The organism is Nonomuraea sp. NPDC050547 (assembly GCF_044457345.1).
Lineage (GTDB): Bacteria > Actinomycetota > Actinomycetes > Streptosporangiales > Streptosporangiaceae > Nonomuraea.
Genome location: NZ_JBITGW010000020.1, coordinates 167280 through 222200, shown reverse-complemented (window position 1 = coordinate 222200; position 54921 = coordinate 167280). Strand labels below are relative to the sequence as shown.

Here is a 54921-nt window from a genome sequence, read left to right as displayed (position 1 = left end):
CAAGCTGTTCCGCAGGGAGATGCTGGAGCGCCACACGATCCGCTTCGCCGAGAACCAGCTCATCGGCGAGGACATCCAGTTCTCCGTGCACGCCTACTGCCACGCCGAGACGATCTCCGTGGTCGCCGACTACGACTGCTACCACCTCACCGCCCGTCCGGACGGCACCAGCATCATGCAGCAGCCGGGCAGCCGCGACCCCATTTCCTGGCTCACGATGATCCGGGCCCCGATCGAGCTCATGACCCGGCACATCGGGCCGGGTCCGCTGCGCGACCACCTGCTCAGGCGGCACTTCAGGCTCGACGCCTTCGCCCAGCTCGGCGCGCCGTTCCTGGAGGCCGACGACGTCCAGCGCAAGGACATCGCGGCCGAGGTGGCCGCGCTCTGCGACGAGTACCTCACCCCCGGCGTGGCCGAGCGGCTCAACAGCACCGACCGCCAGCGCCTGGCCGCCCTCGGCGACATCGAGCGCCTGCTGCGCCTGGCCGACATCGAGAGCGCGACCGTGCTGCGGCGGCTGACCGGGCTGCGCTGGGAGGCCGAGCGGCTGCTGGTCACCGGTACGGCCCGGCTCGAAGGCATGCGCGACAACGACGGCGTCTCGGTCGTCCTGCGTGCCAGGCACGACCCGGCCGGCGAGCAGGTGGTCCCGGCCGAGTGCGAGGGCGGCGAGTTCACGGTGCGCATCGACCCGGCCCAGCTCGCCTCGGGCGTGTGGGACGCCTACGTCGCGGTCGAGCTGGAGGGCGTGACCCGGCTGGGCAGGCTGGGCGCCAACCGGGAGGGCGGTCTGGCCAGGCCGTCGCCCCGGCTGATCGGCAACGTGGTGGCGCTGCCGTACTTCACGAGGGACAACGGGAACCTCAGCCTCGACGTCGGCGGGCATGTGCTGGCGGTGCCCGGCAGCGTCCGCATCACCAGGACGCGCTGGGGGCTGGGGCACCGGCTGCTGCTCGACGGCGAGATCACGGTCGGCGGGTCGGCGGTGGAGGCGGGAGCCGTACGCGGGCTGGTGTGGAAGGAGCGGCGCACGGGCAGCGAGCGGACCGAGCGCGTGACCGCGCTGCCCGGCGGGGCCTTCGCGGCGCGGCCCGCGGTGGGCCGGTTCGCGCCCGGCACCTGGGACGCCTACCTGGAACTGGAGCTCGGCGGGCCGCCCGCGCGCTTCCGCATCGAGACCGGCGCGGTGGGGGTGCCCGCGGCGCGGCGCTGGTGGCGGGGCGCGGTGCTGCGCAGCGTGCGGCCGTACGCGACCTCGGGGCGTGGACGGCTGAGCACGGTCGTGCGGAAGCTGACGCCGCGGGCGATTCTCCGGAGAATTCTTGGCTAAATGCCATCTATGTGCAGGTGCAAGGCGATGCCTTATCGTAAGGACGTTATCCCCCCTTACTGAGAGGCAGGAGTCGTGCACGTTCCCGATGGCTTCTTCAACGCGGCGGTGTCCGTCTCCGCCGGGGTCGTCGCGGCAGCGGGGGTCGCGGTCTGCCTGCGCGGCGCCCGGCGCGAGCTCGACGACCGGACGGCGCCCATGGCGGGCCTGGTGGCGGCGTTCATCTTCGCCGTCCAGATGCTGAACTTCCCGGTCGCCGCCGGCACCAGCGGCCACCTGCTCGGCGGCGCGCTCGCCGCGATACTCGTCGGGCCGTATACGGGCGTCTTGTGCGTGGCCGTGGTGCTGCTGGTCCAGGGCCTGTTCTTCGCCGACGGCGGCCTGACCGCGCTGGGCGTCAACATCACCATCATGGGCATCGTGACCGTCCTGGTCGGCTGGGGCGTCTTCCGGCTGATCACCCGGTTCGCCGCGGGCAAGGGCGCGATCACGGTCGCCGCGTTCCTGGCCGCGCTCGTCTCCGTGCCCGCCTCGGCGCTGGCGTTCACGGCCCTGTTCGCGATCGGCGGCACCGCGCCGATCGAGGTCGGCGCGGTGGCCGCCGCGATGGGCGGCGTGCACGTCCTGATCGGCATCGGCGAGGGGCTGATCACCGCGGTGACCGTCGGCGCCGTCCTGGCGGTCCGCCCCGATCTCGTGTACGGCGCGGCCGGCCTGGCCAAGCCGCTCGTGCTGCGCGGCGCCGACGGTTCCATCACCGAGGCCGCCGGAAAGCCGGAGACCACCGAAAGGGCCGGGGTGCGGCCGTTCGTGCTGGGCGGGCTCGGCGTGACGCTGATCCTGGCGGGCGTGGTCTCCTTCTTCGCCTCCTCCTCGCCCGACGGCCTGGAGCGGGTGGCCGAGGACAAGGGGTTCATCGACCAGACCACCGACCACCTGTTCGGCACGTGGGCGCTGGCCGACTACGGCGACGTCGGCGGCATTCCGGTGGGTGTCGCGGGCATCATCGGCGTCGGCCTGACGCTGCTGGTGGCGGCCGGCATCGCGTACGCGGTGCGCAGCCGTAAGGTCAAGGCACAGGCGTAGGTCATGGGCGCGGGCCACCACCACCAGCTCTACCGGCCGGGCGGCTCCCTCGTGCACCGGCTGCCGGCGCAGTGCAAGCTGCTCGCGGTCCTGGCCTTCGCCATCGTGGTGGTGGCCACGCCCCGCGAGGCGTTCTGGGCGTTCGGGTGCTACGCGGCGCTGCTCGGGGTGGTGGCGGCGGTGGCGAGGGTGCCGCTGACGTTCGTCGCGCGGCGCATGGTGATCGAGCTGCCGTTCGTCCTGTTCGCCTTCCTCATCCCGGTCATCGGGATGGGGGAGCGGACCACCGTGCTCGGGCTCTCGCTGAGCGTGCCCGGCCTCTGGGCGGCCTGGAACATCCTGGCCAAGGCCTCGCTCGGGGTGGTCGCCTCGATCCTGCTGGCCGCCACGACCGAGCCGCGGGCGGTCCTCATGGGCGCGCAGCGGCTGCGGGTGCCGTCGCTGCTGGTGCAGATCGCCATGTTCATGCTGCGCTACATGGACGTGATCGTGGACGAGATGCGCAGGATGAAGGTCGCCAGGGAGTCGCGCGGGTTCGAGGCGCGCAACATGCGGCACATCCCGGTGATCGCGCGTTCGGCCGGGGCCCTGTTCATCCGCTCCTACGAACGGGGTGAGAGAGTGCATCTGGCGATGCTGAGCCGGGGGTACGACGGCCGGATGCCGGTCGTGCAGGAGATCTCGGCGAGCGTGCGGCAATGGGCGATCGCGCTGGCGCTGCCCGGCGGGGCGCTGGCCGTACTGGGGATGATGGCGTGGTGAACTACTCGCTGGAGGTCAAGGACCTCGCCTACGCCTACCCCGACGGGACGCAGGCGTTGTTCGGGGTGGACCTGGCCGTCGCGCGCGGCGAGCGGGTCGCGCTGCTGGGGCCCAACGGCGCCGGCAAGACGACGCTCGTCATGCATCTCAACGGCATCCTCACCGCCGGGCACGGTACTGTCACCGTCGCGGGCACCCCGGTGCGCAGGGACACGGTCAAGGAGATCCGCCGGCGCGTCGGCCTGGTGTTCCAGGATCCCGACGACCAGTTGTTCATGCCGACGGTCCGCGACGACGTCGCCTTCGGCCCCGCCAACGCGGGACTGCGCGGCGAGGAGCTCGAACGCCGGGTCAAGGACGCGCTCGACCGGGTCGGCATGCTGGAGTTCGCCGACCGGCCGCCGCACCACCTGTCCTTCGGCCAGCGGCGGCGGGTGGCGGTCGCGACCGTGCTGGTCATGGAGCCGGAGATCCTCGTGCTGGACGAGCCGTCGTCCAACCTGGACCCGGCCGCGCGCAGGGAACTGGCCGAGATCCTGCGCTCGCTGGAGGTGACCGTCCTCATGGTGACGCACGACCTGCCGTACGCGCTGGAGCTGTGCGAGCGCTCGCTCATCCTGTCGGGCGGCGTGATCGCCGCCGACGGGCCCACGCGCGCGCTGCTCGCCGACCCTGACCTGCTCGCCGCGCACCGCCTTGAGCTGCCGTACGGCTTCGCTATACCCGCGGAACGTGGATGATGATCAGCCGGTCCCCGGCCTGCAGGGTCTGGGCCTGCGGGTCGGCGTAGGTCAGCAGGTCGCCGCCACGGGCCACGGCGACGACCATGCCGTCGCACTCGGCCGGTTCCTTGCCCACCTCGTCGGCGGTGACGGCGCGCTCGTACAGGTCCAGGCCCTTGCCGAAGACCAGGAAGTCCTCGATGAGCGCGCTGATCGCCGGGCTCTGCGTCGCCACGCCCAGCATCCGGCCGGCGGCCTCGGAGGAGGTGATGACCACGTCGGCGCCGCTCTGCCTGACCAGCGGGTCGTTCTCGGCCTCGCGCACCGCCGCGACGATGGTCGCAGACGGGTTGAGGCTGCGTGCGGTGAGCGTGACCAGGGCCGCGGTGTCGTCGCGCTGGACGGCGATGATGACCTGGGCGGCCGTCCTGATGCCGGCGCGGTTGAGCACCTCGCTGCGGGTGGCGTCGCCCTGCACTCCCACGAACCCGTCCGCCGTCGCCTCCTCGACCAGCGCGCGGACCGGGTCGATCACCACGATCGACTCCTTCGTGCGCTCGTTCTCCAGCAGGGTGCGGATCGCCGAGCGGCCCTTGGTGCCGTAGCCGATGATCAGCGTGTGATCGTGCAACCTGGACCTCCAGCGTCTGATCCGGAAAACGTCGCGGGTGCGCTTGGTGAGCACCTCAAGGGTGGTGCCGACCAGGATGATCAGGAAGGCGACGCGCAGCGGGGTCACCGCCACGATGTTGACGATCCGGGCGGTGTCGCTGACCGGGGTGATGTCGCCGTACCCGGTGGTGGAGAGCGAGACGGTCACGTAGTAAAGGGCGTCGAGCGGCGAGACGGCGCCGTCGGCGTTGTCGTGGTAGCCGTCCAGATCGACCGCCACCAGCAGGAACATGGCGGCGAGCACGCCCAGGGCCAGCGCCATGCGCCGCAGGACCGCGCGCAGAGGGCTCATCGGCGCGGAGGGCAGCTGTACGCCCGGCTCCGCCTCATCCTCTCGCATAGGGGCTGATCGTAGTTTGTGCATGCCCGCTTATCGGGGATGTCCAAGTACAGTGGCTCATCGAGGAGGGGCCGAACATGAAGCTGCGGCTTGCGCGACACTCGATGGGCGATGCCGTGGTGGTGGCCGTCGAGGGTGAACTCGATCTGTTCACCGCGCCCTTCCTGCGCGACGAGGTGCGCGACGCCATCAAGCAGGACAGCGCGCGGCTGGTGCTCGACCTGCAGCAGCTGTCGTTCATGGACTCCAGCGGGCTGTCGGTGCTGATCGAGGCGTGGCGGTTGGCAACCGGCGAGGGCGGCGGCGTGTCCCTGGCCGCCCCGCAGGCGCCCGTGGCCCGCATCCTGCGTACCACCGGCCTTGACCGGCGGATCAAGGTCTACTCCGACGTCGACAGCGCCGTCGGCGGCATGTGACCGCGAATTAACCCACCCCGAGTAGAACTTCATTCGGTTGTCGGGTTAGGGTCCGGGATATGGACGTCAACGGATCTGCAGCAATCATCTCCGGCGGTGCCAGCGGCCTCGGTGAGGCCACCGCCCGCGAGCTGGCCGCCCACGGCGCGACCGTGGTCATCGCCGACCTCAACGAGGAGCGCGGCAAGGCCATCGCCGACGAGCTCGGCGGAGTCTTCGTCAAGACCGACGTGTCGGACGAGGAGCAGGTGCAGGCGGCGGTGGACGCCGCCGTGGCGACCGGCAAGCCGGTCCGTGTGATCGTGAACAGCGCCGGAATCGGCTGGGCCGAGCGGACTGTCAACCGCGACGGCGCGCCGCACAGCCTCGGCAGCTACCGCAAGGTCATCGAGGTGAACCTGATCGGCACGTTCAACCTCATGCGCATCGGCGCGGCCGCCATCGCCAAGACCGAGCCCGCCTCCGAGGACGGTCACCGCGGTGTCGTCATCAACACCGCCTCCGTGGCGGCGCTGGAGGGCCAGACGGGTCAGCTCGCCTACTCCGCCTCCAAGGGCGGCATCGTGGGCATGACGGTTCCGGCCGCGCGCGACCTGGCGGCGATCGGCGTACGCGTGAACACGGTCTGCCCCGGCATCATCGACACCCCGATCTACGGCTTCTCGCCGAACTCCGAGGAGTTCAAGGCCAAGCTGGTGGCTCCGGTGGTCTTCCCGAAGCGCATGGGCCGTCCCGACGAGTTCGCCCACCTGGTCCGCTCGCTGATCGAGAACGACTACATGAACGCCGAAGTCGTCCGCTTCGACGGCGGCATCCGCTTCCAGCCCAAGTGAGGTCGCGTGTCTGACTCTGAGGTTCTCGTCGAGGAATCCGGCAACGTCGCCGTCATCACGATCAACCGGCCGCGGTCCCGCAACGCCGTCAACGGCGCGGTGGCCCGCGGCATCGCCGCGGCGCTGGACGAGCTCGACGCCCGCTCCGACATCTCGGCCTACGTCCTGACCGGGGCGGGCGGCACCTTCTGCGCAGGAATGGACCTCAAGGGCTTCCTGTCCGGCGACTTCCCGGTGGTCGAGGGCCGCGGCTTCGGCGGCCTGGCCGAGGCGCCGCCGAAGAAGCCGCTGGTCGCCGCCGTCGAGGGGTACGCGCTGGCCGGCGGGTTCGAGCTGGCGCTGTCCTGCGACGTGATCGTCGCCTCCGAGGAGGCCAAGTTCGGCCTGCCCGAGCCCAAGCGCGGCTTGGTGGCCGGCGCCGGCGGCGTCATGCGGCTGCCCCGCCGCATCCCCTACCACGTGGCCATGGAGATCGCCCTGACCGGCGACCACTACCCGGCCGCCCGCCTGTACGAGCTGGGTCTGGTCAACCGGATCACCCCGGCGGGCGGCGCCCTTGAGACGGCGCTGGAACTGGCCGGGAAGATCGCCGCGAACGCCCCGCTGGCACTGGCGGCCACCAAGAAGGTGATCATCGAGTCGCAGGACTGGTCCCTGGAGGAGATGTTCACCAGGCAGGGCGCGATCGTCGGGCCGGTGTTCGGCTCGAAGGACGCGATGGAGGGCGCCGCGGCCTTCGCCGAGAAGCGCGCCCCGAGCTGGAAGGGCGAATAGAACAGAGGGCCCTCTCCGTTGAGAAGAGGGCCCTCTACGCATGTGTGGCGATTCCTGCGTACGGTAAAAGAGAAGTCAGTCGACCCCGCAGGAGCGCGCATGAACGGCCAGCCCGAAGGACGGTCCCGCTTCCGTGGCATGCTCGCCGAAGCCGCGGGCGCCGTGATCTTGCTTGTCGTGGCGGTCGCCGCCATGTGGGCCATCGAAGTCGCGGACTACGTCCTGCCGGCCAACCTCGACGACTACGGCATCGCCGGCTGGCAGCCCTCGGGCCTGGTCGGGATCCTGTTCGCGCCGTTCCTGCACGTCGGCTTCGGCCATCTGATGGCCAACTCGCTGCCGTTGCTCATCCTGGGCTTCCTGGCGGCGGTGCGCGGTCTCGGCCGGTTCGTGGCGGCCAGCCTGCTGATCATCATCATCGGCGGTCTCGGCACCTGGCTGACCACCCCGATCGGGACCGTCGCGGTGGGCGCCAGCGGCCTCATCTTCGGCTACTTCGGCTATGTGGTGGCCCGCGGGATCTTCGACCGCAGTGTTCTCGACATCGTCATCGCGGTGGGCGTGGCGATCGCCTATTACTCGATGCTGCTCGGCGTGCTGCCGAACCAGCCCGGCATTTCCTGGCAGGGCCACCTGTTCGGGCTCATCGCCGGCGTGGTGTCGGCGTGGGTGCTGCGCCGGCGCCGCAACACCCTCACCGCCTACTAGTGCACCAGGTCCCTGGTCCGCTCGGCGGGCGAGTGGGACAGCAGCCGGTCGATCCACGCCAGCCCGATCGCGGAGGCCACGAAGGCCAGGTGGATGAACGTCTGCCACATGATCTTGTTGTCGGGGATCCAGCGCGCCTGGATGAACGTCTGCAGCAGGTGCACCGACGAGATGCCGATGATCGCGGTGCCCAGCTTGACCTTGAGCACGTTGGCGTTGACGTGGGAGAGCCACTCGGGCTCGTCGGGGTGCCCGTTGAGGTTGATCCGTGAGACGAACGTCTCGTAGCCGCCGACGATGACCATGATGAGCAGGTTGGAGATCATCACGACGTCGATCAGCGCGAGCACGGAGAGCATGACGATGACCTCCATGCTCGGCGGCTCGCCCTCGGTCAGCTTGGCGAAGCTCGCCGCGACCGGCGAATGGCCGGAGTCACCGGTGGCGACCGTCTGGATCAGGTGCCACAACTCGACCAGGAACTGCCAGACGTAGACGCCCTGCGCCACGATCAGCCCCAGGTAGAGCGGCAGCTGAAGCCAGCGGCTGGCGAACATCAGGTACCCCAGGCCCAACGGCCGTCTGGGATGGGACGTCACTCCGGTCAACCCCCGTCACGTGCGTGCGTTCTCGCACAACTTTACGGAATCTCGACATCACTGGTCGCCGCGGGGGTTTTCCGGCAAGAATGTTTCCTGTGGCAACCCTGGGATCCCTGGAACGCGCGATCATGGACGTGTTGTGGGACGCCCGTAAACCGCTGCTCGTCAGGGAAGTCCTGGCCAGGTTGAACAAGGACAGGGCGCTGGCCTACACCACGGTTCAGACCGTGGCCGAGCGGTTGCTGAAGAAAGGGCTGCTGGTGCGCACGCCGTACCGTAACGCCTTCAGGTACGCGGCGGTGCACAGCAGGGACGAGCACGTCACCAGGCTGATGCTCGAAGCCCTGTCGGCCAGCACCGACAGGCTGCCGGTGCTGGCGCGCTTCGCGCAGAGCGTCGAGGACGCCGACGCGCTCGCCCTGCTGGAGGAACTGGCCAGGCGGACGGGTCAGAGGCGCTCGACCACGTAGTCGACGCAGGTCGTGAGCGCCTCGATGTCGGCCGGGTCGATGGCGGGGAACATCGCCACGCGCAGCTGGTTGCGACCGAGCTTGCGGTAGGGCTCGGTGTCGACGATGCCGTTGGCGCGCAGCGTCTTGGCGACCGCGGCGGCGTCGACGTCGTCGCTGAAGTCGATGGTGCCGACGACCTGCGAGCGGAACTCCGGCGCGGCGAACGGCGTCGCGAACGAGGACTTCTCGGCCCACGTGTAGAGGCGCTGGGACGAGTCGGCGGTGCGGGCGGTGGTCCAGGCCAGGCCGCCGTTGGCGTTCATCCACTCGATCTGGTCGGCCAGCAGGAACAGCGTGGCCACCGACGGGGTGTTGTAGGTCTGGTCCTTCGCCGAGTTGTCGACGGCGACCGGCAGGCTGAAGAACTCGGGCACGTAGCGGCCGGAGGCGGCGATCTCCTCGACGCGGGCCAGCGCGCGCGGCGACATGATCGCGATCCACAGGCCGCCGTCGGAGGCGAAGCTCTTCTGCGGGGCGAAGTAGTAGACGTCGGTCTCGGCGATGTCGACGGGCAGCCCGCCGGCGCCGGAAGTGGCGTCGACCAGCACCAGCGAGTCGTCGGAGCCGACCCGCCCGATCGGCATCGCGACGCCGGTCGAGGTCTCGTTGTGCGTCAGGGCGTAGACGTCGACGCCCTCTTCGAGCACGGCCTCCGGGTGGGTGCCGACCTCGGACTTGATGATCGTCGGGTCGCCGAGCCAGGGCGCCTTGCTGACGACGGCGCCGAACTTGGAGGAGAACTCGCCGAACGACAGGTGCTGCGACCTCCCGCGCACCAGCCCGAAGGCGGCGATGTCCCAGAACGCGGTGGTGCCGCCGTTGCCCAGCACGACCTGGTAGCCCTCGGGCAGCGAGAACAGGTCCGCGAGGCCGGAGCGCACGCGGCCGACCAGGCTCTTGACCGGCTTCTGGCGGTGGGAGGTCCCCATGACGCTCGCCCCGGCGGAGGCGAGCGCGGCCAGCTGCTCGGGACGAACCTTCGAGGGCCCGCAGCCGAAACGGCCGTCGGCGGGCTTGATGTCAGCGGGAATCACGATGTCAGCCACCTGCATAAGCGTACTGAGCCGTGACGGATGGCTTGGCCCGGGTCCGGGATTTGAGACATGATGTGGGCCTTGCGATCGATGGGGCAGCGACGTGGCCGATCCGCGGAACGTGATTGCGGGGATCATTCGACGGCCGGCGTTCTGGCGGGCCAACCCACCCGTCCCGGTGGTGCTGGTGTCCGGCGAGGACGCCTTCGAGGCGGCGACGTGGCTCGCGCGGCCGTACGAGCGTGGCGCAAGGCCGTCCGGCTGAGCGTGCCCCGGCTGCGGGTCAACGCGCTGACTCCGGCCCCGGCGCCACGCCGTACACGGCGAAGAGATGGCCGAGCCAGGCCCGTGCGGTGGGCTACTGGCTCGCGGTCGGGCTGCTGCTGGTGCTTCCCGCGGTCTGGGTCGTCTGGACGCAGCAGGAGCGCGACGCGCGCTGCGGCGGGCCGGCCTGGGTGGAACGGCGGGGCGCGGAATGCGTGGGGATCGTCAACGCCGAGGCGGCCACGCCGGAGACCATGTTCGGCGGCGAGATGGCGAGCCTGATCAAGAAGATCGACGCCAACAACGGGTACGCCGTCAGCTCGGGCAGGTATGTCAGCATCGTGTTGTTCGGCGAGTTCTCGATCAGGATGTCGGCGGACGGCGGTTAGGCGGCCACGAAGGACGCTCTGTGCAGGGGGCTGCCGGACGACGCTCCGGCGGGCGTGAAAGCGCCGTGACCTGACGTACGGCTGCCACACGCCATGGCAGCCGTACGAAGCAGGCTTCAGATGAGGCCGGCGACCTCGGAGGCTCCGGGCACGTCGCTCAGGGGGCGGGTGGCCGGGCCGGTGTAGTTCGCGCTGGGGCGGACGAGCCTGCCCGTGCGCTTCTGCTCCAGGATGTGCGCGGCCCAACCGGCCGTGCGGGCGCAGGTGAACATGGAGGTGAACATGTGCGAGGGCACCTCGGCGAAGTCGAGGACGACGGCGGCCCAGTACTCCACGTTGGTGGCCAGCACCCGGTCGGGCTTGCGGGCGTGCAGTTCTTCGAGCGCCGCCGTCTCCAGCGCCTGCGCGACCTCGTAGCGGGGCGCGTCGAGCTCCTTGGCGGTACGGCGCAGCACACGCGCACGCGGGTCCTCGGCGCGGTAGACGCGGTGACCGAAGCCCATGAGGCGGTTGCCCTTGTCCAGCTCGCTCTGGACGTACTTCTTGGCGTCGCCGAGCTGCTCGACGCCTTCGATCATGTGCAGCACGCGGGCGGGGGCGCCACCGTGCAGGGGACCGGACATGGCGCCCACGGCGCCGGAGAGAGCGGCCGCCACGTCGGCGCCCGTGGAGGCGATGACGCGGGCGGTGAACGTGGAGGCGTTCATGCCGTGCTCGGCGGCGGAGGTCCAGTAGGCGTCGATGGCCTTGACGTGCTTGGGATCAGGTTCGCCGCGCCAGCGGACCATGAACCGTTCGACGATGGTCTTGGCCTCGTCGACGCGGCTCTGCGGCACCATCGGCAGGCCGAGGCCACGCGCCGACTGCGCCACGAAGGAGAGGGCCATGACGGAGGCGCGGGCGAGGTCGTCGCGTGCCTGGTCGTCATCGATGTCGAGCAGCGCCTTGAAGCCATAGGCGGGAGCCAGCATGGCCAGGGCGCTCTGTACGTCTACGCGGATGTCACCGGAGTGAACGGGGATCGGGTACGGCTCCGCCGGGGGCAGACCCGGCTGGAACTTGTTGTCGACCAGCAGGCCCCAAACGTGCCCGAACGGGACACGGCCGACCAGCTCCTCGATGTCGACGCCCCGGTATCGAAGGGCGCCCCCCTCTTTGTCCGGTTCCGCGATCTCGGTCTCGAAAGCTACTACGCCTTCGAGGCCGGGTTTGAAGTCGGACATTCTCGGCCGCCTCCCTTTCTTGATGTCGAGATACCGGCGCGTCAATTTAACCCCCTGCCGTCCAGTGCTTCGTCTTCGGGCACGCCGAAACGCAATCACCGCTGGTGGGGGCGGTTGTGTGGGATCGCCACCAAGCGCGCAAGAATACCGTCTCGTGGATGCCACCTCGCTGTCAGGGCTGCGCCGCTCGTACGAAGGCGAGCCCCTGCTGGAAGCCAACGTCGCCGCCGACCCCATCGCCCAGTTCACCGTCTGGTTCCAGGAGGCGCTCGACGCCGGCCTGCCCGAGCCCAACGCCATGGTCGTCGCCACCGCCTCCGCCGGCGGGCGGCCCAGTGCCCGAACGGTCCTGCTCAAGGGCTACGACGAGGACGGTTTCGTCTTCTTCACCAACTACGAGTCCCGCAAGGGCCGCGACCTGGCCGAGAACCCGCGCGCGTCGCTGCTGTTCCCCTGGCACCCGATCCGCCGCCAGGTGCGCGTCGAGGGCTCCGTCGTACGGCTGTCGCACGAGCGCTCGGCCGAATACTTCAACTCCCGCCCGTACGGCTCCCGCATAGGCGCCTGGGCCTCCAGGCAGTCGGCCGTGGTCCGATCCAGGGAGGACCTGGACCGGCGTTACGAGGAACTGGCCGCCCGCTGGCCGGAGGATCCGCCGGTGCCGGACTTCTGGGGCGGCTACCTGGTGGTGCCCGGCGAGATGGAGTTCTGGCAGGGCCGGCTGGACCGGCTGCACGACCGGCTCCGGTACCGGCGCGCGCACCCCGGCTGGGAGCTGGAGAGACTTGCCCCTTAATGTGCCTTAGGTGGCAATCGGGGATTTGATCAAAAGGTACCTTGTCGATACCCGGCCACTGCAGGTCCCCGCCTACCGGCGGCTTTGGATCGGCCAGACCGTCTCCCACGTCGGTCTGGGCGTGACCGTGGTGGCCGCCAGTCAGCAGGTGTGGGTGCTCACCCACTCCTCCCTGTGGGTCGGCTTCCTCAGCCTGGCCAACCTCATCCCGCTCGTCGTCTTCGGTCTGTGGGGCGGCGCCGTCGCCGACGCCATGGACCGGCGCAAGCTGCTGCTGATCGGCTCGCTCATCGCCTGGGCGAGCACCCTGCTCATCCTCCTGCAGGCTCTGCTGGACCTGCGCAACGTCTACCTGCTCCTGGGTCTGATGGCGGTCAACGCGACGGGGTTCGCCATCACCTCGCCCACCAGGGGCGCCATCATTCCGAGGATCCTGCCACCGGAGCGCGTACCGGCGGCCAACGCCCTGCAGTCGCTCGTCTTCAGCGTGGGCGCGGTCGCCGGCCCGATGCTCGCCGGGGTGGTGATGGCCGCCTCCGGGTTCGCGGCCGCGTACGCGATCGACGCCGTGTTGTTCAGCGCCGGGCTCTACGCCGCGATCAAGTTGCCGCCGCTGCCGCCCGTCGGCGAGGTCACCCGGCCGGGCGCGCGGGCCGTCCTGGACGGGCTGCGCTACATCCTGGTCACGCCGGTGCTGCTCATGTCGTTCGTCGTGGACATCATCGCGATGGTGTTCGCGCTGCCCAGGGCGCTGTTCCCCGAGCTGGCCGCCACCCGGTTCGGCGGCTCGGAACTGGCGCTCGGCTGGCTCAACGCGGCCATGGCGCTCGGGTCGTTCGCGGGCGCGCTGTTCTCCGGCTGGGTCGGCCGGGTCAGCAGGCAGGGGCTCGCGCTCGTCCTCGTCATCGCCCTCTGGGGCCTGTCGGTCGCGGCCGCCGGGCTGGCGCAGTCGCTCTGGCTGGTGGTGGGGTTCCTGGCGCTGGGCGGGGCGGCCGACGTGGTGTCGTCGGTGTGGCGGCAGTCGATCCTGCAGCTCTACGCGCCCGACGAGATGCGCGGCAGGCTGCAGGGCGTCTTCATGGTGGTGGTCGCCGGCGGGCCGCGGCTGGGGGACGTGCGCGCCGGGGCCACCGCGACGGTGTTCGGGCTGGCCGGGGCCTGGGTGGGCGGCGGTCTCGCGTGCGCGGTGGCGGTGTTGCTGGTGGGGCTGGCCGTACCGGGATTCAGGAACTACCGCTCGCAACAGCGGTGATCGGGAAGGAACCGGGCCGCACTATTGTTCCCGTCCTTTGCCATCGTCGGTCGATCTCCCAATAGGGTTCCCTTTGACCTCTGTGCCCGCCGCGGACGGGCTCAGTCCCCGCCGGACCGGCGTAGCATCAAGATGGGAGGAGCCTTGACCGCACACGGCCTGATCGACACCACGGAGATGTATCTCCGCACGATCTACGAACTCGAAGAGGAGGGCATCGTCCCTCTTCGCGCCCGCATCGCCGAGCGGCTCCAGCAGAGCGGCCCGACAGTGAGCCAGACCGTCGCCCGTATGGAACGTGACGGCCTGGTGAAAGTCGAGGGCGATCGCCACCTCGCGATGACCGACCTCGGCCGCACGCTGGCCACGCGCGTCATGCGCAAGCACCGCCTCGCCGAGTGTCTGCTGACTCAGGTCATCGGGCTGCCGTGGGAGGAGGTGCACATCGAGGCCTGCCGCTGGGAACACGTCATGTCGGAATCGGTGGAGAGCCGCCTGGTCACGCTGCTCGACAACCCCACGGTCTGCCCGCACGGCAACCCCATCCCCGGGCTGGCCGAGCTTGGCGCGCACGAAGCGGATGAAGCAGCAGATAAGCCCCTGGAGGCCATGGCCGATCTTGCCGGACCCCGCGATATGGCGGTTGTCGTGCGGCGAATTAGCGAACAAGTGCAAAGCGATCCCGCTGTGATGCTTAAACTCAAGCAAGTTGGGATACAACCCGGACGCGAGGTGACGCTCGCGGCGAGCGACGACGGTGTGCGGGTGACAGGTGACGGAGACGCGAACGGAACTCCCGCGGAACTTCCGCGTGAGGTTGCCGCGCACGTTTTCGTCTCCAGGCGCTGACGCGCGAGCTTCTGCTTGGTTGAATCCCTCAAGGGAGAACCCTCCACTCCCCCCGGCCATGACTGTTGCAGGAGCGCCCGTGGTTCGCTTTTCGCATAAGCCTCCCCGAGGAGTGGTCTCCGGATGAAGCGATGGGGGGATCTGTCACCGGACGCGGCTGATCATTTGGCAGCCGGGTCGGTGCTGGATCACGCGGAGATGGCCGTCGTCGTGACGGACAGGTTCAGCAACCTGCTCTACTGGAACCCCTTCGCGGAGAAGCTGTTCGGCCGCCCCGGCAAGTCGTCGAGCAGGGAGACGTCCGTCCTGTCCCTCGGGATCATGGAGAAGGACCACCCGCTCGCGATCGAGCTGGCCAAGCACGTGCTCAAGGGCGGCGTGTGGGAGGGCACCTTCGACGTACGGCGCGGCGACGGCACCATCATCTACGTCCGGGCGCAGGCGGTGCCGCTGCGCCACCCGTCCGGCTCGGTGACCGGCATCGTCATCACCGCCCGCGAGGCCCTGCGCAGCAACGAGCGCGAGAAGGACCGCTTCGGCCTGCTGGAGCGCATCGGCGAACGGCTGGCCGGCTCCCTCTACGTCGAGGAGACGCTGAAGCGGGTCGCCGAGATGCTGGTCCCGCAGTTCGCCGACCACTGCTTCATCGAGCTGATGGAGGGCGAGCGCCTGGTGCGCCGCGTCTCCCAGCACGTGCAGGGCTGGACGCCGCCGCCGGGCACGTGGAAGCCGGTGGGCGCGGAGATCCGCTACCCCTCCGGCCACTACGCCGACACCGCGATGCGCCGCCAGGAGACGATCCTGGTCGAGGACTTCGCGTCCAGCAGCTTCCCGGCCCCCCACGAGGGCAGCGCCCAGCTGTGCGGCGAGGTCGGCATGACCTCGGCCATCGTCGCCCCGCTGTGCGTGCGCGGGGAGACGCTCGGCCTGATGTACCTCGGGCTGTCCAACCTCACCGACCGCCGCAGCCCCCACTACGACGCCTTCGACCGCGACTTCGTCGGGGCCATCGCCACCCGCGTCGCGCTCGCGATCGACAACGCGCTGCTGTTCGAGGAGGAGCGGCACACCGCCGAGTCCTTCCAGAAGCACCTGCTGCCGCGCGCGCTGCCGCAGCTCGACGGCCTGGAGATCGCCGTCCGCTACTACCCGGCGGCCCCGCTCGCCTCCCACGGCCAGGGCATCCAGACCCAGGTGGGCGGCGACTGGTACGACGTGATCCCGCTGTCGGCGGGCCGGGTCGGCATCGTCATCGGCGACGTCGAGGGCCGTGGCGCCAAGGCCGCGGCCATCATGGGCCAGTTGCGCGCCGCGCTGCGCGCCTTCGCCCAGGACGACAAGTCGCCCGCCGACATCCTGGCCAGGCTCGACGAGTGGACCCGCATCATCGCCACCCCCGAGCAGGACGACAACGGCACCGAGGTGAGCATCCCGCCGATCGTCACCTGCCAGTACCTCGTCTACGACGCGTGGTCGCGCCAGCTGTCCTTCGCCAACGCCGGCCACGCGCCGCCGTTGCTGCTGGTCGACGGCCAGTGCCTGGAGATGGACATCGAGGAGGTCGGCCAGCCACTCGGGGTGCGGGCCAAGAACCTGCACGCCGACCTGGTCTACAAGGAGGAGACCCGCACGCTGCCGCCCGGCGCCGCGCTGCTGCTCTACACCGACGGGCTGGTCGATCGCCGCCCCGCCCGCGACGGCCGCGTCCCCACCGACGAGGAGACGCTGGGGATCCTCTGCGAGAAGCTGGCCAAGGCCACCGGCGACGACGTCGAGCGTGTCGCCGACGCCGCCACGGTCGCGGTGCCGGGCGAGATCGACGACGACATGGCGATCCTGGTGCTGCGCTCCAGCGACATCGACCTGGACGTCGAGGAACGCACGTTCCCCGCCCAGCCGATCATGGTCGGCGAAGCCCGGCGGATGGCCGCCGAGGCCTTCACCGGCTGGAACGTGCCCGAAGAGCGCGCTGAGCTGGCCTGCCTGCTGGTCTCGGAAGTCGTCACGAACGTGGTGCTGCACGCGGCCACGGCGAGCGTGCCGCGCCGGGAACTGGTGGTCGAGGGGCCGCCGCTGCCGTTCGAGGAGTCCTGGGACGTACCGTTCGAGGACGAGATCATGGGCGACAAGGAGTTCACGCTCCGGCTGCGCAGGGGCGAGGAGTCGGTCTGGGTCGAGGTGTTCGACCAGGACCTGCGCCTGCCGCGCATCCGCAGCGCGGGCGAGAACGACGAGGGCGGGCGCGGCCTCTACCTGGTCGACCAGCTCGCCAAGCGGTGGGGTTCGCGCCCGACCAGGGAAGGCAAAGCGGTCTGGTTCGAGATTCCCACGCGCAGCCGCTGAGTGGTTGACTCGTCGGTATGGAGCTGGCCTTCGAACGCCGTGGCACGGGCGCGCCGCTGATCCTCATCCACGGCATCGGGCACCACTGGCAGGCCTGGTTGCCGGTGCTCGACCGGCTCGCCGCCGCTCGCGACGTGATCGCGGTCGATCTGCCCGGCTTCGGGGTCTCGCCGGGGTTGCCGGACGGCACGCCGTACACCGCGGAATCACTCGCGGACGCCGTGGAGTCCTTCTGCGCGCTGATGGGGGTGCGCGAGCCGCACGTCGCGGGCAACTCGCTCGGGGGCTACATCGCGCTGGAGCTGGCTTCCCGCGGAGTCGTCCGTACGGCTGCCGCCCTCTCGCCGGCCGGCTTCTGGTCGCGCTCGGAGCTGGTGTGGTGCCAGACGGCGCTGCGCGGGCTGCGTTCGACGGCCCGGTCGCTGCCGTATGAGCAGGCGGCCAGGGCGGCGGAGAACCCGCTCGGCCGGGCGATGTCGGCGGGCCTGCTGGTCGCCCACCCGTCGCGACTGACGCCGACCGCGTTGATGGCGGCCACACAGGCGCTGGCCGGGGCGGCCGGGTTCGACGAGACGCTGGAGTCGTTCACCAACCTCATGCCGCCCGCCCCGCCCAAGTCGCCGATCACGATCGCGTGGGGCGAGCACGACCGGCTGCTCCCGCGCAGGCAGGCGGTGCGCGCGGCCAAGTGGTCGGGGCAGCGGGTGAAGCTGCTCAAGGGCTGCGGGCACCTGCCGATGAGCGACGATCCCGGCCTGGTGGCCCGTGTCATCCTCGAGTCCTGCTGAATCGAGCGCGCTTTCCTGACTGGGCTCGTAAACTGTGAGTGATCACTCGGGGACGCACGCCTGACGAGCCGGCAGGACGTGATGGCGCACTTCGTGGACGATTCCTGGCGACACCTGGTCATGGACGACTGCCTGCTGCGCGAAGGCGGGCAGGAGCTGCCGATCGTGGTGCTGCTCGGCCCGCCGGGCACGGGCAAGGGCGCGCTGGCCTCGGACGTCCGCGACAGCGTGGCGGTGGAGCCCGCGTCACCGGGTGTCCGGGTGAGCCTGCGTGATCAGGACGACGAGCTTCTGCCGGTGTCGCGGATCGTCGCGCGCGTGGCCCACGGGCTGATGCGGAGCTCCCGTGTGAAGCTGCCCAGGGTCGTGTTCACCCTGCACGTGCTGGCGTTGCGGCCGGGTGAGCGCCCGGACCACGAGGTGGAGGGGGAGCTCGACCGGCTGGTCGACGGCACGGCGCCCAATCCGCCGGAGTTCCTGGACCCGCTGCGCGAGCTGCTCGGGCTGGTCCCGCGGGTCGGGCCGTTTCTGGCTGTGGGCGTGTCGTTGCTCCGGCTGACGCTGGTACGCGAGCGGATCGCGGTCAGGCAGCTCAACCGCAAGGGCAGGACGTGGCTGACCGCGCAGCTTCCCGAGGGCAACCTGGTGACCCTGGCCAGACAGCATCAGCGCGGGGGCGCCGACCTGACGGGTGCGCCCGCGATGGTCCTGTGCCAGGCGCTCCTCGCCGACCTGCGTGAGGAGTACGCCAAGCCGGGGCGGCATCCGCGCAACTGCCTGCTGGTGCTGGAGGGCGCCGAGACCGTGGGCGGCCGGGCCTTCCTCAAGGCGCTCAGGTCGGCCAAGGGCGACGACCCTCTGGTGGTCGTGGCGACCGCGCGATCCTGGGTGCCGGTGGGCGGGACGTGGGCGCGGCCCGGCCTGGGCGCGGCCGGCAGGCCGCAACCGCCCACGCTGCCCGAGGCCGGCCACTCCGGCTGGCTCGCCCACCGGGCCGAAGGCGAGGACCGGTGGTGGTATCCGGTGCTGATGCCGCCGCTGCCCACAGTGGAGAGCGGGCGGCGCTACGCCGACGCGATCGACCGGCTCACCGGCGGGCACCGGCAGACCGCCCTGGAACTGCTCGACTGGGCCGGATCGGCGCCCGACGACGACGCGTTCCGCTCGATCCTCCACCAGAAGGAGGCGCTGCGCTGGCCGGGGTGGCTGCACCTGCCTGACCGCGAGCAGTTGTCCGGCTGGGCGGCGGCGCGGCACGTGGAGGACGCCGAGAACGCGCTCAGCGCCCGGCCGAACCTGCGCGACCGGCTGGCCGACGCCCTCTGGCTGACGCACGACGGCGAGCTGGGCACGGTCATCCACCCCTGGTTGAGGCGGTTGCTGCTGCACAGGCTCAGCCAGGAGCAGTGGGATCGGACGCACGAGCTGCTGGAGTCCTTCTGCCGCGACCGGGAGGCCGAAGGCCGCGACGGGCAGACCAAGGGCCGCGACGGGCAGGCCGAAGGTCGCGGCAGGGAGGCCGACGGCTTCTACCACGCCCTGGCCCGCGTACGGCCCGGCGACGCCGGCGGGCATCTGGCCCGCGTGACCGCCTGGCTGGACGGCCGGTTCGACGAGCTCGACGCGCGGGGCGCGCTGCCGGAGTGGATCGCCCAGTTCAACCTGGTGACCACGGCTCCGAGCCGGCTGCCGCTTGAGCGGGATCTGGAGGACCTGTACGACGCGCTGGTGACCGGCTCGGCGAAGGGGCCCGACGACTGGAGGGCGAGGATCAGGACGCTGGTCGTGGACCGCTGGTTCTGGAACGACCCTCTCCTCGACCCGTCCGGACGGCGGCGCGCGGACATCGCGTACGGCCTGATGGAGCTGCGCGATCGCTCGAAGGCGAGCAAGTCCGTGCTGAAGCGGGAGGCGGACCGGTATGTCACGTCCTGATCGATCGCGGGTCCTGAAGTCCTTCACCCGTGCGCGGCGCCGGCGGCGGATCGTGCTGGCGGCCTCGATCGCGGCGCTGGCGCTGGTGGCGGGCGTGGTGGTGAGCATCGTGGTGCGGACCGCGCCGCTGACCGACGATCCCGGCGCCTTCGGCGAGGACCTGACCGAGGTGATGGAGCGCATCCGGCTGGAGAACGCCGAGGTCGAGAAGAAGCATCCTGACGCGCACGTCACGATCGTCGCGCTGCTGCCCATGTCGGGGGAGGTGCCGGAGATCTCGATGTCGCGCCAGACGATCCGGCACGGGTTGCAGGGCATCCATCTGGCCCAGCTCTGGCGTAACCGGCTGGAGCAGTCGCCCCCGTACGTCAAGGTGCTGGTGGGGAGCAACGGGCCGGACGACTGGGAGGCGACCTTCGCCGACCTCGAACGGCGGGCGGCGGGCGAGCGCGTCGTGGCCGTGACCGGGCTGGGCGCGAGCACGGAGAGCACGCGCAAGTCGGTCGCCGACCTGAGCGAGCGGTACTACGGAATGTCCGCGGCGGTGATCACCTCCGACGAGTTCGGGCCGTTCAAGGGCCTGGCCAGGGTCGCGCCGCTCAACGGCGACCAGGCCAAGGCGGTGCTACGGCTGGCCAGGCACACCAACCCGGTTCTGAAGGCGATCGTGGTCAAGGACAGGAACCGGGGTGACAGCTACACCAAGACGCTCGGCGACCACTTCACCCGGGAACTGGAGGACAAGGAGCTGGAGGAGACGCTCACGTTCGACGCGGGGGCCGGCTCGCCGGGAACGGTGCTGGGGCTCAACGCGGAGCGCGTCTGCACCTCGGAGGCCAACACGGTCCTGTACGCGGGCCGCGCGGACCACCTGCCGGCGCTGATGGCCGGGCTGAGCAGGCACGCGAGGTGCGCCGACCGCGGCATCACGGTGATCAGCGGCGACGACGTGGCGGAGCTGACCGGGCCGGTCAAGCAGCCGATGTGGGGCGATCAGGCGATCCGGCTCTTCTACACCGCGCTGGCGCACTCCCAGGGGGTCACGCAGCCGGGCGGGCCGGTCATCGACGACATGAAGAAGCGCTTCGGTGACGAGAGCCCGACCGCCTACCGCGCCCTGTACCCCAAGGAGTCGCTGGACGACGGCATGGCCATCGTGCACCACGACGCCATGTACCTGGCGATCAGGGCGGTGGAGAAGTTCGCCGGGGAGCTGCCGACCGCGCGGGACATCGCCAGCGTGCTGACCAGCGGCACGCTGACACTGGCCGGCGCCAGCGGGCCGTTCACGATCGGCGACGGCGGCGACCCGGTGGGCAAGAACATCCCCGTGCTGCAGCTCGGGCCGGACGGGAGCGCGACGTTCTACCGCTGGGCCGACCCGGCTAGCGCATCGTCTGTCCCCAGACCAGGAGCATGACGATGATGAAGACCAGCATGACGCCGACGTAGCCGACGGGGCCCAGCCGTAAGGACCGCCGGACACGGTTGAGACCCCAGGCGAACAGCAACGCCAGGAAAACCAGGAGGATCAGGCCGCCGTCCATAGGGCCAGTATGGCCAACTTTTCCGCTTAAAAGCCGAAAGAGCGGCCGATGATCTCCTTCATGATTTCGGTGGTTCCGCCGTAGATCGTCTGCACGCGGCTGTCCAGCCACGCCTTGGCCACCGGGTACTCCATCATGTAGCCGTAACCGCCGTGCAACTGCAGGCAGCGGTCGATGACCTTGTTCTGCAGCTCGGTCGTCCACCACTTGGCCTTGGCCGCGTCGACGACCGAGAGCTCCTTCTTGTTGAGCGCCAGGACGCACTTGTCCACGTAGTGGCGGGCGATCTCGACCTCGGTGGCCAGCTCGGCCAGCACGAACCGGGTGTTCTGGAACTTGCCGATGTTGCGGCCGAACGCCTGGCGGTTCTTGCAGTACTCGATCGTCATCTCCAGTACGGCTTCCGCCGCCCCCACCGCCACCACCGCGATCGACAGGCGCTCCTGCGGCAGGTTGTTCATCAGCTGGAAGAAGCCCTCGCCCTCGTTCGGGCCGAGCCGGTTGGACACCGGCACCCGGACGTTGTCGAAGAACAGCTCGGCGGTGTCCTGCGCCTTGAGCCCGACCTTCTCCAGGTTGCGGCCCCGGCTGAAGCCGTCCATGCCGCGTTCGACGACGAGCAGCGTGGTGCCGCGCGCGCCCTCGTCGGGGTCGGTCTTGGCGACGATCACGACCAGGTCGGAGTTGATGCCGTTGGTGATGAACGTCTTCTGGCCGTTGACGACGTAGTGGTCGCCGTCGCGGATCGCGGTCGTGCGGATGCCCTGAAGGTCGCTGCCCGCGCCCGGCTCGGTCATGGCGATCGCGGTGATCAGCTCGCCGCTGACGAAGCCGGGCAGCCAGCGCTGCTTCTGCTCCTCGTCGGTCAGCTCGACCAGGTAGGGCGCCACGACGTCGTTGTGCAGGCCCCAGCCGAGGCCGGACGCGCCGGTCCTGATGATCTCCTCGGTGATGATCGCGTTGTAGCGGAAGTCGGTGATGCCGGCGCCGCCGTACTCCTCGGGGACGGCGAAGCCGAACATGCCGATCTCGCCGGCCTTCTTCCAGACCTCACGGGGGACGATGCCGTCCTTCTCCCACTGGTCGTGGTGGGGGAGGACCTCGCGGGTCATGAACTCGCGGACGGTCTCCTGGAAGAGCAGGTGCTCGTCGTCGAAGAGGTCTCGCTGCATCTGTTCGCCTCCAACTGTGATGGATGGGCAACAGAATACGATTCTGTTACTCGGAGGTATACCCGCTTTCCCCACCGTACGGGGCGGCAATGGGCCCCCGGTAGATTCATCCCCATGTTGCATGGCCGGGGGGACGAGCAGACGGCCGTCGAGCGGCTGCTGGACTCGGCCCGCGACGGCGACAGCGGGGTCCTGGTGATCCGCGGCGAGCCCGGCGCCGGCAAGTCCGCGCTCCTTCGGCACGCCGCCGAGAGGGCCGGGGACCTGCGGACCCTGCGCGGGGCCGGTGTGGAGTCCGAGGCCGAGCTGCCGTTCGCCGCGCTCCACCTGCTGCTGCGCGGCGAGCTCGGCCGTCTGGACGCGCTGCCGCAGGCCCAGGCCGAGGCCCTGCGGGGCGCGCTGGGGCTGGGCGCGCTCGCTCCCGAGAACCGCTTCCTCATCGGGCTGGCCGTGCTCAGCCTGCTCGCCGAGATCGCCGGGGACGGCTCGCTGCTCTGCGTCGTCGACGACGCGCAGTGGGTCGACCAGGCCTCGCTCGACGCGCTCGTCTTCGCCGCCCGGCGGCTCGACGCCGAGGGCATCGCGCTGATCTTCGCCACCCGGGACGCCGCCGAGCCCGCCGGGCTGCCCGAACTCGTGCTGCGCGGCGTCGACCGCGCCGCCGCCACGGCGCTCCTGCCCGCCGACCTCGCGCCCGCCGTGCGCGAGCGCATCCTCGACGAGGCCGACGGCAACCCGCTGGCCCTGCTCGAACTGCCCGCCGTCCTCACCCCCGAGCAGCGGGCCGGCCGGCTGGCCCCCTACACCAAGATCCCGGTCGCCAGCCGGGTGCGGCAGGCGTTCCTGGGGCAGATCACCGCGCTGCCGGAGGCCGCCCAGCTCATGCTGGCCGTGCTCGCCGCCGACGACACCGGCTCGCTGGGCGTGGTGTTGCGCGCCGGTGAGGAGTTCGGGGCGGGGATCGGGGACCTGGAGAGCGCGCGGCGGGCCCGGCTCGTCGAGGTAGCCGGGCAGGAGGTGAGCTTCCGTCATCCGCTGATCCGGCCCACGGCCTATCAGAATGTGCCTCTGACGACGGCGCTGGCCGTACACCGGGCTCTCGCGGGTGCGCTCGACGGGCGCGAGCACGCCGACCGGCGGGCGTGGCACCTCGCGGCCGCGACGGCCGCGCCAGACGAGGACGTGGCCGCCGAGCTGGTGCGGGTCGCCGAGCGCGCGCAGACGCGCGCGGGCTATGCCGCCGTGGCCGCCGCCTACGAGCGCGCCGCCGAGCTCACTCCCGACCCCGACCTCCGTTCGGTACGGCTGGCCGCCGCGGCCGTGGCCGCCAGCGACGGCGGCCGGTTCGAGCACGCCGACCGGCTGGCCGACCGGGCCGGCGGCATCGGCGACCCGCTCGCGCTCGCCCACCTGCTCCAGGTACGCGCGCACGTGCAGGTGCAGCAGGGGGCCTATGCCGAGGCGGCCCGGGTGATCGTCGCGGGGGCCGGGCGGATCGCGCCGCTCGATCCCGAACGGGCCGCTTACCTGTATCTGGAGGCGATCCGCTGCGCGTGGTTCGGCACTGCGGCCGAGCCGGCGCTCCGGGCGGCGGAGCTGATGCCGCCGGTGGACGTGCCGCTGGTGGGCGGGGCGCTCGGGGTGGCGGCGATGATGGGCGGGCAGGTGCCGAAGGCGGTGGCGTTCATGGAACGTCTGCTTGTCGATCCCGATATTTCCGAACTGGGGATTCCGGGGCGGCTCTTCCTCGCGCAGGTGGCGCTGGCGGCCGGACGGCCCGCGCTGGCCGACGAGGTCGCCGCGCGGGCCGTCGCCGACTGCCGGGCGCGGGGGATGGACGGCTGGCTGATCGTCGGGCTGAACGCGCGGATGCAGGCCCTGGCCTGCCTCGGGCGCTACCGGGACATGATCGAGGCGCAGGAGGACGGCACGCTGCTGGTCGGCGACCCCGCGCTGCTGGACGGGCCGCTCGCGTTCGCCCACGCGGAGCTCGGAGACGAGGAACGCGGGCGGAGCGGGAGCGGAGCCGTGGGGGCGTGGGCTCTGGGGCGGCTGGAGCTGGCGCTCGGCCGGCCGGAGGCGGCGCTGAAGGCGATGGAGCCGGTGGCTGGCGCGGCTTATGCGCCGTTCTCCCTCTTCATGTTGCCGGACCGGGTCGAGGCGGCGCTGCGAGTCCGGGACACGGCGGCGGCCGAGACGCTCGCGGGGCGGTACGCGGAGTGGGCGCAGGCCGTGGGGCTGCCGTCCGCGCTGGCCGTCGCCGCCCGGTGCGCCGCGCTGGTCGCCGACGACGAGGAGCGGTTCGCGCTGGCCGTACAGCTGCATGAGGGTGGTGAGCAGCCGCAGGAGGAGGCGCGCACGCGGCTGCTCTACGGCGAGTGGCTGCGGCGGGCGCGCCGGCGGGCCGAGGCGCGCACGCAGCTGCGGGGGGCTTTGGCGGCCTTCGACCGGCTGGAGATGAGCCTGTGGGCCGAGCGGGCGCGCGCCGAACTGCGGCTCACGGGCGACGTCCCCGCGGCGCCGCGCCGCGCCGACGATCCGCTGAGCGTCCTGACCGCCCAAGAGCGCCAGGTGGTACGGCTGGCCGCCACCGGCGCCTCGAACCGGGACATCGCCGCCCAGCTGTACCTGAGCCCCCGAACGGTCGGATACCACCTGTACAAGGCGTATCCGAAGCTGGGGATCGCCGCCAGGTCGGAGCTGGCGGCGCTGGTGGCTAAGGCCTGAGCAGGCCGTAGAGGGCGTTGATCTTGGCCTGGTCGGCGATGAGCGGGAGCTGGTCGAAGCTGAGCTGCCAATCCGTCGTGACGCCCCACCGGTCGTCGAGCCGCTCGATGATGCCGAAGCTCATCTTCTGGCCGTGCTTGGGAGTGACCGTGCCGTACCACTCCACGTATGTGGAGTTACCCGCTCTGACCGCCTGGCCGGGCTTCAGCTGGAGTTCGCCGATCTGGGCGAAGAAGGCGTTCAGGTAGGTCAGCTTGCCCTGGGCCGTCCTGAGCGCGCGGTCGTCCAGGCCCGTGCCCTTGAGCGGCGCGCCGGTGAGCGGGGCGAGGAGGGCGGCGGCGTCCTTGCGGTTCCACGCCTGGCCGCGGGCCACGAGCGCGTCCGGGCTGATGGCAGGCCTGCGGCCCGTGTCAGCCGGGCCGGAGTCGGTCACGCCGGCGAACAGGTTGCGGACGGCGGGGTCGAGCTTCGTGAACCATGTGTACCGGTCGTAATAGCGGCGGCCCTGGACCACCTTGCCGTCGTCGGCCATCAGGACGCGGTAGACGGCCGGGTAGGAGATCGCGTGGCCCTTGATCGTGACCTCGTTGGCCGCCTCGAACATCACCGCGGCGCCGTCCACGCCGATCCGCGTGCCGTGAAAGCGGAAGTCGGGGGCGAGGGTGAGCGACCCGGTGATCGCCCTTTCGATCTCCGCCAGCCCCTTGGTCGGGGGCAGTTCGGCGGCTGCCGGCTCCCAGAGGGTGGCGTCCTTATCCCAGATGTCCAGATAAAGCGGGACTCGCGTGAGGGCGTCGGGCGCCTCCTTGCCGAACGCGACCTGCCGCTTGATGAAGCTGCAGGCGTTGGGGGAGACCCAGCCGATCGCGCTGTCGCACTCGCTGGGGGCGGTCCGGGCTTGGGCCGGGGCGCTCACCAGTCCCACCGCCAGCATCGCCCCGGCCAGCATCGCCGTCTTCTTCATCGCCGTCTCCTTCTCCTCCGCCCGGCCCAAGCGGCCCTGGCGAGACCGAAATTACGGAGATCGGTGAACACGGGAATCTGTCATCGTGACGGTAGTGACACGGCTTCATCACAAGTCACGGCCACTGCCACATATGGCCGCTTTCGCGGGCGTTCCAGCCCTAAGATCTACCGTTGGTATGCCTGGGTGATCGGAGTGACCCATGAGTCGGTGGCGTAAGGCAGTGGTTGCCTCTTCGGTCGGATTAGCGGCCTCCGCGGCTTTCGTGGTCGCGCTGTCCAGCCCCAGCCAGGCGGCCACGCTCAATGTGACCTACCGCTGCGTCGGCGGCGTCGCCGGCACGCTCCCGGTCGAACTCGAGGCGGGCGTCACCCCGAAGATCAACTCTGCGGGCCAGCTGGAGGTCGGCTGGTCGCTCAAGTACCTGGGCGATCGCCGGTTCGGCTCGCCCGGCTTCTTCGCCGAAGGCTCGCTGCTCAGCCTGGAAGGCGTCGTCGACATCACCGGCGCCTGGAACGGCTCGCTGCACCCCAAGGGTGGCAAGGAACAAGAACTGCTTGTCCCCGGCACCCAGATGACGCTGCCGGAAGGACTGTCGGACGCCGGTTTCGTGCAGCGGCCCGGGAAGATCCGGGTGAAGCCGGGCGCGCTCGTGGTCAGGTTCACGCCCGCGCAGGGCGAGGTGATGGTCAACAACCACCGGCCGGCGATCGAATACACCGGCGGCTGGTCGCGCATCACCACGGAGGAAGAGTTCGGCGACCACCTCAACGACCTGCACACCACCACCGCGGTGAACGAGGTGGCGAAGCTGGCGTTCACCGGCACCCAGGTCGAGTACATCGGCCGCCGCGAGCGTGACCTCAGCCCCATCCGGATCCGCATCGACGGGCAGCCGATCACCGACCCGCTCGTCGAGCCCGGCAAAGACGTCAACGGCACCCCGATGACCGGAACCAAGGCCAAGGAGGTCCTGTGGACCTCGCCCGAGATGGCCTACAAGCCGCACACCATCGAGGTTGAGAACACCGCGGCCGGACGCGCCTACCTCGACGCCTTCAAGGTGATCACCGGCGCGCTCTCCGAGCCGCCCAAGCACCACGAGGCGACCTGCACGATCACCAGCGGTGGCGGCAGCATCGACGTCGACGCGCCGGGCACGCCCAGCAGCCCGCCCCCGACGACACCCACACCGACCGGCACGCCGACCGGTACGAACAGCCCCACCAACACCCCGACGACCACGCCGCCGAACAACAACGGCGACAACAACCAGGACCCGTGGCACGTCGGTGTGGTGCCCGGCGCGGTGAAGACGCCGACGACACGTGCCTCCGCCTCGCCGACCACGACCCGCTTCATCAAGGCCCAGGTGGTCAAGACGCCCAAGGGCGGGGTGGACACGGGTGAAGCGCCCGCGGAGGCGACGGGCGGGCCGTACGGGCTGATCGCGGGTGGTTCGGCCCTGCTGCTGGTCAGCGCGACGGGCGGCTTGCTGGTACGGCGGCGCCGCGCCGCGCACGCCGGAGGAGCGAAGTGATGAGTGAGCGGAAGAAAGCCATGAACCGGGCGCTGCCCGGACTGCTGGTCGCCGGCTCGCTGGCCGGAGTGGTCGCGGTGACCGTAGGCGTGCTGCAGCTGGCCCCGAGAGTGGAAGGCGGCCCCGGCGGTGTCCTGGCCGGAGCCGCCGGCCCCAGCCAGGCCGGGAACGGCGAGCAGCCGACCCCGATCGAGATCCAGAACGCCGGCGCCTTCATGCTGTCGCCGACCGTGGGCCCGGGCGGCAAGGACGTTCCGCTGACCCCGGCCAGGCTGGAGGCCCCGCCGCCGCTGGCCGCCGTCCCGACCGTGGCCCCCATCCCGCCGGCGAAGAAGGCGACGAAGAAGGCCAGGCCGACGCGGATCAAGATCCCCAAGATCAAGGTGAACGCCCCGATCGGCGCCGTGGCCCTCGACTCCAAGGGCGCCCTGGGCGTCCCCTCCCTGGCGAAGCCGAACCTGACCGGCTGGTACCGCGACAGCCCCATTCCCGGCGGAATCGGCCCGTCGATCATCAACGGCCACGTGAACACCCGCAAAGGCCCCGCGGTCTTCAACCGCCTCGCGGAGCTGACCAAGGGCGACCCCATCTACGTGTACCGCTCGGACGGCAAGGTGACCCGCTTCACGGTGAGCGGCATCGAGCAGGTCAGCAAGTCCACGTTCCCGACGAACCGGGTGTACGGCAACACCTCCGACGCCCAGCTCCGCCTGGTGACGTGCGGCGGCGTCTACAACAAGTCGGCCCACAGCTACGCCGACAACGTCATCGTGTATGCGACCCTGTCCAAGAAGAAGGGTTGACCAGTTCTTGGTTCCGGTTTTCAGGTTTACAGGAGATTTACAGGGTCAGTTCGTACGATCTCAACCTAACCGTGACCAATCGCTGGAATCCTGGTACGCCTGTTGAACCTGCGCTGAAACGGAGATAGACAGTGCTGACGTCCAAGGCGCGGCGCCGCCTCGCCCAGAAGACTTCCGCCTTGGGGCTGGCAAGCACCCTCCTCTTCGTCGCCGGTTCCACCTTCTTCCACTCGACCGCAGCGGCGCAGTCGAACATGACCTCGACCTGTACGGCCTCGACGACCACTGACGCCACGCTCAAGGTCCCGATCGGCACGGGCACCGGCGACAAGGGCCCCAAGTCGGTCCCCTTCACCTGCACCGCCGGCACGATCACGAACCAGTCGATCACGGTCAGCATGAGCACGGTCGCGAGCTCGGTGACGGCCGGCGGCAGCTTTGACGTCACCTTGGAGATCCCGGCGCTCACGCTGGCGACCGCGCCCACGACCGCCTCCACGGTGAACGTCGGCTGGACGCCCACCGTCACCGGGGGCACGGCCGAGACCGGGACCAAGCCGGGCGGGGCCACCACCGCGCAGTCCACGACGGTCCCGGCCAAGAGCGTGGCCTTCAAGATCACGGCAGCGACGACGGGCACGATGGTGGAGATCAAGCCGGGGTCGCTGAGCTTCACCATCGGCACCGGGGGCGGCAACGGGACCGCCGAGATCGTCGAGTACACCTGTACGGCCACGAACACCGCTGACGCCGAGTACCCGGCATATCCCGACATCAAGGTGGCACTCACTCCGCCGGCCGCCGTGGCCAACACTGAGGCCAGCATCCCGTGGAGCGGGGTCATCCAGACTGGCAGTGACACGCTGAAGGTGCCCGTGGGCGCGACGTCCAGCACCAAGTTCATCGTCACCGTCAAGGCGAGCGGCGCGGGGGCTCCCGCTACAGCCTCAGGTGAGACGACGATCACAGGCTCTGCCGGTGCGGACCTCGCACTTCCGACTTTGCTCAATGTCAAGATTAAAGCGACCACCGCAGGCACCGTCACGCTGACGCCAAGCGATATCTACATCGGGACCTCGACGACGAACTCGCTGGTCAAATGCTCAACGACACAGGCGAACCTCAAGACGTACACCATGACCGTCACTGCGGGTAACGGGACCACGCCCACTCCCACGCCGACGCCGACCCCCACGACCACCACCCCCAAGCCCACCAAGACCACGACGAAGTTCGTCACCGAGACGCCCAAGGACAACAACGGGAAGGTCACCAAGACTCCCAAGGCCGGGGCGGACACCGGTGGCGGTGGGGACATGGGGCCTGACGGGCGGATGTTCATTCTCACCGGTTCACTGCTCATCCTGGCCGCGGGTGCCGGTGGGCTGATGGTCCGGCGGCGCGGGCTCAACCGGGGCTGAAGGTGACCGGGCAGGGTTCTCAGGGTGGCGGCGGGCTGCGGATCACGCTGATTCTCGCGGCCATCGCCGGGGTCGTGACGGTGGTGGCGGGGCTGCTGATCGTCGCGGGGTCGCCGCAGGAGTACGGGCTGGCCCGGGACAGTCTTGATCTTGGGGCGCAGCCGGACGGCAAGAACACCGGGGCGCCGCAGCAGGCGTTGTTCAAGGCGGAGCCCACGGTGCCGCCGCCCCTGCCGCCGATCAATCCGGCGCCCGCCATGCTGCCGTCCACGCCCAAGAGGATCGTGATCAAGCGGCTCGGCATCAACGCGCCCATCTCCTCGATCGGGCTGGACAAGCGGGGCGCCATCCAGGTCCCGTCGATCGACAATCCGAACCTGGTCGGCTGGTACCGGCACGGGCCGACCGCGGGTGAGGCGGGGCCGTCGGTGATGCTGGGGCACAAGGACACGCGGCGGGGCACCGCGGTGTTCAGCCGCCTGTACGAGATCCGCAACGGCGACACCATCGAGGTCAAGCGGCAGGACGGCGTGACGGCGGTGTTCACCGTGGGCGGCGTGGAGCAGGCGGCGAAGACGACCTTCCCCACCCAGCGCGTCTACGGCGATCAGGGCGACAACGCCCAGCTCCACCTGATCACCTGTGGCGGCTACTACAACCGCAACATCGGTCACTACACCGACAACATCATCGTCTACGCGACAATGACGAGCTCCTACAGAAGCTGAGGACACGCGCATGGGCTGGATGGCGAAGCGGCGACTGCGTACTGGCCCCACGGCGGCGGTGTCCGCCAAGCCGGATCCCGCCGAACTGCTGCGGATCGTGCAACTGGCCGACCCGGACGCCCGTGCGGACGGCGGTGACATCCTGGCCGCCGACACCAGGATCCACGCGGCCGTCGAGGCTGAGCCCGAGCTCGTGGGCGGCGAGCTGGAAACGGTCTGGGCCCTTCGGGTGGCGGCCGAGGGGCCGCTGCCTTTCGACTACTTCGACCGTTACCTGGCCGAGGGCATCGCGTTCCGGCTGGGCGGGCTGGCGGTGTGCCGCGGTGAGGTGAGCGATCCGTCCGACGAGGACGTGCAGCGCGGCGCCGCGGTGATCCTGCCGGTACGGCCGGCCGACGAGGAACTGGCCGAGTTGCTCGACGCCGAGCCCGGTGAGGACGACGCCTTCGAGGGCGCCGGGTTCCGCGCGGTGGTGGTGCCCCTGAAGACGCGGCCGCCGGCCGTACGGGATCTGCTGCCTTTCGCGACGGAGCTGACGGCGGTGGAGTTGCGCGGCGACGACCTGGAGAAGGTCGGGACGCTGGCGCTGTCGCTGGCGGAGGGGCTGCAGGGCATCGCGGTGGACCGGTGGTGCTTCCGTATCGACGCCCCGGACGACCTTCTAGCTCCCGAACGCTGAACGCTCCGGGAAGTCGTGTGTATAGTTGTGTGTATGGCTCGAAGGAACGTCTACATCGACGATGAACTCGATGCGCAGCTCAAGCGGCATCGGAAGCTGAATGCCTCGGAGATTTTCCAGAACGCCGTCCGAGATGCCATCCTCGCCAGCGAGATGGACGACTATGTGGACGAGGTGGCGGCGGAGCTGGCCGACCAGGGGGTTACGGACGAGGAGTGGGAGGCCGCGAGGACGTATGCCCACGAGCTCATGGCCCGTGTCGACGTAGCGCACGACCCGGGCAGGATGGCCTGTTGACGTGCGACGCCTGATACTCGATTCGGGGGCGGTCACGTTTCTGGCGGACCGTACCCCGTCGGCGGTCGCTTTGCTGCGCCATCTGCGTGAGCGGGAGGTGTGGCCACCGGTGATCCCGTCGGTCGTGTTGGTCGAATGCCTGACCGGTAGCGCGGGCCGAGACGCCAAGGTTCTGCGCTTTCCGCCCGCTCGGAGCCCTCTGACAGATCTTCCGAAAGATCTCGCCAGACGGGCCGCAAGCCTGCGTACCAAGGCTCTCGCGAGCATGGCACGGGCAGACCGAAAGTCGTTGCCTTCGGCGGTGGACGCACTGGTGATCGCGTATGCCGAGGCGGAGGGGGCGGCACTGGTGCTGACCGGGAACGGCAAGGACCTGCGGCCGCTGGCCGAGCAGGCGCGTGGTGTTCGGGTCGCGGTTCTCGCGGAGGTGTTGAAGAAGGCGCGTGTCTGAGGTGGTTGAGGCCGGTTCGGGAGGCCCGTAGAGCATCGTTCTGTTGTAGTCTGCCCAGTAACCGAATATTGCTCGGTTTCATGGAGGGCACTGTGGCAGAGGCGTACATTGTCGGGGCGGTCCGGTCCCCGGTCGGCAAGAAGAAGGGCGGCCTTTCCACCGTCCACCCCACTGACCTGGCCGCGCAGACGCTGAAGGCGCTCATCGACCGCACCGGCGTCGACCCCGTCGCGGTCGAGGACGTCATCATGGGCTGCGTCATGCAGTTCGGCCCGCAGAGCATGGACATCGCGCGCAACGCCTGGCTCAGCGCCGGCCTGCCGGAGACCACGGCCGGTGTCACGATCGACCGGCAGTGCGGGTCCTCGCAGCAGTCGATCCACTTCGCCGCGCAGGGTGTCCTGTCCGGCACCCAGGACCTCGTGGTCGCCGCCGGAGTGGAGTCGATGAGCGTCGTGCCGATGGGCTCGTCGATCACGGCGGCCCTGGAGAAGGGCATGCCGTTCCCCTTCGGCGAGATGTGGGTCGAGCGGTACGGCAAGCAGGAGATCTCCCAGTTCCGGGGCGCGGAGCTGATGTGCCAGAAGTGGGGTTTCACCCGCGAGCAGTTGGAGCGGTTCGCCTACGAATCGCACCAGCGCGCGGCCAAAGCCATCGCGAACGGGCACTTCAAGGACCAGATCGTCCCCGTCAACGACGTGCACGACGACGAGGGCCCCCGCCCGGACTCGACGCTGGAGAAGATGGCGGGCCTGAAGACGCTGAAGGAGGACGGCGTGATCACCGCAGCCACCTCCTCGCAGATCTCCGACGGCTCCGGCGCGCTTCTCATCGCCTCGGAGCAGGCGGTCAAGGACCACGGGCTGACTCCGCGCGCCCGTATCCACCAGCTCGCGCTGACCGGCGACGACCCGGTGTACATGCTGACCGCGCCGATCCCGGCCACCCGGAAGGCATTGAAGAAGGCGGGCATGTCGATCGACCAGATCGACGTCACCGAGATCAACGAGGCGTTCGCGCCGGTCCCGCTGGCCTGGATCAAGGAGCTGGGCGCCGACCCGGCCACGGTCAACCCGAACGGCGGCGCCATCGCCCTGGGCCACCCGCTGGGCGGAACCGGCGCGATCCTGATGACCAAGCTGCTGCACGAACTGGAGCGCACCGGCGGCCGGTACGGCCTGCAGACGATGTGCGAAGGCGGCGGCCAGGCCAACGTCACGATCATCGAGCGCCTGTAGAGCACGGCAGGACGCCGCCCCGGGGCACCGACCCCGGGGCGGCGAACTCCTGGAATGATCTTGCGCATACTCAGCCCAGTTCTAGAGGGATCTCCGGGTAGCAAGATCGCGAAGGAGGTGCCTCATGTTCGGTGCCAGCAGGCGGCAGGTATTGATGGCGATGGGGGCGGTGCCGTTCCTGGCCGGTCCGCCGCCCGTCGACGGGTGTGTCGAGCTCACCCACAAGGGCCGCAAGATCAAGATTTGCCCGTCGGGGCACGAGATGCACGGCCTGCTCAACAGGTCGGTGTTCGTCGACGGCGTCGCGCTGGAGATCATGGAGCAGAACGGCAGGTTCATCAGCGAGCTGAATCTGTACTCCGGCCACCGCACGCTCAAGGGCGCGGCGATCGAGGCGGTCGAGCTGCTGCGCGGAGCCAAGCTGGTCGAGCGGCCACCGGCGCCGAAGGTGAAGCTGGAGCAGCCCGACTCCGGCGGCCGGCGCAGGGCGGCCCGCCTGCGCCAGAACGCCGCAGCGCTGAGCGCCGCCGAGAAGTCCGCGCTGGTGGACGCCTTCCTGCGGCTCAAGCGCAGCGGCGCCTACGACTACTTCGTCGACCTGCACCGCAGGGCCTTCGCCGAGCACGGGTGGAACGCCCACATGCACGCCGGTTTCCTGCCCTGGCACCGGGCGATGCTGGTGCACTTCGAGACTCAGCTGGGGGTGGCGCTGCCGTACTGGGACTGGACGGTGCAGCAGAGCGGCGGCGCGACGCCGTTCACCACGGACTTCCTCGGCGGCAACGGGCGTCAGGGGGACCAGCAGGTGATGGAGGGGCCGTTCGCCTTCCGCCACGGGCAGTGGCCGCTCAACGTCCGCGAGGACAACAGGGAGTTCCTGCGCAGGGAGTTCGGCGTAGGGGCGGACCGGCCGTCCGGCGCCGGGCTGGTCAGCCAGGCGATGGCCACCTCGCTCTACGACCAGGCGCCGTACGACTCCTCGGCGAGCGCCGGCTTCCGCAATCTCGTCGAGGGCTGGCCGGGCGGCCCGGTCATGCACAACCGGGCCCACGTGTGGATGGGCGGCAGCATGCTGCCCGCCTCGGCGCCGAACGACCCGGCGTTCTTCCTCAACCACTGCTTCGTGGACAAGCTCTGGGCCGACTGGCAGGCCCGGCACGGCTCGGTATCGCATTTCCTGCCGGGCGAGCTGATCGACGTGCCGGTGGAACCGTTCGGGAGCGAGGTCGGCTGGACGGTCACGCCGCGCCAGCTCCTCGACCACAGCCAGTGGTACACATACGGCGACGCCCCGGCCCTGTGACAAGCAGGGCCGGGGCGCCGGCGGTGTTCGCGCCCATGGCGTGGAGGCGCTTCAACTACCCATCCAGGTAGTGGCTCTTGGTGCTCCGACAGTAGGGGAGCGATCATTGAGGACGCAACGGGTTATCGGCCGACGCCTGGAGTCTCTCTCCCAGCGTGCGGATGTGCTCGACGAGTTCGGGCGGCTCGTGCGTCTCGAAGCGGAAGCCGAGCAGCCCCACCCACAGCGCCAGCTCGTCCAGGGAGTCCGAGCCGGTGCTGACCACGCAGGTGTGCTCGTCGATCGGCTCGATCGCGCCGGAGGTCGCGGTCATGCGCTCGCTCACGGCCGCGGCGGGCCCGTGGACGGTGAAGCGGCCCTGGTAGCGGTACGGGGCGCTGGCGATCCGCCGCGAGGTGTAGCCGGCCAGGTCGTCGGCGGGCAGCGGGCGGGGGGAGAAGCGCGGGCCGTTCGGGGTGCGAAGGGTGAGCCGGTCGACGCGGTAGGTGCGCCAGTCGCGCCGCTCGACGTCCCATCCGACCAGGTACCAGCGCCGTCCTGAATGCACCAGCCGGTACGGCTCCGCCGTACGCCTGCTCGGTGTGCCGTCGTGCGCGCGGTAGTCGAACCGCAGGCATTCGCGCGCCCACGCGGCGGCCGCGATCGCGGACAGCACGCCGGGATCCACCGCGGGACCGCCCAACGGCATCGGCACGGTCACTGTCTTGAGCGCGTCGACCCGATGCCGCAGGCGGGAGGGCAGCACCTGCTCCAGCTTGGCCAGCGCCCGCACGCAGACCTCCTCCAGCCCGGCCACGGTGCCCCCGGCGCCGGTACGCAGCCCGATGGCCACCGCTACCGCCTCGTCGTCGTCCAGCAGCAGGGGCGGCAGCCGCGACCCCGCGCCCAGCCGGTACCCGGGCGCGCCCGCGGTGGCGTTGACCGGGTAACCGAGCTCGCGTAGCCGGTCCACGTCGCGCCGGACGGTACGCATGGACACGCCGAGCCGTTCGGCCAGCTCGGCCCCCGACCAGTCCCGGTGGGTCTGCAGGAGACCCAGCAAAGAAAGCAGCCTCACAACCTAGGACGTTACCTGGCCTAGGCGATTTTTAGAGTCGTCCCCATGAAGCCCTTCTCCATCGGCATCCCAGACGCCGACCTCGCCGACCTGCGCGAACGCCTGGCCCGCACCCGCTGGCCCGACGAACTACCCGGGACCGGCTGGTCCTACGGCGTCCCGCTCTCCTACGCCCGCGAGCTCGCCGGCTACTGGGCCGACGGCTTCGACTGGCGGGCCCAGGAAGCCGCGCTGAACGCCCTCCCGCAGTTCACCACCGAGATCGACGGACAGAACATCCACTTCGTCCATGTACGCTCCGCCAAGCCGGACGCCCTGCCGCTGATCATCACCCACGGCTGGCCCGGCTCGTTCGTGGAGTTCATGAAGGTCATCGAACCGCTGGCCCAGGACTTCCACGTCGTCGCGCCGTCGATCCCGGGCTTCGGCTTCTCCGGCCCGACCCGCGAGACGGGCTGGGACCTCAAGCGGGTGGCCAGGGCGTGGGCGGTGCTCATGGAGCGCCTCGGCTACGAGCGCTACGGCGCGCACGGCACCGACACCGGCTCGGTCATCGCTCCGGAACTGGGCCGCGTGGCACCGGACAAGGTGGTGGGCGTGCACGTCAACGGCGGCCTCGGCTTCCCGACGGGCGACCCGGCCGAGCTGGAGGGCCTGACGGAGCCCGAAAGCGCACGCATGGCGATTTATCCGGACACGGAGGCCCTCGGCTACGCCATGATCCAGTCGACCCGGCCCCAGACCCTCGCCTACGGCCTGCACGACTCCCCGGCCGGCCAGCTCACCTGGATCGCCGAGAAGTTCCACGAGTGGGCCGGCGTGGAAGTGGACCGCGATCAGCTTCTCACCAACATCAGCGTCTACTGGTTCACGGGTACGGCAGGCTCGGCGGCCCGCATCTACAAGGAGGGCGCCGCGGCCTGGGGCGGGCAGAGCCCGTACTCGGGAGTGCCGCACGGCGTCGCCGTCTTCCCCGGCGACACCGGCGTGCGGCGCATCGCCGAACGCGAGCACAAGGTCGTGCACTGGGCGGAGTACGACCGGGGCGGCCACTTCCCCGCCATGGAGGTGCCGGACGTGCTCGTCGCCGACCTGCGCACATTCTTTCTCTGACCAAGAACGCTTCGGCCGCCGCGGATCGCGCGGCGGCCGAAGGGCGGGCGGGAGGAGGTCGCCCGCTGAGGGTGGCCTACTTGATCGAGCCGGCGGTGAGACCGCCGACCACCTTCCGCTCGATGAGCGCGAACAGGATGATCACCGGGATCGTGGCGATCACCGATCCGGCGAACAGTCCCTGCCAGTCCACGGAGTACTGGCCCATGTAGGAGTGCAGCGCCACGGGCAGCGGCTGGTTCTCCGGGCTCGTGGTCAGGGTCAGCGCGACGACGAACTCGTTCCACGCGGCGATGAACGTGAAGATCAGCGCCGTGATCACGCCGGGCATGGCCAGGGGGAGCGTGATGCGGAACAGCGCGCCCATCCGCCCGTTGCCGTCGATGAAGGCCGCCTCCTCCAGCTCACGGGGGATGCTGGAGAAGTACGCGTTGAGGATCCAGACCGCGAATGCCAGGTTGAACCCGCCGTTGACCAGGATCAGCGACCACACCGAGTCCACCAGCCCGAACTGGAAGAACTCCCGGTAGATGCCCACGACCATCGAGGTCGGCTGGAACATCTGCGTGACCAGCACCAGGATCAGGAAGAACGTGCGCCCCCTGAAGTTGTGCCGCGCGGTGTAGTACGCGGCCGGCAGCGCCACGATCAGCACCAGCAACGTCGAGCCGATCGCGACCTGCAACGAGACCAGCAGGTTGTCGGCCAGCCCGCCCCGCCAGAACCCGCCGATCGCCGACAGGTCCCAGGTGTCGGGGAACCACTGCGCCGTGCGCAGCTCGTTCTGCGGCCGCAGCGCGATCAGGACCATGACCAGGTACGGGAAGAGGAAGACGAACCCGATCAGGTACGCGAGCCCGGCGATGAGCGTCGTCTTGACCCGCGGCATCGTGTGCGGGCGGCGCGGGCGCTGGTGGTGGTGCCGCCGCCGGCTCAGCGGGGCGGGAGCGGTCTGCGTGCTCACCTACGCCACCTCCTTGTTCCAGCGGGAGACCCGCAAGAAGATGATGGTCAGCACGATGACCATGCCGAAGTTCACCACCGACATCGCCGCGGACGCCCCGATGTCGGAGCCCTTCAGGATGTACATGAAGATCGTGGACGTCGCGGTGTCGTAGCCCGGCTGGCCCTTCGTCATCGCCCAGATGATCGGGAAGCTGTTGAAGACGTTCATGACGTTGATCAGCGCCGCGACGGTCAGCGCGGGCCGCAGCAGCGGCAGCGTGATCGACCAGTAGGTGCGGAACTTCGAGGCGCCGTCCATCCTGGCCGCCTCGTAGATGTCGGCCGGGATCGTGGCCAGGCCGGCCAGCAGCGCGTACGTCGTGAACGGCACCGACACGAACACCGCCACGAAGATCAGCCACGGCATCGCGGTGGAGGCCTGGCCGAGCTGGTCGGCCGAGGTGCCGCCCATCGCGCCGAGCAACCCCAGCGAGCTCGGCTCGATGCCGAAGGTGTCTTTCAGGAAGACGCCCAGGTCACGGCGGATCAGGTTGATGACGCCGACCTCGGGGTCGAGCATCCACTTGAACACGATCGCGGTCATCAGCACCGACGCCGCCCACGGCGCGATCAGCGCCCAGCGGGCCAGCTTGCGGCCCGGAAACTTCTGGTTGAACAACTGCGCCAGCAGCAGGGAGATCAGCACGGTGAGCACGACGACCGCGATCACCCAGATCACGCTGCGGACCATGATGTCCCCGAAGTCCTTCGAGGTGAAGACCTTCGTGTAGTTGTCGGGGAAGTTGCCCTCCCGGACCACGCCGAACCGGCTGATCTGCAGGAACGACGACCGGATCATCTCGATCACCGGCCAGATGACCACCGCGGCGATCAGCAAGACCGCGGGCCCGACCCAGGCGAGCGGCTCCAGCTTCTTCATGCGAACCCTTTCTGGAGGTACGGCAGGCGCCCGGCACCGAGCCGCCTGCCGTACGCACCTCGACCGATCAGCCGGTCTCGGCGACCTTCTGGAGCTCACCGAGCGTCTTGGCCGGGTCCTTCACGGCGCCGCCCATGGTCTGCTTGATCTGGGTGTTCAGCTCAGACCACTTGGGGTCCTGGAACGGGTAGAAGCTGGCGTTGGGCAGGCCGTCGAGGAACGGCTTGAGCTTCTCGTCGCCCGAGAGCTTCTGGATGCCGCCGTTGGTGACGGGCAGCAGCTTGTAGAGGTCCACGATCTTCTCGGCGGCGGGGCCGGTGTAGAAGAAGTCGAAGAACTTCTTGATCTCGTCGGGGTGCTTGTTCTGGTTGAACGCCATGATCCAGTCCATGACGCCCAGGGTCGTGTTGAGCGGGCCGGTCTTGCCGGGGATCGCCACGACGCCGTACTTGTCCTTCACGGCGCCCTTGTCGAAGATCGGGATGGACATGGGGCCGCCGTTGGCCATGCCGACCTTGCCGGCGGCGAAGTCCTCCCAGACCGTCTTGCGGTCCTTGGTGCCGGGGTTCGGGCTGGTCAGACCGGCGTCGACGAGGCCCTTGACGTAGGTGAAGGTCTCGACGTTCGCGGGGGAGTTGATCGCCCACTTGCCGGCGGCGTCCTTGTAGGCGCCGCCGTTGCCCAGCATCCACAGGAACGCCTCGGCCTGCGCCTCCTCCTGGCCCAGGGGCAGGCCGAAGGGCTGGCTGACGCCGGACTTCTTCAGCTTCTCTGCCGCGGCCTTGAGCTCGTCCCAGGTCTTGGGCGGCTCGGCGATGCCGGCCTTCTCGAACAGTTCCTTGTTGTAGAACAGGGCGCGGGCGGAGGAGACGAACGGCAGGCCGTACGAGGCGCCGTCGACCTTGCCGAACTCGGCGAACTTGGCCAGCAGGTCCTGCTGGACGTTCGGGGAGACGATCTCCTCGACCTTGTGCAGCAGGCCGTCCTTGACGAATCCGGAGTAGTCGCCGGTCTGCAGGATGTCGGGCGCCTGGCCGTTCTGGACCATGGTCGCGACCTGCTTGTCGATGTCATTCCAGTTGATGACGGTGACCTGGACCTTGATGTTCGGGTTGGCCTTCTCGAACTCGCCGACGACCTCCTTCCAGAAGTTGTCGCCGGAGTTCGCCGCGCCGGGGCCGTCGCCGTAGTCGGCCGCGACCATCTTCAGCGTGACCGCGCCGCCGGCGGAGGCCGTGTTGCCACCCTCGGCCGGCGTGCCCGAGCCGCCGGTACTGCCACAGCTGGACAGGACCAGCATGGTGGCCAGGCCGAGAGCGGCGCCGCCCACAAGCTTGATGTTCACCGTAGATACCGCCTTCACGTCGGACGGGTCACGCTGGTCCGTACCAGCCCCGGACCCAGCCCACAGGGTTTTGGGGGTGCGTGAGCCACAGCTCACCGCGTTTGCGTCAGAGTAAGCCTCTGTTCAGCAGCCGGTCTATACCGGTGGGTATCGGTTTGAAAACATCCAAACGCACAAACCGGCATAACCGGTCTAGACCGGGTGTGTCAGGGGATCTTTCTCCGCACGTTCTCCCCGCCCTCGGGCGCGCCGATCCACGGGCCCTCGACCGAGGGGTCGAGGATGCCCTCTTCGAGGAAGGTGTACCGGCCTTCCAGGACGTAGCGCGCCAGCCGTACCTCCTGGGCGTCGTTGTTGTCCCAGAGTGTGGAGAAGAGGGTCTGAATGCGGCGGCTGGCCTGCAGGCAGAACGTGTCGGCCAGTTCCTGCGGGCGCCGGCCCAGGTCGGCGGCGTCCTCCCTGGCCTTCACGCAGGCGGCCGTCATCGCGAACAGCTCGGCGCCGATGTCCACGATCCGGCCGAGGAAGGCCTGCTTGTGCTCCAGCCGTCCCTGCCAGCGCGACATGCCGTAGAAGAGCGAGCGCGCCAGCTTCCTGCTGGTCCGCTCCACGTAGCGCAGGTGGCGGGCGAGCGGGCCGAAGCCGGGGTACGACGCGGGCAGCGAGCCGGAGCCCGCCACCAGCGTGGGCAGCCACTTGGCATAGAAGGCGGTCGCCCGCCGAAGCGCCTGGGCCCGCTCGTGGCGGGAGGCGTCCGGGTTGATCAGCTCGCCGGCGGCGCTCAGATGGGCGTCGACCGCCTCGCGGGTGATCAGCAGCTTCATGATCTCCGAGGAGCCCTCGAAGATCCGGTTGATCCGGGAGTCGCGCAGCATCTGTTCGGCGGGTACGCCCCGCTCGCCCCTGGCCACCAGCGACTCGGCGGTCTCGTAGCCGCGTCCGCCCCTGATCTGGACCAGTTCGTCGAGGGCGGTATAGGACAGCTCGGTGGCGTACAGCTTGGCCAGCGCCGCCTCGATGCGGATGTCGGTGGCGGCCGAGTCGGCCATGCGCGCGGTCAGGTCGCAGACGGCCTCCAGCGCGTACGCGGTGGCCGCGATGAACGCGATCTTCGTGGCCACGGCCTCGTGCTCGCCGACGCTGCGCCCCCACTGCACGCGGGCCGAGCTCCACTCACGGGCGATCTTCACCGCCCACTTGGCGTTGCCCGCGCAGGTGGCGGGCAGAGAGAGCCGCCCGGTGTTGAGCGTGGTCAGCGCGATCTTCAGCCCCTCGCCCTCGCGCCCGATCAGGTTGGCCGCCGGTACCCGCACGCCGGCGAACGTCGTGACCCCGTTCTCGATCCCGCGCAGTCCCATGAAGGTGTTGCGCCGCTGCACCGTGATCCCCGGCGAGTCGCCCTCGACCACGAAGGCGCTGATCTTCTTTCCGGTACGCGCCATCACGACGAGCAGATCGGCGACCACTCCGTTCGTGGTCCAGAGCTTCGTCCCGTCGAGAACGTAGTCGTCGCCGTCCTTGACGGCGGTGGTGGCCAGCCGCGCGGGGTCCGACCCCACATCCGGCTCAGTCAGCAGAAACGCCGATATTTCACCCTTTGCACAGCGTGGGAGGAATTTCCGCTTCTGCTCCTCGGTGCCGAACAGCTTCAGCGGCTGCGGCACCCCGATCGACTGATGCGCCGACAGCAGCGTCGCCAGCGCCGGGCAGTACGACCCGACCAGCATGAGCGCCCGGCAGTAGTAGAGGTACGGCAGGCCCAGCCCGCCGTACTCCTCGGCGATCGTGATCCCGAAGGCCCCCAGCTCCCTGAACCCGTTGACCACCTCGTCGGGAACGACCCCCGTCCGCTCGATGACCGCCGGATCGACCCGCGTATCCAGGAATCTCCGGACGGCCCGGACGAAGTCCTCCCCCCGCTTGGCCGCGTCGTCGGGGACCGTCTGAACGGGATAGACCAGATCCAGCCGGAAATCCCCGAGGAACAGCTGCTTCGCGAAGCTCGGCCGGTTCCACTCCGTCTCACGGGCCTGCTCGCCGAGCTCTCGTGCCTTGGCATAGTCGCTCATCTGCGCCCTCCCGCCGACGTTACGCCCCTGTCGCGGATGTCGGAAGGCGCGCCTAGTACGTGGAGACCTCGATGAGGTTGCCGTCCGGGTCGCGGAAGTAGACCGACGTCATCTCACCCAGCGCGCCCGTACGCGGCGCCGGCCCCACCTCGATCGCGACCCCCGAGGCGCCCAGATGCGCGATGACCTCCTCGATCGGCACCGCGCTCACCAGGCACAGGTCCGCCGACCCGGGTGTGGGCCTGGCGGCCTTGGGATCGATCTCGTGCCCGGCAGCGTGCAGGTTGATCTTGTGCGGGCCGAAGCGCAGCGCCCTGCGGCCCTCGCCGAACACGACCGGCTCCATGCCCAGGACCTCGTGGTAGAACGCGATGGTCCGGTCGATGTCGGCGACGGTCAGGACCAGGTGATCGAGACGCTCGATGCGGATCATCCGGCCACTCTATTTGTCGGGAGCACCGGCTACTGTGTGGGCTTCACCACGGATCCAGGGGGGCTTCATGACCACTCTCGCCGACCGGCCCAACACCGCGCTGCTGGTCATCGACGTACAGAACGGCGTCGTCGCCGGCGCCCACGAGCGCGACACGGTCGTCGCCAACATCGGCGACCTCGTGGACAGGGCCAGGCGCGAGCAGGTGCCCGTCGTGTGGGTGCAGCACTCCGACGAGGAGATGCCCCTGCGCAGCGACGGCTGGCAGATCGTGCCAGAACTGGTTCCCGGCGCCGCCGAGCCGCTCGTGCACAAGGTCTACTTCGACTCCTTCGAGGACACCGACCTGGAGAGCGTGCTGTCGGGCCTCGGCGTCGGCCACCTCGTCGTCGTGGGCGCGCAGACCGACGCGTGCATCCGCTCCACGCTCCATGGCGCCATCGTCCGCGGCTACGACGCGACGCTGGTCAGCGACGCGCACACCACGGAAGACCAGTCCGCGTGGGGCGCGCCCGCGCCGGAGCAGGTCATCGCCCACACCAACCTCTACTGGCGCTTCCAGACCGCGCCGGGGCGCAAGGGCGGCACCCTGGAGACCAAGGACGTGGCCTTCGGCTGATCAGGACTGGGGGACCCGGGCCACGCAGAAGACCGTCTGGCCGAACGGAGGCCGGATGAACCGCTCGATGAAGCGGGTCGTCGGCACCACCGTGCGGTCGTAGATCTTGACCAGCCGGGGGTCCGGGTACCCCACGCCGCCCCGGCGGACCGCGGCCCACCAGGCGATGCCGCCCAGGAAGTTGATCGGCTTGCACACGTCGATGTCCAGCCCGGCGCGCATGACCGTCTGGGTCAGCGTCTTGGGCGTGTAGCGCTGGACGTGGCCGACCTTGCGGTCGAAGTCTCCGTAAAGCTGCATGTAGCCGGGCACCCAAATGATGATCCGGCCGCCGGGCGCCGTGACCTTGGCCAGCGAGCGCAGGGCCTCGGAGTCCTCCTCGATGTGCTCCAGGACGTTCATGAGGACGACCGTGTCGACCTGGCCCTCCATCGGGACCGGGTCGGGGAGCGCGAAGTGCAGGACCTCGATGTCGGAGTTGTCGGCGAAGCGCTTGTTGAGCTGGTCGCAGCAGTAGGGGTCGAAGTCGCTGACCACCAGCCGGTCCAGCCGCGGCAGGAACTGCTCGGCGAAGTGCCCCAGCCCAGAGCCGATCTCGAGCATCGAGCGGCCCACGTGCGGTGCGACCATGTCGAACTCGTACTGCCGGTAGTTCTTGGCCTCGTCGCCACCTAGGTGGTTCTCCAGGGCCTCGTCACCGGCCGCCGGTTGCACTACACGGTCATACCCAGAAGACATGAGTCCTTGTTTCCTTCAAGGGGCTACGGATCTGCCAGAGTCTAGTGCCCGCTTAACGATGAGGCTCACCTCTTCCGCTGCGGGGCCGCCATGCGGTGGAATCTGTCTCGTCCATGGACGACGACGAGGCGATCACCCGCGCGCTGTCCGGCGACCTGTCCGCCTACGAGGCGCTCGTCGCCCGCTACAGCGCGCTCGCGCACCGCACCGCGGCCATGCTGGGCGCCGGCGACGAGGCCGAGGACGTCGTGCAGGAGGCGTTCGTCAAGGCCTACCGGCACCTGGCCTCCTTCCGCCGCGACGCGCCCTTCCGGCCGTGGCTGCTGCGGATCGTCGCCAACGAGACGCACAACCTCACCCGCTCGCGCGGCCGCCGCACCGAGCTGACGTTGCGGGCGAGCATGAGCGCCGACGCCGCCGCTCCCGACGACCCAGAGGGTACGGCCGTCGCCGCCGACCGCAGGGCCAGGCTCCTGGAAGCGGTACGACGGTTGCCTGATCGGGAACGTCAGGCCGTGGTCTGCCGGTACTTCTTACAGCTGTCGGAAGCGGAGACCGCCCAGGTGCTCGACTGGCCGCTGGGCACCGTCAAGTCCAGTACGCACCGCGGGCTGGCCAGGCTGAGGGAGGAGGTGGGCCGTGACCTCGCATGAGCCGTTCGGCGATCTGGAAGCCGAACTTCTCGCGCTCGGCGACGCCGTCGACGTGCCCGCGCCGCCTCCCGCCGACGTGGCGGCAGCCGTACGCGCTCGGTTGGAGGCCGGCGACGGCGCGAACCTCGCCGACGGCGAGAACACCGACGCCCCCGAGGAGAACGCGCCGGGCGGTGACGTCATCGCGCCCGAGGATGACGCCGGAGCGGCTTCACCCGCGCCCGGCGAGCACGGGGCCCGGCGGTCCGGTGGGCTCTTCCGGCGGCCGCGTGGGCGGGAGGACGGGTCGCGGCGGCCCGGCAGGCGGCGGCGGTGGGTGATCACGGCGGTCGTGGTGGCGGTCGTGGTGGCGATCACGGCGGGTACACCGCAGGGCAGGGCGGCGGTCGCGCACATCCTGCGGCTGGCCGGCATCGAGCTGCGCATCACCGACGCCCCGCCGGTGGCGGTGTCGCCGACGCCGCTGCCCGGCGAGCGCACGGTCACCCCGGATCAGCTCTCCGGTCTGGTGAAATTTCCGGTCAACCGGCCCAGCGTCCTGGGCGAGCCCGACGAGGTCAGGATCAGCGACAAGGGCCGCGTGGTGTCGATGTTCTGGGACGGCGTCAGGCTGGACCAGTTCGACGGCGGCTTCAGCCCGGTCTTCCTCAAGGAGATGGGCGAGCCCTGGCCCGACAACGTCCCGCTCCGCTACGGCGAGGCGTGGTGGATCACCGGCACCCACCGGCTCAGCTACCTCAAGCGCGGCGACAACACCCCGCTCCCGCTGCGGCTGGCCGAGGAGACCCTGTTGTGGGAGCGCGGCGGCGTCGGCTTCCGCCTCGAAGGCGTCAAGGACAAGGACCGGGCCGCGGAGATCGCGAACTCACTCCGCTGACGGCGCCGCCAGCCAGTCGTCGACGCCCTTGAGCATCTCCTTGCCCACCGACTCCGGGGCGGCCGACGACCTGATCGACTGCCTGGCCACCTCGGCGATCTCGGCGTCGCGGAAGCCGTACACCTCGCGAAGAAGCTCGTACTGGCGCAGCAGGCGCGCGCCGAACAGCAGCGGGTCGTCGGCGCCCAGCGCGATCGGCACCCCCGCCTCGAACAACCGCCGCACCGGCACGTCGGCCGCCCGCTCCGCCACCCCGAGGCCGACGTTGGAGGTCGGGCAGACCTCGCAGCAGATCTGGCGGTCGGCCAGCCGCTCCATGAGCCGCTCCGACTCCGCCGCGCGCACGCCGTGGCCGACCCGGTCGGCGTGGAGGTCGTAGACACACTGCTCGATGCTGCGGGGGCCGAGCAGTTCGCCACCGTGGGGCAGGGACAGCAGGCCCGCGCGCTTGGCGATGCGGAAGGCGCGCTCGAACTCCCTGGCCTCGCCGCGCCGCTCGTCGTTGGACAGGCCGAAGCCGACGACGCCGCGGCCGACGTACTGCACGGCGAGCCTGGCCAGCGTGTTCGCGTCGAGCGGATGGCGGGTCCTGTTGGCCGCGACGATCACCGCGACGCCGATCCCGGCATGCGCGGCGGCGCGCGCGGCCGCGTCGAGCATCAGTTCCAGCGTCGCGGTCAGCCCGCCGAAGCGCTGCTGGAAGCCCGACGGGTCGACCTGGATCTCCAGCCAGCGCGAACCCTCGGCGGCCTCGTCCTCCGCGGCCTCGCGCAGCAGCCGGTAGACGTGCTCGGGCGTGGACAGCACGGACCTGGCGATGTCGTAGAGCCGCTGGAAGCGGAACCAGCCCCGCTCGTCGGTCGCGCGCAGCCGCGGCGGCCAGTCCTCCTCCAGCGCGTCCGGCAGGTGCAGGCCCTGTGACCTGGCCAGCTCGATCAGTGTCGAGTGGCGCATCGAGCCGGTGAAGTGCAGGTGCAGATGGGCCTTGGGAAGCGTGTGGAGCGGGCGGTGCATCTCCTTATTCTTCCACTCAACTTCCCGGCGGGTTCGCGTGTTGTGGAAGGCGAAAGGGGACCCCGCTGATGACGGATGAAGACGAGGCGGCCTTCGACGAGTTCGTCGCCGCCAGAAGCACCTCGCTGCTGCGGACCGCGGTACTGGTCTGCGGCGCGTCGGCGCACGACGCCGAAGACCTGGTCCAGGGCGCACTGGAGAAGGTCTACAAGCACTGGTCGAGGATCCGCCGCGACAACCCCGAGGCGTACGCGCGCAAGGTCGTCGTGAACGCGGCCATCAACAAGGCCAGGCGCCGCCGGGTGCTGCAGGAGATCACCTTCGCCCGGCCGCCCGAGACCGCGGCCGGCTCGCCCGACGTGGACCTGCGCGACAGCCTCATCGAGGAACTGCGCAGGCTGCCGCCCAGGATGCGGGCCGTCCTGGTCCTCCGCTACTGGGAGGACCAGTCGGAGAGCGCGACCGCGGCGCTGCTGGGCTGCTCGCTCGGCACCGTGAAGAGCCAGGCGGCCAGAGGACTGGCCAAGATGCGCGAGAGCGTCAAGGAAGGAGTGTTTCGATGAACGTCGAGGAAGAGCTCAGGGAGGCGATGGCCAGGCATGTCGCCGACGTCCACGCGCCGCCGACGCTGGGGCGCTCCGTGCGCCGCGCCCGCCGCCGCCACACCATCAGATTCCGTACGGCGGGAGCCGCCCTGGTCACCGCGGCGGTGGCGGTGACGGTGCCCGCGGTCCTCACCTCCAACGAACCCCAGCCGGTCCGGGGCAACGAGACCGCCTCGGTCGTGGTCACGAACAAGGTGACGGTGCCCGACGTGAACGGCCTCAAGCTGGATCAGGCGGTGAAGACGCTGAGAGCCGCCGGGCTCCAGGTCGACGACATCGCCGAGATCCCCCAGTTCGTCAACGGGCAGAAGCCCGCCGCGGGCGAGGAGGTCGAGCCCGGCACCAGGGTGACGCTGACCTCCGCCCTGCAGGACCTCGGCGACCTGGGCGACGGGCGGGAGTTCGGTGGGATCCGGGTGGGATACGTCCCCGAGGGTCTGTCCTGGGGCAACTGGTCGGGCAAGAACGGCTTCGGGGAGACCTCCTACACGACCTCCTTCGACGAGCCCAACAAGGACGGCGCCTACTCCATCCAGATCATCGTCTACGAGGGTAAGGCGGCGTCGTCCGTCGACAAGCGGCTGGCGGAGTTCCCCGGCGAGGGCGCGGAAACGGTCGAGATCAAGGGGAAGAAGGGCTACCTGGTGGCGCTGGCGGAAGACATCCGGGTGGTCAAGAAGGAAGACGAGGCCGATCCGAACATGGTCACCCATACCATCGGCTGGAAGCTCCGTGACGGCCTGGCCGTCGAGGTCATGATGAGCCCGTTCCGCGCCATGAAGCTCGACCGGGACCAGATCAAGGACGAGATGCTCAAAGTCGCGGAAGGAATTCATCCGATCTCCGAGTAAAGCCCGCCCGAAACTGGGGATCTACCAGGTATGCATTCGGGGCAATGGTGGCGTGCCGCGTTCTCGGTCCTGGCCCTGGTGTCGTCGGTGGTGGCGCTCTCCCTGGTGTTCTCCGCAGATTTCGGACAACAACCCCGGCCCGCGCCGCCGCCTCCCGCCCCCGCGATGATCAAGCCCACCATGATCGCCGTCGTCTCCGACAACTTCTGGCTCACCTATCTCCCCGCGGGCCTGGAACGGACCGGCGGTGGGGTGATCGCCCAGGAAAAGGGCGCCGACGGCGGCTGGGCCCGCTTCGGAACCGGCGAACGCACGGTCGAGGCGCAGGTCGAACACGGTACTGTCGCTGCTGACTGGGAGACCTACCGCAAGCGGGCCGACCTTGAACGCGCCCGCGAGACCACCGTGCGTGGCAAGCCCGCCGTGGTCGGCGCCCATCCGGAAGGCGGCAAGATGATCGTCTGGCTGGAACGCGTCGGCACCGGCGCGTGGATCCGCGTCAGCGAGCCGCTGGCCAAGGAGCTGCTCGCCATCGCGGCCTCGGTGAAGGCTCCGGTGGGAGACTAGGGACCTTTTCCGGAAGGCGGACGATGCGGCGGTTGGCAGTGGTGGCGCTCGTGTTCGCTCTGGGCGGGTGCGGCACCGCCGTACCGGAGAGCCGGGCCGTTCCCAGCCCCAGCCCGGAGCCCGCGCGGGCGACGGTGCTGGGGTGCGGCGAGCAGCGGATCACCTACACCGTGCCCGCCGGGCTCAAGCGCGGCGACACGACCCCCCGCATCCCCGGCCTGTCCAGCCGGTACGAGGCGCAGAGCGTCGCCTTCGGCAGCGGGGACGACACCCTGTGGATCGGGGTGGTGTGCGGGGTGCACTCGGCCCAGCGGTTCGTCACGCTGATCCGCGACTCGCGGCTGAGCACGCACGAAGGACGGCCGGCGTTGCGCTGGAACACCCGGGGCAGCGTCCGGCACTTCCTGTGGCTCGACCGGCCGGGCCTCGCCGTGTACATCGCGGCGACGCCCGACCTGGCCGACCAGATCGCCACGGTCGCGTCCACGATCGGCGCCGGGTAGCGGCACGACCACTGGTACGGACCGCCCTGGCTAGCGGGCTTCCGACAGCAGCTTGGCGATGCGGCCCACGCCCTCGGCGAGGTCCTGGTCGCCCAGCGCGTAGGACAGGCGGAAGTAGCCGGGGGTGCCGAAGGCCTCGCCCGGGACCACCGCGACCTCGGCCTCCTCCAGGATCAGCTCCGCCAGCTCCGCCGAGGTCTGGGGGCGACGGCCGCGGATCTCCTTGCCGAGCACCTCCTTGACCGACGGGTACACGTAGAAGGCGCCCGTCGGCTCCGGGCAGAACACGCCCGGGATGTCGTTGAGCATGCGCACCATCGTCTGGCGGCGGCGGTCGAACGCCTCGCGCATCACGGACACGGCCGACAGGTCGCCCTTGACCGCGGCCAGCGCGGCGACCTGGGCCACGTTGGAGACGTTCGAGGTGGCGTGCGACTGGAGGTTGGTGGCGGCCTTGACGACGTCCTTCGGGCCGATCATCCAGCCCACCCGCCAGCCGGTCATCGCGTAGGTCTTGGCCACGCCGTTGAGGATGACGACGTGGTCGGCCGGGACGTAGTGGGCGATGCTGGTGAACTCGGCGCCGCCGTACACCAGATGCTCGTAGATCTCGTCGGTGACGACCCACAGGCCGTGCTCGGTCGCCCAGCGGCCGATGGCCTCGACCTCCGCGCGGCTGTAGACCGCGCCGGTCGGGTTGGACGGCGAGACGAACAGCAGCACCTTCGTACGCTCGGTGCGCGCGGCCTCCAGTTGCTCCACCGAGGCCAGGTAGCCCGTGGACTCGTCGGTGACCACGTCGACCTGGACGCCCCCGGCCAGCTTGATCGCCTCGGGGTAGGTGGTCCAGTAGGGGGCGACGACCAGGACCTCGTCACCCGGGTCCAGCAGGGTCGCGAACGCCTCGTAGACGGCCTGCTTGCCGCCGTTGGTGACCAGGACCTGCGCGGCCTCGACCTGGAAGCCCGAGTCGCGAGCCGTCTTCTCTGCGATGGCCTGCTTCAGCTCGGGCAGGCCGCCGGCCGGGGTGTACTTGTGGTTCTTGGGGTCGCGCGCGGCCTCGACGGCCGCCTCGACGATGTAGCCGGGCGTGGAGAAATCCGGCTCGCCGGCGCCGAAGCCGATGACCGGGCGGCCCGCGGCCTTCATCGCCTTGGCCTTGGCGTCGACGGCGAGGGTGGCGGACTCGGAGATCGCGGAGATTCGTGTGGAGATGCGGGGTCGGGTGGACATGGCTCCATGCTCCCACGATGCTGTTTCATGGGCGCTGTGACCTGGGCGATCAGATTCGGTTCGACGTGGCGGGGTATTGACCCGTAGACTCTCGCCTGGTCCTGCCGCCGCATGTCGAGCCGCGGTTCGGTCCGGGCAGTGAGCCGACCGGGGTAGTCTGGTTGGCGACATAGGGCACTAGCGCAATTGGTAGCGCACCGGTCTCCAAAACCGGCGGTTGGGGGTTCGAGTCCCTCGTGCCCTGCGAGTGCGGTCCGCGCAGCTTGGCGTGAAAGCGCGCCGCAATCTGCGTTGGATACGACGGATCAGGTGAGGACTGTGGCGATCGACACGCGCGGCGAGACCGCAGGCAAGCCTAGTGGCGAGAAGAAGACCCGCACATCTCCTGCCCTTTTCTACCGGCAGGTGGTCAACGAGCTGCGTAAGGTCATCTGGCCGACACGCAAGGATCTCATCACCTACACCACGGTCGTTCTGGTATTCGTTCTGATCATGGTTGGGATCGTTTACGGCCTCGACGCCGCCCTGGGCTGGGGTGTCATCCGCGTCTTCGGCGGGGAATAACCCTTCGCCACGCGATTCGACGAAAGAGGAAATGTCACCGTGTCCGAGTCTTCATTCCCGGCCGACGAGCCCCGCGAAGAGTGGGACGCCGAGCCGGAAGAGGCCGCTGACGAGGCTGCCGAGCCCGCCGACGACGATGTCGTCGCCGAGGCTCCTGCCGCCGATGAGGTCGATGAGGCCGAGGACGACGACGATGAGGTTCCCGCCGCCGTCGATGAGGTGGAGGCCGGCGAAGACGACGAGGCCGGGGAAGACGACGAGGACGAGGACGTCCCGGAGGTCGACCCGGTCGAGGAGTTCAAGCAGTCGCTGCGTGGTCAGCTCGGCGAGTGGTACGTCATCCACTCCTACGCCGGCTACGAGAACCGGGTGAAGTCCAACATCGAGAGCCGCAACGTGTCGCTCAACATGGAGGACTACATCTTCCAGGTCGAGGTGCCCACGCACACCGTCCAGGAGTTCAAGAGCGGCAAGAAGGTCCCGGTCAAGGAGCGCGTGCTGCCCGGCTACGTCCTGGTGCGCATGGAGCTGACCGACGAGTCCTGGGCCGCCGTGCGTAACACGCCCGGTGTGACCGGCTTCGTCGGCCTGTCCAACAAGCCCTCCCCGCTCAGCCTCGACGAGGTCGCCAAGCTGCTGGCCCCGGAGCCGAGCGAAGAGGCCAAGCAGACCAAGACCAAGGCGTCCGCCGGCCCCACGGTCGAGTTCGAGATCGGCGAGTCGGTCACCGTCATGGACGGTCCGTTCGCCACTCTGCCCGCCTCGGTGAGCGAGATCAGCCCCGAGTCGCAGAAGCTCAAGGTGCTGGTCTCCATCTTCGGCCGCGAGACCCCGGTCGAGCTGTCGTTTAACCAGGTCTCCAAGATCTGACATACACTGAGTCGTTCGGCTGGCCGTCTCTCGCGAAGGGCGGCCTTCCGACATGTTCGGCCAGGTACCCGGCCGAACACATCACCTATCAGGACCCGGAGTAGGAAAAATGCCTCCGAAGAAGAAGATCGCGGCCTTGGTCAAGGTCCAGCTCCCCGCTGGTCAGGCCACCCCGGCCCCGCCCGTCGGTACCGCCCTCGGTCCCCACGGCGTCAACATCATGGACTTCGTCAAGCAGTACAACGCTGCGACGGAGGCTCAGCGGGGCAACATCATCCCCGTTGAGATCACCATCTTCGAAGACCGTAGCTTCACCTTCATCACGAAGACGCCCCCGGCGCCTGAGCTGATCAAGAAGGCCCTGGGCCTCGACAAGGGCAGCGCGGTCCCGCACAAGGAGAAGGTCGGCAAGCTCAGCCGCGAGCAGCTCCGCAGCATCGCCGAGACCAAGATGCCGGACCTCAACGCCAACGACGTCGAAGCAGCGGAGAAGATCATCGCCGGCACCGCCCGGTCGATGGGCATCACCGTCGCCGACTAACCTTCCGACCACCGTGGAAGGGCCGCGCTGGCCCGCACCACAGACTCCACCACAGGAGATAGCCATGCAGCGCAGCAAGGCGCACAAGGACGCGGCGGCCAAGGTCGACCGCGACAAGCTCTACTCTCCGGCCGAAGCCGCCAAGCTGGCCAAGGAGACCACCACCACCAAGTTCGACGCGACCGTCGAGGTCGCGCTCCGACTGGGCGTCGACCCTCGCAAGGCCGACCAGATCGTGCGCGGCACGGTCAACCTCCCGCACGGCACCGGTAAGACCGCCCGGGTCCTGGTCTTCGCGACCGGTGACCGTGCCGAGGCAGCCCGCGAGGCCGGAGCCGACATCGTCGGCGCCGACGAGCTCATCGACGAGATCTCCAAGGGCAACCGCCTCAACGAGTTCGACGCCGTCGTGGCCACCCCCGACCTGATGGGCAAGGTCGGCCGCCTGGGCCGCGTGCTCGGTCCCCGTGGCCTCATGCCCAACCCGAAGACCGGCACCGTGACGCCCGACGTCGCCAAGGCCGTGACGGAGATCAAGGGCGGCAAGATCGAGTTCCGCACCGACCGGCAGGCGAACCTGCACTTCATCATCGGCAAGACGTCGTTCCCCGAGCGCCAGCTCATCGAGAACTACGCCGCCGCGCTGGACGAGGTGCTCCGTCTCAAGCCGTCGGCCGCCAAGGGCCGTTACGTGAAGAAGGTCACCTTCTCCACCACCATGGGCCCCGGCGTCCCGGTCGACCCCAACGCCACCCGCGGGCTCACCGCGGAGCTGGACGGCTAGCCGTACTGGCTGCATCCGCTCAAGGCCCTGCCGTTGTACGGCGGGGCCTTCTGCTTTGCCGGCTCGGGCCTTACAGGCTCGGGCCTTCGTGCTTTCGTGCGGGCGCCTCGCGCATGGGCGGTGCTCGCTTGCCCAGCCGAGAGTCGTAGAGCGTGAGTTCGGAGGGGGAGTGCCATGCGGCCTGGTGGCCCCGGAAGAACCCGCGCAGGCCGGTTGTATGCGGGAATCGGGTCGTTGACGGCTGTTCGAGGCACTCCGCGGCGGTCGTGAGGAGGTGTCACGGCCCGAGTCCTTCGGACAAGATCACTATTGCTCTATGCTCCTGAGCGGCAACACTGAGTGATCATCTCGTGTCTGGGGGAGTCATGCGCGTCATGAACATCGCTACCGGTCTCGTCGTCGCGGCCCTGCTGTCCGGGTCGCACCCGGCGATGGCGGCCGCCGCGGCGCCCGCGTGCACAGGGGCAGGATGCTTCAACAAGGACCCGCTCACCACCGGGTGCGACAAGGACGCCAGGCCGATCGCGGAGGTGTGGTTCCGCGACCGCCTGCTGCAGGGGTACTACAGCCCTTCCTGCAGGGCGAAGTGGGCCACCGTGATCGGTGCGCCGCTGGACCGCAGGATCTATGTCAGGAACAACAACGGCTCACCGCTGCTGGAGAACATGGTCCACCATGTCGCGTGGACGAAGATGGTCGACGGCACGCGTCCGGCGGAAGCCTGCTTCGAGAACACCTCCGTCTGCGCGAGGCCGACGGTGGGCCAGGCCCTCTTCTAAGAGCCGATCCCCGTCTGCCACAACGCGCTCACGGGTACGGCCGGCATCCGGTCTCCGAAGGAGAAGGTGTCGGCGCCGGTATGCAGGACCAGGCCGGCGACGAAGCCGGGGCCGACGCCGGGCAGGCGCCGTCCTTGACCCTTTGCTCGGCGTGGCGCCGTACCAGGCGCACGATGACAGTCGCGGGGAGATGGTCGCTTGGGTGGGTCAGTCTGTGGGGGTGGTGTGGGGGAGGCTGAAGACGAGGATGCGGGTGCCGGTTCGGGTGCCGGGCTGGTGTACGGAGCCGGGGTGGTAGTGGAGGAAGGATCCGGCGGGGAAGGTGTGGCCGTTGTCGAGGAGTTCGCCCTCGGCCACGTAGATGAGTTCGTCGGTGGCGTGGTGGTCGGGTTCCGGCCAGGTGGTGCCGGGGGCGAAGTCGAAGGCGCGGGCGGCCAGGGCGCCGCCGGGCAGGCCGCGGCGGACGATGCCGGGGGCGATGTCGCTGGTCTCCACGGTGTCGATGGCCACGTGGGTGAGCTTCGGGATTTCTGGCATGGGCCCATCGTGGCGGGTGGCGTACCGAGGAGAAAGTGGCTGGAATGTCATCTCTGGGTATATTGCTGCCATGATCAGAGTGGTCGCGCTGGTACATCCTCCGCAGGCGCCGTTCGAGCTGGCGTGTGTCACGGAGGTGTTCGGGCTGCGGCGGCCGGGGATGGCCGCTCGCTACGACTTCGGCATCTGCGCCCTCGAACCCGGCCAGGTGCCCACGCTCGGCGGCTACACGATCGGGGTGGGCGACGGGCTGGAGGCGCTGGAGAGCGCGGACACCGTGGTGATCCCGGGCTGGCAGGCGGACGACGTTCCCGGGGAGATCGTTGACGCGGTACGGCGGGCGCATCGCCGTGGGGCGCGGATCGTGTCCATTTGTTCGGCGGCGTTCCTGGTGGCGGAGGCCGGGCTGCTGACCGGGCGGCGGGCCACCACGCATTGGCGGCGGACGGAGGAACTGGCGCTGCGGTATCCGGATGTGACGGTGGATCCCGACGTCCTCTATGTCGATCACGGCGATGTGGCGACGTCGGCGGGGACCGCCGCGGGGCTTGACCTTTGCCTGCACATCGTCAGGAACGACCATGGCGCCGCCTACGCCACGGAGATCGCCCAGCACATGGTGATGCCGCCGCGCAGGGAGGGCGGGCAGGCGCAGTTCGTGCGGCCGGCGCCGGTGCGCGAACGTGACGGGTCGCTGGGTGCGGTGCTCGACTGGGCGGCGGGGCGGCTCGACCAGCCCCTCACGGTCGGGGATCTGGCCCGGCGGGCCCGACTGTCGCCG

General features: G+C 69.7%; 60 protein-coding genes and 1 tRNA gene (2 of these 61 running past the window's edge). 43 read left to right on the top strand and 18 right to left on the bottom strand.

Annotation, left to right across the window (positions count from 1 at the left end):
• The 4 genes from ACIBHY_RS41940 to ACIBHY_RS41925 form a co-directional block, all read left to right on the top strand.
• On the top strand, nt 1-1333 hold the 3' portion of the coding sequence (locus tag ACIBHY_RS41940) for a glycosyltransferase family 2 protein (RefSeq protein ID WP_397309628.1). It extends 488 nt beyond the left edge of the window; only the last 1333 of its 1821 coding nucleotides appear in the window; the start codon falls outside the window, past its left edge; its stop codon occupies nt 1331-1333.
• 75 nt (nt 1334-1408) lie between these two features.
• On the top strand, nt 1409-2419 hold the full coding sequence (locus ACIBHY_RS41935; protein ID WP_397258281.1) for an energy-coupling factor ABC transporter permease: 1011 nt from the start codon (nt 1409-1411) through the stop codon (nt 2417-2419).
• Nucleotides 2420-2422: 3 nt separating this feature from the next.
• Nucleotides 2423-3181 carry a cobalt ECF transporter T component CbiQ gene (gene cbiQ, locus ACIBHY_RS41930; RefSeq protein WP_397258279.1) on the top strand — a complete coding sequence of 253 codons (759 nt, stop codon included), beginning with the start codon at nt 2423-2425 and terminating at the stop codon, nt 3179-3181.
• On the top strand, nt 3178-3921 hold the full coding sequence (locus ACIBHY_RS41925) for an energy-coupling factor ABC transporter ATP-binding protein (RefSeq protein ID WP_397309627.1): 744 nt from the start codon (nt 3178-3180) through the stop codon (nt 3919-3921). Before cbiQ ends, ACIBHY_RS41925 begins: the two co-directional genes overlap by 4 nt.
• Here ACIBHY_RS41925 and ACIBHY_RS41920 read toward each other — a convergent pair.
• The gene (locus ACIBHY_RS41920; protein ID WP_397258275.1) at nt 3899-4915 is read right to left on the bottom strand and encodes a potassium channel family protein; all 1017 of its coding nucleotides are present in this window, start codon (nt 4913-4915) and stop codon (nt 3899-3901) included. The two genes, ACIBHY_RS41925 and ACIBHY_RS41920, sit on opposite strands and share 23 nt — an antisense overlap.
• 77 nt (nt 4916-4992) lie before the next feature.
• Between ACIBHY_RS41920 and ACIBHY_RS41915 the strand changes: the two genes are divergently transcribed.
• The 4 genes from ACIBHY_RS41915 to ACIBHY_RS41900 all read left to right on the top strand — a co-directional run bounded on the left by ACIBHY_RS41915 (nt 4993) and on the right by ACIBHY_RS41900 (nt 7646).
• Nucleotides 4993-5331, top strand: a complete 339-nt coding sequence (locus ACIBHY_RS41915; protein ID WP_184958158.1) for an STAS domain-containing protein — start codon at nt 4993-4995, stop codon at nt 5329-5331.
• Nucleotides 5332-5390: 59 nt separating this feature from the next.
• Nucleotides 5391-6164: an SDR family NAD(P)-dependent oxidoreductase gene (locus ACIBHY_RS41910; RefSeq protein ID WP_379614671.1), complete on the top strand. Its 774-nt coding sequence runs from the start codon at nt 5391-5393 to the stop codon at nt 6162-6164.
• A 6-nt stretch (nt 6165-6170) separates the two neighbouring features.
• Nucleotides 6171-6938, top strand: coding sequence for a crotonase/enoyl-CoA hydratase family protein (locus ACIBHY_RS41905; RefSeq protein ID WP_397258273.1), 768 nt, complete (start codon nt 6171-6173; stop codon nt 6936-6938).
• Between the two features lie 99 nt (nt 6939-7037).
• Nucleotides 7038-7646, top strand: coding sequence for a rhomboid family intramembrane serine protease (locus ACIBHY_RS41900; RefSeq protein ID WP_397258271.1), 609 nt, complete (start codon nt 7038-7040; stop codon nt 7644-7646).
• Here the strand turns inward: ACIBHY_RS41900 and ACIBHY_RS41895 are convergent.
• Nucleotides 7643-8203, bottom strand: a complete 561-nt coding sequence (locus ACIBHY_RS41895; protein ID WP_397258269.1) for a TIGR00645 family protein — start codon at nt 8201-8203, stop codon at nt 7643-7645. The genes ACIBHY_RS41900 and ACIBHY_RS41895 overlap by 4 nt on opposite strands.
• 140 nt (nt 8204-8343) lie before the next feature.
• On the opposite strand from ACIBHY_RS41895, the gene ACIBHY_RS41890 reads away from it, so the two are divergent.
• Nucleotides 8344-8718, top strand: coding sequence for a BlaI/MecI/CopY family transcriptional regulator (locus ACIBHY_RS41890; RefSeq protein ID WP_379614663.1), 375 nt, complete (start codon nt 8344-8346; stop codon nt 8716-8718).
• On the opposite strand, the gene serC is transcribed toward ACIBHY_RS41890, so the two are convergent.
• Complete coding sequence (serC, locus tag ACIBHY_RS41885) at nt 8697-9812, bottom strand: phosphoserine transaminase (RefSeq protein ID WP_397309626.1); 1116 nt, start codon at nt 9810-9812, stop codon at nt 8697-8699. The two genes, ACIBHY_RS41890 and serC, sit on opposite strands and share 22 nt — an antisense overlap.
• A gap of 103 nt (nt 9813-9915) precedes the next feature.
• Between serC and ACIBHY_RS41880 the strand changes: the two genes are divergently transcribed.
• Both ACIBHY_RS41880 and ACIBHY_RS41875 read left to right on the top strand, forming a co-directional pair.
• The gene (locus ACIBHY_RS41880; RefSeq protein ID WP_397309625.1) at nt 9916-10059 is read left to right on the top strand and encodes a hypothetical protein; all 144 of its coding nucleotides are present in this window, start codon (nt 9916-9918) and stop codon (nt 10057-10059) included.
• Nucleotides 10060-10147: 88 nt separating this feature from the next.
• Nucleotides 10148-10447, top strand: coding sequence for a hypothetical protein (locus tag ACIBHY_RS41875; RefSeq protein WP_397309624.1), 300 nt, complete (start codon nt 10148-10150; stop codon nt 10445-10447).
• Between the two features lie 116 nt (nt 10448-10563).
• Here the strand turns inward: ACIBHY_RS41875 and ACIBHY_RS41870 are convergent, their stop codons facing one another.
• The gene (locus ACIBHY_RS41870; RefSeq protein ID WP_379614659.1) at nt 10564-11670 is read right to left on the bottom strand and encodes a citrate synthase 2; all 1107 of its coding nucleotides are present in this window, start codon (nt 11668-11670) and stop codon (nt 10564-10566) included.
• 154 nt (nt 11671-11824) lie between these two features.
• Between ACIBHY_RS41870 and pdxH the strand changes: the two genes are divergently transcribed.
• The 7 genes from pdxH to ACIBHY_RS41835 all read left to right on the top strand — a co-directional run bounded on the left by pdxH (nt 11825) and on the right by ACIBHY_RS41835 (nt 21053).
• Nucleotides 11825-12466, top strand: a complete 642-nt coding sequence (gene pdxH, locus ACIBHY_RS41865) for a pyridoxamine 5'-phosphate oxidase (protein ID WP_397309623.1) — start codon at nt 11825-11827, stop codon at nt 12464-12466.
• Between the two features lie 10 nt (nt 12467-12476).
• On the top strand, nt 12477-13718 hold the full coding sequence (locus ACIBHY_RS41860) for an MFS transporter (RefSeq protein ID WP_397309622.1): 1242 nt from the start codon (nt 12477-12479) through the stop codon (nt 13716-13718).
• A gap of 144 nt (nt 13719-13862) precedes the next feature.
• On the top strand, nt 13863-14567 hold the full coding sequence (locus ACIBHY_RS41855) for a metal-dependent transcriptional regulator (protein WP_184958140.1): 705 nt from the start codon (nt 13863-13865) through the stop codon (nt 14565-14567).
• 123 nt (nt 14568-14690) lie between these two features.
• Nucleotides 14691-16910, top strand: a complete 2220-nt coding sequence (locus ACIBHY_RS41850) for a SpoIIE family protein phosphatase (RefSeq protein WP_397258258.1) — start codon at nt 14691-14693, stop codon at nt 16908-16910.
• A gap of 17 nt (nt 16911-16927) precedes the next feature.
• The gene (locus ACIBHY_RS41845; protein WP_397258256.1) at nt 16928-17698 is read left to right on the top strand and encodes an alpha/beta fold hydrolase; all 771 of its coding nucleotides are present in this window, start codon (nt 16928-16930) and stop codon (nt 17696-17698) included.
• 93 nt (nt 17699-17791) lie between these two features.
• On the top strand, nt 17792-19633 hold the full coding sequence (locus ACIBHY_RS41840) for a hypothetical protein (protein ID WP_397258254.1): 1842 nt from the start codon (nt 17792-17794) through the stop codon (nt 19631-19633).
• Nucleotides 19620-21053 carry a hypothetical protein gene (locus ACIBHY_RS41835; protein ID WP_397309621.1) on the top strand — a complete coding sequence of 478 codons (1434 nt, stop codon included), beginning with the start codon at nt 19620-19622 and terminating at the stop codon, nt 21051-21053. Before ACIBHY_RS41840 ends, ACIBHY_RS41835 begins: the two co-directional genes overlap by 14 nt.
• Here ACIBHY_RS41835 and ACIBHY_RS41830 read toward each other — a convergent pair.
• Complete coding sequence (locus ACIBHY_RS41830) at nt 21019-21180, bottom strand: hypothetical protein (RefSeq protein WP_379614647.1); 162 nt, start codon at nt 21178-21180, stop codon at nt 21019-21021. The two genes, ACIBHY_RS41835 and ACIBHY_RS41830, sit on opposite strands and share 35 nt — an antisense overlap.
• Nucleotides 21181-21206: 26 nt before the next feature.
• Nucleotides 21207-22352 carry an acyl-CoA dehydrogenase family protein gene (locus ACIBHY_RS41825; RefSeq protein ID WP_379614645.1) on the bottom strand — a complete coding sequence of 382 codons (1146 nt, stop codon included), beginning with the start codon at nt 22350-22352 and terminating at the stop codon, nt 21207-21209.
• A gap of 114 nt (nt 22353-22466) precedes the next feature.
• On the opposite strand from ACIBHY_RS41825, the gene ACIBHY_RS41820 reads away from it, so the two are divergent.
• On the top strand, nt 22467-25079 hold the full coding sequence (locus tag ACIBHY_RS41820; RefSeq protein ID WP_397309620.1) for an AAA family ATPase: 2613 nt from the start codon (nt 22467-22469) through the stop codon (nt 25077-25079).
• Here the strand turns inward: ACIBHY_RS41820 and ACIBHY_RS41815 are convergent.
• Complete coding sequence (locus tag ACIBHY_RS41815) at nt 25069-26043, bottom strand: nuclear transport factor 2 family protein (protein WP_397309619.1); 975 nt, start codon at nt 26041-26043, stop codon at nt 25069-25071. The two genes, ACIBHY_RS41820 and ACIBHY_RS41815, sit on opposite strands and share 11 nt — an antisense overlap.
• 265 nt (nt 26044-26308) lie before the next feature.
• On the opposite strand from ACIBHY_RS41815, the gene ACIBHY_RS41810 reads away from it, so the two are divergent.
• Nucleotides 26309-27583, top strand: coding sequence for a hypothetical protein (locus ACIBHY_RS41810; protein ID WP_397309618.1), 1275 nt, complete (start codon nt 26309-26311; stop codon nt 27581-27583).
• Nucleotides 27583-28386, top strand: coding sequence for a class F sortase (locus ACIBHY_RS41805; RefSeq protein ID WP_397309617.1), 804 nt, complete (start codon nt 27583-27585; stop codon nt 28384-28386). The genes ACIBHY_RS41810 and ACIBHY_RS41805 overlap by 1 nt, the downstream gene beginning before the upstream one ends.
• Before the next feature lie 37 nt (nt 28387-28423).
• Here ACIBHY_RS41805 and ACIBHY_RS41800 read toward each other — a convergent pair whose 3' ends face one another.
• On the bottom strand, nt 28424-29041 hold the full coding sequence (locus ACIBHY_RS41800) for a hypothetical protein (RefSeq protein ID WP_397309616.1): 618 nt from the start codon (nt 29039-29041) through the stop codon (nt 28424-28426).
• On the opposite strand from ACIBHY_RS41800, the gene ACIBHY_RS41795 reads away from it, so the two are divergent.
• The 7 genes from ACIBHY_RS41795 (at nt 29028) to ACIBHY_RS41765 (ending at nt 34503) form a co-directional block, all read left to right on the top strand.
• Entirely contained in the window at nt 29028-29807 is a 780-nt protein-coding gene (locus ACIBHY_RS41795; RefSeq protein WP_397309615.1) for a hypothetical protein, read from the top strand. The two genes, ACIBHY_RS41800 and ACIBHY_RS41795, sit on opposite strands and share 14 nt — an antisense overlap.
• 2 nt (nt 29808-29809) lie before the next feature.
• A complete protein-coding gene (locus tag ACIBHY_RS41790; RefSeq protein ID WP_397258240.1) occupies nt 29810-30535 on the top strand; it encodes a class F sortase in 726 nt (241 codons plus the stop codon).
• A gap of 10 nt (nt 30536-30545) precedes the next feature.
• Nucleotides 30546-31214 carry a hypothetical protein gene (locus ACIBHY_RS41785; protein WP_397258238.1) on the top strand — a complete coding sequence of 223 codons (669 nt, stop codon included), beginning with the start codon at nt 30546-30548 and terminating at the stop codon, nt 31212-31214.
• 33 nt (nt 31215-31247) lie between these two features.
• Nucleotides 31248-31511 carry a hypothetical protein gene (locus ACIBHY_RS41780; protein ID WP_397258236.1) on the top strand — a complete coding sequence of 88 codons (264 nt, stop codon included), beginning with the start codon at nt 31248-31250 and terminating at the stop codon, nt 31509-31511.
• Nucleotide 31512: 1 nt separating this feature from the next.
• Nucleotides 31513-31962 (top strand): hypothetical protein, encoded by a 450-nt coding sequence (locus ACIBHY_RS41775; RefSeq protein WP_397258234.1) that lies wholly within the window; start codon nt 31513-31515, stop codon nt 31960-31962.
• Between the two features lie 92 nt (nt 31963-32054).
• A complete protein-coding gene (locus ACIBHY_RS41770; protein ID WP_397309614.1) occupies nt 32055-33200 on the top strand; it encodes an acetyl-CoA C-acetyltransferase in 1146 nt (381 codons plus the stop codon).
• Between the two features lie 124 nt (nt 33201-33324).
• A complete protein-coding gene (locus ACIBHY_RS41765; protein ID WP_397309613.1) occupies nt 33325-34503 on the top strand; it encodes a tyrosinase family protein in 1179 nt (392 codons plus the stop codon).
• A 103-nt stretch (nt 34504-34606) separates the two neighbouring features.
• On the opposite strand, the gene ACIBHY_RS41760 is transcribed toward ACIBHY_RS41765, so the two are convergent.
• Nucleotides 34607-35560 (bottom strand): helix-turn-helix transcriptional regulator, encoded by a 954-nt coding sequence (locus ACIBHY_RS41760; protein ID WP_397258228.1) that lies wholly within the window; start codon nt 35558-35560, stop codon nt 34607-34609.
• A gap of 45 nt (nt 35561-35605) precedes the next feature.
• Between ACIBHY_RS41760 and ACIBHY_RS41755 the strand changes: the two genes are divergently transcribed.
• A complete protein-coding gene (locus tag ACIBHY_RS41755) occupies nt 35606-36673 on the top strand; it encodes an epoxide hydrolase family protein (protein ID WP_397309612.1) in 1068 nt (355 codons plus the stop codon).
• 76 nt (nt 36674-36749) lie between these two features.
• On the opposite strand, the gene ACIBHY_RS41750 is transcribed toward ACIBHY_RS41755, so the two are convergent.
• The 5 genes from ACIBHY_RS41750 to ACIBHY_RS41730 form a co-directional block, all read right to left on the bottom strand.
• Nucleotides 36750-37637, bottom strand: coding sequence for a carbohydrate ABC transporter permease (locus tag ACIBHY_RS41750; protein WP_397258225.1), 888 nt, complete (start codon nt 37635-37637; stop codon nt 36750-36752).
• Nucleotides 37638-38558: a carbohydrate ABC transporter permease gene (locus ACIBHY_RS41745; protein WP_397258223.1), complete on the bottom strand. Its 921-nt coding sequence runs from the start codon at nt 38556-38558 to the stop codon at nt 37638-37640.
• A gap of 67 nt (nt 38559-38625) precedes the next feature.
• Nucleotides 38626-39903: an extracellular solute-binding protein gene (locus tag ACIBHY_RS41740; protein WP_397258221.1), complete on the bottom strand. Its 1278-nt coding sequence runs from the start codon at nt 39901-39903 to the stop codon at nt 38626-38628.
• Nucleotides 39904-40109: 206 nt separating this feature from the next.
• Nucleotides 40110-41972: an acyl-CoA dehydrogenase family protein gene (locus ACIBHY_RS41735; RefSeq protein WP_397258219.1), complete on the bottom strand. Its 1863-nt coding sequence runs from the start codon at nt 41970-41972 to the stop codon at nt 40110-40112.
• Between the two features lie 52 nt (nt 41973-42024).
• Nucleotides 42025-42405: a VOC family protein gene (locus ACIBHY_RS41730; RefSeq protein ID WP_397258218.1), complete on the bottom strand. Its 381-nt coding sequence runs from the start codon at nt 42403-42405 to the stop codon at nt 42025-42027.
• Nucleotides 42406-42472: 67 nt separating this feature from the next.
• On the opposite strand from ACIBHY_RS41730, the gene ACIBHY_RS41725 reads away from it, so the two are divergent.
• Entirely contained in the window at nt 42473-43024 is a 552-nt protein-coding gene (locus ACIBHY_RS41725) for a cysteine hydrolase family protein (protein ID WP_397258216.1), read from the top strand.
• On the opposite strand, the gene ACIBHY_RS41720 is transcribed toward ACIBHY_RS41725, so the two are convergent.
• A complete protein-coding gene (locus tag ACIBHY_RS41720) occupies nt 43025-43738 on the bottom strand; it encodes a class I SAM-dependent methyltransferase (RefSeq protein ID WP_397093383.1) in 714 nt (237 codons plus the stop codon). It lies immediately after the preceding gene.
• Between the two features lie 137 nt (nt 43739-43875).
• On the opposite strand from ACIBHY_RS41720, the gene ACIBHY_RS41715 reads away from it, so the two are divergent.
• On the top strand, nt 43876-44415 hold the full coding sequence (locus ACIBHY_RS41715; protein ID WP_379614605.1) for an RNA polymerase sigma factor: 540 nt from the start codon (nt 43876-43878) through the stop codon (nt 44413-44415).
• Entirely contained in the window at nt 44402-45292 is an 891-nt protein-coding gene (locus ACIBHY_RS41710; RefSeq protein ID WP_397309611.1) for a hypothetical protein, read from the top strand. Before ACIBHY_RS41715 ends, ACIBHY_RS41710 begins: the two co-directional genes overlap by 14 nt.
• Here the strand turns inward: ACIBHY_RS41710 and ACIBHY_RS41705 are convergent.
• Complete coding sequence (locus ACIBHY_RS41705) at nt 45281-46306, bottom strand: adenosine deaminase (RefSeq protein WP_397258212.1); 1026 nt, start codon at nt 46304-46306, stop codon at nt 45281-45283. The genes ACIBHY_RS41710 and ACIBHY_RS41705 overlap by 12 nt on opposite strands.
• Nucleotides 46307-46374: 68 nt before the next feature.
• On the opposite strand from ACIBHY_RS41705, the gene ACIBHY_RS41700 reads away from it, so the two are divergent.
• Genes ACIBHY_RS41700 through ACIBHY_RS41685 form a run of 4 tightly spaced genes read left to right on the top strand, consistent with a single transcriptional unit; the run spans nt 46375 to nt 48832 of the window.
• The gene (locus ACIBHY_RS41700) at nt 46375-46869 is read left to right on the top strand and encodes a SigE family RNA polymerase sigma factor (protein WP_397258210.1); all 495 of its coding nucleotides are present in this window, start codon (nt 46375-46377) and stop codon (nt 46867-46869) included.
• Nucleotides 46866-47762 (top strand): PASTA domain-containing protein, encoded by an 897-nt coding sequence (locus tag ACIBHY_RS41695; RefSeq protein WP_397309610.1) that lies wholly within the window; start codon nt 46866-46868, stop codon nt 47760-47762. Before ACIBHY_RS41700 ends, ACIBHY_RS41695 begins: the two co-directional genes overlap by 4 nt.
• Nucleotides 47763-47792: 30 nt before the next feature.
• The gene (locus ACIBHY_RS41690; protein WP_397309609.1) at nt 47793-48329 is read left to right on the top strand and encodes a hypothetical protein; all 537 of its coding nucleotides are present in this window, start codon (nt 47793-47795) and stop codon (nt 48327-48329) included.
• Nucleotides 48330-48352: 23 nt separating this feature from the next.
• Nucleotides 48353-48832, top strand: coding sequence for a hypothetical protein (locus ACIBHY_RS41685; RefSeq protein ID WP_397309608.1), 480 nt, complete (start codon nt 48353-48355; stop codon nt 48830-48832).
• A 30-nt stretch (nt 48833-48862) separates the two neighbouring features.
• Here the strand turns inward: ACIBHY_RS41685 and ACIBHY_RS41680 are convergent, their stop codons facing one another.
• Nucleotides 48863-50065 carry a pyridoxal phosphate-dependent aminotransferase gene (locus tag ACIBHY_RS41680; RefSeq protein WP_397309607.1) on the bottom strand — a complete coding sequence of 401 codons (1203 nt, stop codon included), beginning with the start codon at nt 50063-50065 and terminating at the stop codon, nt 48863-48865.
• A gap of 171 nt (nt 50066-50236) precedes the next feature.
• Here ACIBHY_RS41680 and ACIBHY_RS41675 point away from each other — a divergent pair.
• From ACIBHY_RS41675 to ACIBHY_RS41650, 6 genes are all read left to right on the top strand, one after another.
• A tRNA-Trp gene (locus ACIBHY_RS41675) sits at nt 50237-50309 on the top strand.
• A gap of 74 nt (nt 50310-50383) precedes the next feature.
• Nucleotides 50384-50629, top strand: a complete 246-nt coding sequence (gene secE / locus ACIBHY_RS41670) for a preprotein translocase subunit SecE (RefSeq protein ID WP_397258202.1) — start codon at nt 50384-50386, stop codon at nt 50627-50629.
• Between the two features lie 39 nt (nt 50630-50668).
• Complete coding sequence (gene nusG / locus ACIBHY_RS41665) at nt 50669-51499, top strand: transcription termination/antitermination protein NusG (RefSeq protein WP_397309606.1); 831 nt, start codon at nt 50669-50671, stop codon at nt 51497-51499.
• 109 nt (nt 51500-51608) lie between these two features.
• The gene (gene rplK / locus ACIBHY_RS41660) at nt 51609-52040 is read left to right on the top strand and encodes a 50S ribosomal protein L11 (protein WP_184958104.1); all 432 of its coding nucleotides are present in this window, start codon (nt 51609-51611) and stop codon (nt 52038-52040) included.
• Between the two features lie 64 nt (nt 52041-52104).
• Nucleotides 52105-52824: a 50S ribosomal protein L1 gene (gene rplA, locus ACIBHY_RS41655; protein ID WP_184958103.1), complete on the top strand. Its 720-nt coding sequence runs from the start codon at nt 52105-52107 to the stop codon at nt 52822-52824.
• Between the two features lie 374 nt (nt 52825-53198).
• Nucleotides 53199-53603, top strand: a complete 405-nt coding sequence (locus ACIBHY_RS41650) for a DUF2690 domain-containing protein (protein WP_397258198.1) — start codon at nt 53199-53201, stop codon at nt 53601-53603.
• A gap of 207 nt (nt 53604-53810) precedes the next feature.
• Here the strand turns inward: ACIBHY_RS41650 and ACIBHY_RS41645 are convergent, their stop codons facing one another.
• A complete protein-coding gene (locus tag ACIBHY_RS41645; RefSeq protein ID WP_379630511.1) occupies nt 53811-54140 on the bottom strand; it encodes a cupin domain-containing protein in 330 nt (109 codons plus the stop codon).
• A gap of 70 nt (nt 54141-54210) precedes the next feature.
• Here ACIBHY_RS41645 and ACIBHY_RS41640 point away from each other — a divergent pair, with 70 nt between their 5' ends.
• Nucleotides 54211-54921: the 5' portion of a helix-turn-helix domain-containing protein gene (locus ACIBHY_RS41640; RefSeq protein WP_397309605.1), read on the top strand. The gene runs 225 nt beyond the window's last position; the window shows 711 of its 936 coding nt (coding positions 1-711); its start codon is at nt 54211-54213; its stop codon lies beyond the right edge, outside the window.

Bases quoted from the DNA above. Each gene is read 5' to 3' on its own strand.
- ACIBHY_RS41850 (WP_397258258.1), top strand. From the start codon at position 14,691: ATGAAGCGATGGGGGGATCTGTCACCGGACGCGGCTGATCATTTGGCA.
- ACIBHY_RS41820 (WP_397309620.1), top strand. From the start codon at position 22,467: ATGTTGCATGGCCGGGGGGACGAGCAGACGGCCGTCGAGCGGCTGCTG.
- ACIBHY_RS41870 (WP_379614659.1), bottom strand. From the start codon at position 11,670: ATGTCCGACTTCAAACCCGGCCTCGAAGGCGTAGTAGCTTTCGAGACC.
- ACIBHY_RS41805 (WP_397309617.1), top strand. From the start codon at position 27,583: ATGAGTGAGCGGAAGAAAGCCATGAACCGGGCGCTGCCCGGACTGCTG.
- ACIBHY_RS41680 (WP_397309607.1), bottom strand. From the start codon at position 50,065: ATGTCCACCCGACCCCGCATCTCCACACGAATCTCCGCGATCTCCGAG.
- rplA (WP_184958103.1), top strand. From the start codon at position 52,105: ATGCAGCGCAGCAAGGCGCACAAGGACGCGGCGGCCAAGGTCGACCGC.
- ACIBHY_RS41795 (WP_397309615.1), top strand. From the start codon at position 29,028: ATGGTGGAGATCAAGCCGGGGTCGCTGAGCTTCACCATCGGCACCGGG.
- ACIBHY_RS41700 (WP_397258210.1), top strand. From the start codon at position 46,375: ATGACGGATGAAGACGAGGCGGCCTTCGACGAGTTCGTCGCCGCCAGA.
- ACIBHY_RS41745 (WP_397258223.1), bottom strand. From the start codon at position 38,558: ATGAAGAAGCTGGAGCCGCTCGCCTGGGTCGGGCCCGCGGTCTTGCTG.
- ACIBHY_RS41755 (WP_397309612.1), top strand. From the start codon at position 35,606: ATGAAGCCCTTCTCCATCGGCATCCCAGACGCCGACCTCGCCGACCTG.
- ACIBHY_RS41895 (WP_397258269.1), bottom strand. From the start codon at position 8,203: ATGTTCGCCAGCCGCTGGCTTCAGCTGCCGCTCTACCTGGGGCTGATC.
- ACIBHY_RS41915 (WP_184958158.1), top strand. From the start codon at position 4,993: ATGAAGCTGCGGCTTGCGCGACACTCGATGGGCGATGCCGTGGTGGTG.
- ACIBHY_RS41645 (WP_379630511.1), bottom strand. From the start codon at position 54,140: ATGCCAGAAATCCCGAAGCTCACCCACGTGGCCATCGACACCGTGGAG.
- ACIBHY_RS41690 (WP_397309609.1), top strand. From the start codon at position 47,793: ATGCATTCGGGGCAATGGTGGCGTGCCGCGTTCTCGGTCCTGGCCCTG.
- ACIBHY_RS41730 (WP_397258218.1), bottom strand. From the start codon at position 42,405: ATGATCCGCATCGAGCGTCTCGATCACCTGGTCCTGACCGTCGCCGAC.
- ACIBHY_RS41650 (WP_397258198.1), top strand. From the start codon at position 53,199: ATGAACATCGCTACCGGTCTCGTCGTCGCGGCCCTGCTGTCCGGGTCG.
- ACIBHY_RS41910 (WP_379614671.1), top strand. From the start codon at position 5,391: ATGGACGTCAACGGATCTGCAGCAATCATCTCCGGCGGTGCCAGCGGC.
- ACIBHY_RS41830 (WP_379614647.1), bottom strand. From the start codon at position 21,180: ATGGACGGCGGCCTGATCCTCCTGGTTTTCCTGGCGTTGCTGTTCGCC.
- ACIBHY_RS41765 (WP_397309613.1), top strand. From the start codon at position 33,325: ATGTTCGGTGCCAGCAGGCGGCAGGTATTGATGGCGATGGGGGCGGTG.
- ACIBHY_RS41715 (WP_379614605.1), top strand. From the start codon at position 43,876: ATGGACGACGACGAGGCGATCACCCGCGCGCTGTCCGGCGACCTGTCC.
- ACIBHY_RS41920 (WP_397258275.1), bottom strand. From the start codon at position 4,915: ATGCGAGAGGATGAGGCGGAGCCGGGCGTACAGCTGCCCTCCGCGCCG.
- ACIBHY_RS41825 (WP_379614645.1), bottom strand. From the start codon at position 22,352: ATGCAGCGAGACCTCTTCGACGACGAGCACCTGCTCTTCCAGGAGACC.
- rplK (WP_184958104.1), top strand. From the start codon at position 51,609: ATGCCTCCGAAGAAGAAGATCGCGGCCTTGGTCAAGGTCCAGCTCCCC.
- ACIBHY_RS41845 (WP_397258256.1), top strand. From the start codon at position 16,928: ATGGAGCTGGCCTTCGAACGCCGTGGCACGGGCGCGCCGCTGATCCTC.
- ACIBHY_RS41900 (WP_397258271.1), top strand. From the start codon at position 7,038: ATGAACGGCCAGCCCGAAGGACGGTCCCGCTTCCGTGGCATGCTCGCC.
- ACIBHY_RS41705 (WP_397258212.1), bottom strand. From the start codon at position 46,306: ATGCACCGCCCGCTCCACACGCTTCCCAAGGCCCATCTGCACCTGCAC.
- cbiQ (WP_397258279.1), top strand. From the start codon at position 2,423: ATGGGCGCGGGCCACCACCACCAGCTCTACCGGCCGGGCGGCTCCCTC.
- ACIBHY_RS41780 (WP_397258236.1), top strand. From the start codon at position 31,248: ATGGCTCGAAGGAACGTCTACATCGACGATGAACTCGATGCGCAGCTC.
- ACIBHY_RS41785 (WP_397258238.1), top strand. From the start codon at position 30,546: ATGGGCTGGATGGCGAAGCGGCGACTGCGTACTGGCCCCACGGCGGCG.
- ACIBHY_RS41695 (WP_397309610.1), top strand. From the start codon at position 46,866: ATGAACGTCGAGGAAGAGCTCAGGGAGGCGATGGCCAGGCATGTCGCC.
- ACIBHY_RS41815 (WP_397309619.1), bottom strand. From the start codon at position 26,043: ATGAAGAAGACGGCGATGCTGGCCGGGGCGATGCTGGCGGTGGGACTG.
- ACIBHY_RS41685 (WP_397309608.1), top strand. From the start codon at position 48,353: ATGCGGCGGTTGGCAGTGGTGGCGCTCGTGTTCGCTCTGGGCGGGTGC.
- ACIBHY_RS41835 (WP_397309621.1), top strand. From the start codon at position 19,620: ATGTCACGTCCTGATCGATCGCGGGTCCTGAAGTCCTTCACCCGTGCG.
- ACIBHY_RS41735 (WP_397258219.1), bottom strand. From the start codon at position 41,972: ATGAGCGACTATGCCAAGGCACGAGAGCTCGGCGAGCAGGCCCGTGAG.
- ACIBHY_RS41725 (WP_397258216.1), top strand. From the start codon at position 42,473: ATGACCACTCTCGCCGACCGGCCCAACACCGCGCTGCTGGTCATCGAC.
- serC (WP_397309626.1), bottom strand. From the start codon at position 9,812: ATGCAGGTGGCTGACATCGTGATTCCCGCTGACATCAAGCCCGCCGAC.